Genomic DNA, 43,004 nt, shown 5'->3' with positions numbered 1-43,004 from the left:
TGTTTGACCGCCCTCTGGGTGGGGTTGGGGTGGTCTTGTTTGGTGGTTTTGGGGGGGGGCGGCCGCGGGCCCCCCACCACTCAGCCCAATTCACTTCCGGTGAAATCGCAACGTCACCAGCTGGAATGGCCGGAGCACGAGACTGAAACCTCCCGAATCCGACGCCGAAACGTGCGCTGCGGAGACCTCTCCGCTGGGCCATGGCCGCTCCAGGAGATCCACCGACTGGGCCCCGACGGTGTCGAACCCCGGGATCACGGCGACATGTGTTCGCTCTCCCCGCGACTCGTACAGCCGCACCACCACGTCACCGGATCCGTCCTCGGCAAGCTTGATGGCCTCGACCACCACGCCGGGGTGAGCCACCGCGACCAGTGGCTCGACCGTGCCGCTTCCCCTCACGACGCGCGGCTCGAGGTTGGTCCGGTAGCCCTCTTCCACAGCATCGCCAATCCCGGACCCGGGACGCAGCGTGTGGACGAACTCGTGGCGGCCCTGATCCGCCTCCGGGTCCGGATACTGCGCCGACTTGAGGAGCGAGGCTCGCACCGTCGTCGTGGTGCCCCCGTCCGCCCGCACGGTCCGCGTGACGTCGTGGCCGTAGGTGGACGAGTTGGTGAGGGCAACGCCGAACGATCCTTCGCCGACGTGCACCCACCGATGGGCGCAGGTCTCGAAGCGGGCCCAGTCCCAGGATGTGTTCGTCGGGACGGCGCGGAGAACGTGGCCGAACTGGACCTCCGAGGCCGACTGGTCGGCCCGCAAGTCGAGCGGGAAGGCGAGCTTGAGCAGCTTGTCGCGTTCCTGCCAGTCCACCGTGGTCTCGATCCGGAGAGACGGCGCCCCGGCAGCGAGCACGAGGCGCTGCGTGACGCTCGAGGCGCCGAACTCGCGGTGCACCTCGACGATCGCCTCGCCGAGCTCCCCTTCGCGGGCCTCGACGGAGACTGCGTCCGCGAGGGGCGTTCGGCTGCGTCGGTAGAAGACATCGATGTCCCACGCGTCCCATTCGTTGGGCGTGTCGCGGTAGAGCTCGAGCAGGTTGCCAGGGGCCTCGGGCGCGATCGCCTCGCGGCCGTCGGCGCCCGTTCGCAGGGAGACCACGAGGCCGCGGTCGTCCACCTCGGCCCGCACGAGGCCATTGGCGAGGATCCAGCGCTCGCCGCCGCCCGCCGTCGTCCGCTCGAGCGACGCAGGGGCCGCCGCCCGCGCAACCGGGCCCGCGCCGAGGGCGGGCACCCCGGCCCGCGCATGGGGCGCGGCGTTGAGCAGGATCTCGCGGTCGCCCTCGCCCACGAGTGCGCGCGCAGCCTCGGCGATCAGCGCCTCGAGTTCGCCGGCGACGGCGGCATAGTTGCGTTCAGCGTCGTGGTGCACCCAGGCGATCGAGCTTCCGGGCAGGATGTCGTGGAACTGCTGGAGAAGGACCGTGCGCCAGAGGCGCTTGAGGTCGCGGGCAGGATAGGGCGCGCCCTTCCGCACGGCCGCGGTCGTGCACCACAGCTCGGCTTCGCGCAGCAGATGCTCGCACCGCCGGTTGCCGCGCTTCGTCTCGGCCTGGCTCGTGTAGGCCCCGCGGTGCTTCTCGAGGTACATCTCCCCCGCCCACACGGGCGGGTCGGCATACTCGGCCTCGGCCGCCCGGAAGAAGTCCCGCGGCACGCCGAGCTCGACGCGGGGCGACCCTTCGAGGTCCCCCGCGCGGTGCGCGGCCGCGATCATCTCCCGCGTGGGACCGCCGCCGCCGTCGCCGTAGCCGAAGGGGATCAGGCCCAGCGTTGCGCGCCCCTTCTCACGGAAGTTCTTCTCGGCGTAGGCGAGCTCGGACGCGGCGAGGTCGGAGTTGTAGTTGTCGCTCGGCGGGAAGTGCGCGAAGACGCGGCTGCCGTCGAGGCCCTCCCACAGGAAGCTGTGATGCGGGATCCGGTTGGTCTGGTTCCAGGACGTCTTCTGGGTGAGGAAGTACCGCGCGCCGGCGGAGCGCACGATCTGCGGGAGCGCGGCCGAATAGCCGAACGAATCAGGCAGCCAGCATTCTTCGCATTCGACGCCGAACTCCTCGAGGAAGAAGTGCTTGCCCTCGATGAACTGGCGCGCCATTGCCTCGCCGCCCGGCAGGTTCCCGTCGGCCTCGACCCACATCCCGCCGACCGGGACGAACCGCCCCTCGGCAACCTTCTCCTTGATGCGCTCGAACAGGTCGGGGTACAGCTCCTTCATCCAGGCGAGCTGCTGCGCGGACGAGCAGGCGAAGGTGAACTCCGGGTCGTCGTCCATGAGGGAGACGACGTTGGAGAACGTTCGAGCGCATTTCCGGATCGTCTCCCGAACCGGCCAGAGCCAGGCCGAGTCAATGTGGGCGTGGCCGGTCGCAACGAGCCTGAGCGAACTCGCGCTGGCGGGCGCGGCGAGCGCCTCCGCGAGCGCCGCGCGGCCGGCTTTGGCCGATCCCGAGACGTCGTCGGGGTCCATGACGTCGCACATCCGGTCGAGGGCGCGCAGGATCTCGTAGCGCCGTGGGCGATCCATCGGGAGCTCGTGCATGAGCCCGCGAAGGCTCAGCACGTCCTGGACGAGCTCCCACACCTCGAGGTCCCGCTCCGCCAGGACGACCGGTCCGAGCGTATAGAGCGGCTCGCGGCTCGCCGTGTCCGGGTCCCCTTGGGCCGTGGGCGCGAACTCCCAATTCTGGGCGAGGTCCGGATTGGCGGCCGCTTCGACGAAGAAGAGGACGTCCGGGCCTCCGCCCAAGTCGGCCGCAGGGACGTAGCGGTTGCGCGGGTTGATCGCCTTGAGGGGACGTCCGTCCCGGCTCCACGCGAGCCCCTCGCACTGGAAGCCCGGCACTTGCGGGGAAAAGCCGAGGTCGACGACGGCCTCCACCGCGAAGCCCGGCTCGCCCCAGTCCTCGGGCACCTCGGCCGACAGGCGCAGCCACATGGTCCCCCACGTGGGGCCCCACGATTCTCCGGGTGCGCTCGGCGCGAAGGTCTGGGCTGTTGCCTCCTGCCATGAGACCGGCTCCCCGGGGGCGTCCCAGCGCTCGACCTGAAGCGGCTGCGAGCGGCGATAGATCCCGGGCTGGAGCCGGTCACGGAGGAACCTGTCGATGCGCGCTTCGGTGATGAGCCTGTCGTCGTGCACGATGCCCCGCTCTGTCCAATCGCTTGACTAATCCGCCTCAGACAAAGCTACTCGCCCGTAGCTCACAGGGGAAGCGCTTCCCCTGCGCCTCAGCCGAGCAGGCGCTCGTGCCCGGCGTAGACGTTGAAACTGGACCCTCGGCTGAAGCCGACCAGCGTGACTCCCAGCTCGTCCGCCAATTCGGCGGCGAGGGTCGAGGGCGCGCTCACTGCCGCGAGGGCCGGTATCCCTGCCATGGCGGCCTTCTGCACGAGCTCGAACGAGGCGCGGCCGGAAACCTGCAGCACGGTCTCCCGGAGCGGCAGCATCCCGGAGCGCAAAGCCCAGCCGACCACCTTGTCGACGGCGTTGTGCCGCCCCACGTCCTCGCGGAGGCACAGCAGCTCGGCGGAGGTCCCGCCGTCGCCGATCCTGAAGAGGCCCGCGGCGTGCACCCCGCCGGTCTTGTCGAAGAGCGCTTGGGCCTCGCGTAGCCGCGCAGGCAGCCCGGCGACGAGCTCGGGGAGGAGGCGCACGCCGTCGTCCGCCGGGCTGTGATGCCCGGAGCGCCGGACGGACTCGATCGAGTCCGTCCCGCAGATCCCGCACGAGCTGGAAGTGTAGACGGCCCGCCCGGTCTCCGGCAGCACGACGTCCTGCCGCAGCTGCGCCTGCACCACATTGAACGTCTGCTGGCCGTTCTCGTCCTCACCGCCGCAGAACCGCTCCGCCACGATGTGCCCGGGCTCCCAGACGACGCCCTCGGAAACGAGGAAGCCGGCCACAAGGTCGAAGTCGTCGCCCGGTGTGCGCATCGTGACGCTGTAGGACATGGTGCCGGACGGACCGGTCAGCCTGATCTCGAGAGGTTCCTCGACGGCGAGCACGTCCTCTTTGTCCCGGACCGGGTATTCGCTGTCGAGGACGAACTTGCGCACCTTGCGCCGCTGGCTCAGCCGCCCCATCGGTGCCTCCTTCCGAGCCGCAACGGGCTCCACCTCACATCCTCCCCCGCGAAGCGGCTATCCATCCAGCCCGCTCCAGTCCACGGGTCCCTTGGAGGCGACGGAACGCTTCTTCGGCTTCGTCGCCGCAGTGGGCGAGGCCGCTTCGGTGAGGGGCCTGCCCCAGGGCAGGGGAAGGGCTTCGGCCGGTTCGCCAAGTTCGAGGCCGTGCGGCGGCACCACCATGACGCCGTCGGCCCGCGCGAGTCCCCGAAGCATCCCCGACCCGCTCCCGCCGCTGGGCGAGGCCATGCCGTAGACGCGGCGGAAGGGCACGAGCCTGGTGCGCTTGAGCTCGGGCTCGAAGACCTTTCCGGACGGGACGTGGACGGTTCTGAGAAGAGGACGGCCGGCCATCGCCGCGAGCAGCGGCTCCCCGATGGCCAGGAAGCCCATGACCGCTGCGAGCGGGTTCCCGGGCAGGCCCACGAAGAAGCGCCCGTCGGGAAGCTCGGCGAGCACCGTCGGATGCCCGGGGCGCATCGCGATGCCGTCTACGAGCAGCTTCCCGCCGAGGCGCGAAACCATGTCGCGGAAGTGGTCCGACTCGCCTTTTCCTGTGCCTCCCGTGGTGATGACGACGTCGGCGGGGCCGGCGGAGTCAGCTGCGGGCTCGTCGTCGGCAAGGGCTGCATGCCACTCCTCGGCAGCGTCGCCGATCTTGCGCTGGCCCACGAGAATGCCCCCGTACACCGTCACCAGCGGCGGGATGAGGAAACTGAAGACGTCGCGGACGCGGCCCGGCTCGGGCTTCCCCGACTCGACGACCTCAGAACCAGTCCTCACGAGACGCACGAGCGGCAGGCCCTCGACGGGCAGCTCGTCATAGCCGGCGACCGCCGAGAGGGCGAGCTGCGCCGGGCCGAGCACTGTCCCCGCGGGCAGCAGAACCTCCCCGGGTTGCGCCTCCTCCCCCGAGGGCCGGATGTCCGCTCCCCCCGACGGCGCGCCCGGCGGGGCGGCCGGGCCGAGGCGCAAGTGCGGGAGGCCCTCGGCGTCCGGCGCGATCTCGCCATGCTCGCGGCGCAGCACGGCGCGTGCGCCCGGCGGGATCAGGCCACCCGTGACGATCGGGCTCGCCTGATGGGCCGAGAGTTGCTCCCCCGCCTCCACGAGGATCCAGGGCCCGGATCCGCTGACGGCCCACCCGTCCATTGCGGACGACGCGTAATGCGGCATGGGCGTCAGCGCGGTCAGATCTTCGGCGAGCGTGCGCCCCGCGCAGAGCCGGAGCGGCAGGCGCACCGGAGGGATTCGCGGGGCCGCCGCGGCGGCGACCGCACGGGCCTCCGACCACGAGTGGTCCACGTGGTGCTCGGCGCCCGCGGCGCCGCCGCTCATTCCTCGGACCCGGACCGGTCGCGGCGGGCCTTCGCGAGCCTGCGGGCCACGTCGATGGCCGAGTCCATGGCGAGCCGCTCGCCCGCCTGTCCGCTTCCGGCGGCGAAGCCTGCTGCGTAGGCGGCGATGAACGTCGTGAGCGGAGCTGCGGGACGGACGATGGAGTGTGCGGCCACGCCGGCCAGGCCGAGGACCGCGTCGATGTCCACGTCGAGGCTCTCCAGCTCGAGGGCTCCGAGAAGCTCGCGGCACCAGTCTCGAAGGACCTGCTGCGTGTCCTGCGCTGTGCTGTCCTTCGGGTTGTCCGTGGCCTCCGACATCTCAGGCTCCTCCGGTCGGGTCGACGCTCCCCGGTCCCTCCGGGCGGCGGATGCCCCAGCGCTCTGCCGCCGGCCACGTATCGACATCGTCGGCGAGACCGGGCGGGAGCCGCAGGGGCAGCACAGTCAGCCTAGCAACGAGGTGACGCAAGGGTCGGTCGGCGAGGCCGCCGTCGTCGTCGAGTTCGGCGAGGATCCGCTCGAGCGGGGCGCGGCGATAGAGGGCGAGCAGTGGCTGGGCGCGCCCGCCGTCGTCCTCGGCGAGCACGACGTCGACCCCGGGCTCCGCTGCTGCGGCCGCCACCAGCGGGGCGAGGGCCTCGCGGGCGCGGGGCAAGTCGGCCGCAAGCAGCGCGAGCCATGGCGCTCTTCCCGCAGGATCTTGCCTGAGCGCGGCGAGCCCAGCCGCGAGCGCCGCGACGGGCCCCGCGAACCTCGGCGATTCGAGCGTCCACCGGAGACGACCGTCGTCATCGGGCGGAGGTTGGACGACGACGGCGCTCGTCTCCGGTCCGACGACCGCAACGGCTCGCGCCTGGTCCACCGCACCGAGCGCGTGCTCGAGGAGGGTGGCTCCGCCGAACCTGAGGGTCGGCTTGGGGAATCCTCCGAGTCTGGACGCGCGGCCGCCCGCGAGGACGACCGCGTCGAAGACCAGCTCGGGGGTCTCAGGACGTGGTGTGCCGATCAGGCTGCTGACTCCGGAAGCAGGAAGGGGCTCCACTGGGCGACTGGCTTCTCGAGCTCCTTGATCTGCCACACCGTCCCCACCGGCTCCTTCGGCGCGAACCGCAGCTTCCACCCCATCTCTGCCGGGGTGTGATCGCCCTTGACGTTGTTGCACCGTAGGCAGCAGGCGACGAGGTTCTCCCACGAGTCCTCGCCGCCGCGCGATTTCGGCAGCACGTGGTCGATGGTGTGGGCGGTCTTGCCGCAGTAGGCGCAGAGATGCCCGTCCCTCCGCAGCACGCCGCGTCTGCTGACCGTGGCGGTGTGGGTGTGGCGGGGTCTGATATAGCGGTTCAGGAGAATGACGGAGGGGCGTCCGAGCACATCGCGCGGACCGACGACTGGATCGCCGTCCTCCGCCACGATGCTCGCCTTCCCGGCGAGAACAAGCACGAGCGCCCGGCGGAAGCTCACTACCGCCAGTGGTTCGTACCCGGCATTCAGAACGAGTGTGCGCATGCGCGTTCCTCTTCACGGCCGTACCCGTCAGGGGCACAGGGCCGGCTGCCCTGTGCATGGTCGGGCTGATCGACCCTTTTAGAGTACTGAACGAATTTGCACTTTCACGAATGGCCGCTGGCATCGGCGAAAACCTGTGGCCGAGTGTTCACCGTTTCGACACCAAAAAAGCGCGGTGCCCCTCCCGTTGAGGAGGGGCACCGCGCCAGAAGGCTTGGATCAGCGGTCGACGTGGATGAAGACCGGGCCGGAGCCGACGTTCACGCTGTAGAGGACGGTCTGGCCACCCTCCCAGCCGCCGTGGACGGCCATGCCGTTGCCGACGTAGACGGCGATGTGGGCCATGCCCATGCCACCGTTCTGGTAGTAGACGAGGTCACCCGGCTGCGCCTGGCCCGCGCTCACGATGTGGCCGAGGGACATGTAGCCGGCCGGCCAGCCGTGGTAGTAGATGCCGACGGCCGCAAGGGCGTTGGTGACGAGCATGGTGCAGTCCTGCGCCACGCCGAGCTGAGCGTAGGCAGCGGCGGCGATCGCAGCGCCGAGGCCGCTCGAGGCGACCTTCGGGGCGGCCTGGGCGGCAGGCTTCACGGCGGCCGCAGCGACGTTCGTCGTGGTCTGCTGGACGGCAACCGTCGGAGCGGCAGGGGCCGGATCCGGCGTCGGTGCAGCCTCGGACTCGACCGCAGGACGCTCGAAGCTGACCTGGGCCGCAGCGTCGGCGGCAACATTGGCGTCGACCGCCGTCTGGACCTCAAGGGCGGTGGGGGCGGAGGCCTCGCGCTGCGTGGGGATCTCGGCAGCGTTGGCGGCGACGCCGCTGGTCAGGACGAGGCCGGAAGCCGCGGCGATGACAGCAGCCTGGCGGCCCATGCCACCGGCATTCTCGGTCACAGCCTTGGCGATGATGGCGATGGAGGACGTGTTCTCGGCCCGGTGCCGAGCCATTCCAGCACGAGTGGACATGTTGGGCGTATCTCTCTTTCGTCTCCCGCGGGCCAAAGTCTCTGGCACGCGGATTGAGAGCGCGGCAGCTGGGGGACGCCGCGCTCCGGTCAGGGGGTCAGCGGAACGTACAGAAGCCGGGGGACGCAGCGCGAACGAGCGTGCTGCGGGACGACTTCTTTGACGCGAAAGCGCTCGGGGCACAAGCACTTATCGCATCGGAGAGGACCGAGGCTTTGCGCTGCGATACTGCAGCAGCAGAGTCGACGACCTGACGGCCGACGGTGCCTGCGCCGCTGAGATGAGCCGGACGGGCAGCCCAATGGCTGCCGCGGACCGGCACGGTCCAGCGACGCGCAATGACGTTGCGTGACGACACAGAGGTAGCCTCTCCCAATGCCTGCGAGGTGAGCTGTCGGGTTCGGACTGGAAGTATCCGGCCTCCCGGCGCGAGCGCCGGGCTGCTTTACCCCAAGGCCCTTCTCGAGAGAAGGACCAAAAGTGGTTCCCCCGCCCCTGCCAGACGGTTGTGCGAACGGTCCCGGTCGGCGGCAGAGCTAGGCAATCCGACCGGATGTTCCAACTTGGTTGGAGTTGGAACATGAACGAGCGTACCTGACCTCTCACGGAAAGTCACATTCGGATCACAGGCGAGTCTCAGATGATCACGGCAAGGACACGACGGATGAAGGCGAGCCCGCCCAGCTGGCACCCGTCGAGGCGCGCGCCGTCCCGCTCGCGGGCGACAACGTCGCTGCGGGCCCTTGAGGTGCCACGGGGACGCTGAAGGACGAGAAGGATCGTACGTTGGCCTTCAAGCCGCGCCGCGTCCCATCCTAGAGGTGCAGCAACCTCACCGTGACATTGCCGTGACCTTTTTCGAGATGACGCTCGCAGATGAGCCCGCTATCACTTTTCTCCAAGCGGTGGATTTTTGTGCGAATCGCCTGTGCGAACATGTGAGATATACGTCACACAGATGCCGAAAAGGGCTCAGCCGACCGACACAAAGACGTGAGCCGCGACTTCTACGGGAAGCTCCAGCGCGCCGTCGACCTTTGGGGTGCGTACCGAGATATAGTCCCCCACTCGCTCGAGCGCGAGCTTCGCGCCGGGGCGGATCCCACCCTCGTCCAGCTGGGCGAGGAGCTCGGGATCGACCTGAATGGGCTCGGCCAAGCGGCAGACGACGATCCGCGAACCCGGCGCGTACCCCTGCATGGCCTCGACGAGAGTGACGACTCCGCTGCCGAAGCCCTGAGACGGCTCCCCGCCGAGCGCCTCGAGGCCGGGAATCGGGTTGCCGTACGGCGATTCGCTCGGCTTTCCGAGAAGTTCGAAGAGCCGACGCTCCACGCGCTCGCTCATGACGTGCTCCCAACGACACGCCTCGTCATGCACATACGCCCAATCGAGGCCGATGACGTCGGCCAGGAGCCTCTCCGCGAGACGATGCTTGCGCATCACCTCGGTAGCCCGCTTGCGGCCCGCCACGGTCAGCTCGAGATGACGGTCTCCCGTGACCACCACAAGGCCGTCCCGCTCCATCCGCGCAACCGTCTGGGACACGGTCGGCCCCGAGTGGCGCAGCCGCTCGGCGATGCGCGCCCGCAGGGGGACGATCCCCTCCTCCTCGAGCTCGAGGATCGTGCGGAGGTACATCTCGGTGGTGTCGATCAGATCGGTCATTGAAGTCAGTGGCTCCTTGGGCAGGAAAGAGCGTGCCCGCATCGCGCGGCGCGCATCGCCAGTCTAGCTTATTTTGAACTGTTCAGATTAGCCCGCACGGTCCGGCCGGGAAGTCCCCCGCTTCTCGAATTCGCACCGCGCCGAGGGTGTGCGGCACACTGTTTCGGGGCGGAAGGAGCCTCCCGCCCGGCATTCTCGCAAGGAGCCTTCTGTGAGCGAAACGACCGCCGCCGCCAAGCTGGACATCCCCGCCGACCTCCTGCCCGCCGACGGCCGCTTCGGCGCCGGCCCCTCGAAGGTCAGGAAGGAACAGGTCGACGCGATCGCGGCCGCCGGCCCGAAGCTCCTCGGCACGTCTCATCGGCAGGCTCCGGTGAAGAATCTGGTCGGCTCGGTCCGTGATGGACTCAAGTCCTTCTTCAAGGCCCCCGAGGGCTATGAAGTCATCCTCGGCGTGGGAGGCTCCACGGCGTTCTGGGATGCGGCCTCGTTCGGCCTGGTCCGCTCGAAGGCCCAACACCTCTCCTTCGGGGAGTTCGGCTCGAAGTTCGCGAAGGCCACCGACAAGGCGCCCTTCCTCGAGGCCTCGAGCATCCGCACGTCCGAACCGGGCACGCGCCCCGAGCCGGCCGCCGAGACTGGAGTCGACGTCTACGCCTGGCCGCAGAACGAGACGTCCACCGGCGTCGCCGCCCCGGTCCGCCGCGTCCAAGGCGCGGACGAGGGCTCCCTCATGCTGATCGACGCCACGAGCGCCGCCGGCGGCCTCGACGTCGAGGTCGCCGAGAGCGACGTCTACTACTTCGCACCGCAGAAGAACTTCGCGTCCGACGGCGGCCTATGGCTTGCGCTGTTCTCCCCCGCCGCGCTGGAGCGCGTCGAGGAGATCAAGTCCTCAGGCCGCTGGATCCCGGACTTCCTGGACCTCAAGACCGCGGTGGACAACTCGAAGCTCAACCAGACCTACAACACCCCGAGCCTCACGACTCTCGTCAGCCTCAACGCCCAGGTCGAGTGGCTCAACGAGCAGGGCGGCCTCGACTGGGCCGCGAAGCGGACAGCGGATTCGGCCGGCCGGGTATATTCCTGGGCCGAGGCCTCCGACTTCGCCACGCCGTTCGTCTCAGATCCTGCCGACCGCTCCAACGTCATCGCGACGATCGATTTCGACGACTCCGTCGATGCGGCGCAGGTGGCCAAGATCCTCCGCTCCAACGGCATCGTGGACACCGAGCCGTACCGGAAGCTCGGCCGCAACCAGCTGCGCATCGCGACGTTCGTGGCCATCGAGCCCGAGGACGTCACGAAGCTCACGCAGTCCATCGACTACGTGGTCGGCAAGCTGCGGGGCTGAGAGCCCCATCAATCACAGAAGGCCCGACGGCAGCTGCCGTTGGGCCTTCTGGGTGATGAGACCGGTTCAGTCGATCTCGTCGTCGATGTCGGTGATGCCTGCCGCCTCGGCGTCAGCAGCCTCGTCTGCCTCTGCCTCTGCCCCGTCGACGCCTTCCTCCGATTCGTCAGCCACTGCGCTGTCTGCATCTGCCAGGTCTGCGTCTGCCTCGTCCTGCTGCTCGGCAGGCTCGCGGTCCTCGGGGCGCAGGCGCTCGGCCCAAGGCACCCATTCGGGAGCCAGGACGGAATCCTCGCTCGGAAGGAGGCCAAGTTCGCTCACGGTGACGATCTTCGAGCGCGAGACCCTGGCCATGGTCACGTACCAGGTCCAGCCGCGGTAGCCCGGGCGCAGGCATTCGAACAGGTGGGTCACGAGGCGCTCGCCCTCGCTCTTGGCAGCGAGGTGCGTTCCCACCTGCTCGGGATCGACCACGTCCACGAGGGCGGCATGGGCCTGCTCCACGGCGCTGGCCAGGAAGGCGTCCGGCCGGCCCATCCGCCACACAGGCACGCCGACCCGGGGCTTCGGCCGTGCCGACAGCGTGCTTCCCGAAGGGATCTGGCTCGTCATGTCAGACGTCGAGCTGGTCCGCGACGCGGCGGAGGGCGGCGGCGATCGTCGCGCCCTTCTCCGGATACGTCCCCTTGGCCAGCTGGCCGGAGAGGTTGTCGAGGACGCTGACGAGGTCCTGGACGATCGGGGCGAGCTCGCGCGCCGGCATGCGCTTGGCCCGGGCAACCGACGGCAGCTTCTCGAGGACGCGCACACCGAGTGCCTGCGGGCCCCGCTTTCCCTCGGCGATGCCGTACTCGAGACGCGTCCCGGTCTTGATCTCCCCGGCACCGGCGGGCACCGAGCTGCCCGGCAGGAAGACCTCATGGCCGTCATCGCCTGCGATGAAGCCGAAGCCTTTCGCCTTGTCGAAGAACTTGACCTTGCCAGTGGGCACTGCCCTGACCCCAATCTGTTGTGAAGGAGAGAGAAGCTGCGCCGACGTCCCGGCGCGCTCTTCCTAGATTACTGTGTCAGCCAGCGCAGAGCCGCCGTCACTGTTAGGTTTGGTGTCATGGCGCCAACTTTCCGCCGCGTCGCCTCGTGGGGCGGCGCCGCCGTCGCGGTCTTCTCGATCGCCATGGTTGCGCTTGCCCTCGCCCTCGCAGCGGCAGGCCAGACGCCGCCGGGCTGGATCGCCGCCGTCGTGCTCTACGGCCTCCCGCTCGCCTTCGCCTGTCTGGGAGCCGCGCTCGTCGCGGCCTTTGTCGAGAGGAGGAAGCGCTAGCGGCATGTCGTCGATCCGAGCTCTCGCCGAAGAACTCGCCGCCCGGGGCAATGATTCCCTGCGCAGGCTGTTCGCCGTCAGGCCGGACCTCATCACGCCCGGCGTTCCCGATTTCGCAGCGCTCGCCGCACGGGCGTGTGCCCGGGTGAGCCTCCAACGGGCCCTCGAGACGCTCTCGAAGCCCCAGCTCGAGGTCCTCGAGGCGCTCGTCCTCACTACTGACGAAGACGAGGGCCGCAGCGGCAGCGCCGTCGAACTGCGGCACGCCGTGGGCAACGCCACGCTCGGAACCCTCGACTCGATCTTGGCCGAACTCTCCCAGCTCGCGCTCATCTACCGGGCGGATCCGCCCGATTCCATCCACTCGGCTTCGGGGAGCCGCCGGCGCTACTACCAGCCGGTCGCCCGGGTGCGCGAAGTGCTGGGAAGCTACCCCGCCGGACTGGGGCGCTGCTACACCGAGCTCGCGTCGGTGTCCCAGTTCTTCGCCGAGAGAGCACCGGACATCGTCAACGCGATTCCGGCAGCTGCGCAGCAGCAGCATGTGGAGCACCACATCGCGGCCGCGTACGCCCTCGAGCGATGGGCATCGCTGCCCGAGGCGCTCGAGAGTGCTCCCGCGAAGGCTCGCGAGGTCCTCGCGAAATTCACCAACTGGCCTGTCGGGGCCGTTCCGCACGCTGAAGCGCGTGTGAAGCCGGGACGCCGGACGGACAACCCGGTCGACTGGCTCCTCTCGCACGGCCTCCTCGTGCCGCTCGACGACGAGCACGTGGAGCTCCCCCGCCCAGTCGGACTGGCCCTGCGCGGCGGTCGGATCGTGCCGGAACTCTCCCTCGACCCGCCGGCCCCGCCCGTCGGAAGCACCAGCACAGCCCTGCGACGCAACGCGGCCTTGGGGGCGATCAGCGAAGTCCTTCGCCTCGTAAGTGCCCTCGCGGTCGAGGCCGGCGAGCGCGCCGTAGAGACGCTGCGCGCCGGAGGCGTGGGGACGCGTGAACTTCGCCGGCTCACGGCGGCCCTGCGCGCGGAGTCCGACCAGACCGTCCTCGCCCTTGAGCTCGCGGCGGCAGCGGGCATCATCACGCTCGACGTCGACACATCCGTGTGGCGCGCGACCGGAGCGGACGAGTGGCTCTCCCTCTCGCGGCCGGAGCAATGGCTCGTCCTGGCGAGCGCCTGGCTCGATTCGCCGCGGGTGCCATCCCTCGCCATGTCGCCCGAGGGCGGGGCCCAGCTTGCGCCCCTGTCCGGCGAGGGCCAGCGGCCCGACGCCGCCGCGGTACGCCGGCGCATCCTCGAAGCTGCGGCCGAGCTGAGCTCGGAAGCGGGCTCCCCGGACGGACGGGCCGTCGTCATCACCGCCGCAGACATCCGGACGCGGCTCGAATGGGCCCAGCCTCGCCTCGCCCGGCGCCTGCGCGGTCTGCTCGACGGCGTCCTCGCCGAAGCGACGATGATGGGGTTCCTGGGGTCAGGGGCTGTGACCCGCGCAGGCGCCGCGGTGCTGCACGGCGACTTCGACGAGCTGCTCGCCTTCCTCGAGGAAGTCCTCCCGCGCAGCGTGGACAAGATCCTCCTCCAGGCGGATCTCACGGCAGTCGCCCCGGGCTACCTCGAGCCCGGCCTCGCGCGGCGCCTCGCGCTGCTCGCCGACCCCGAGGGCCGCGGGCCCGCCACCATCTACCGCTTCTCCGCCGCGAGCCTCCGCCGGGCGCTCGACGCGGGAGAGGACGCGGCCTCGATCTCCGCGTTCCTCGCCGAGCACGCCGAGACGACCGTTCCGCAGCCCCTCGCCTATCTCGTCGAGGACACCGCCGCGCGCTACGGCCGGATCCGGGTCGGGCGTGCCGGGTCCTTCATCACGAGCGACGACGAAGCCTCCTTGGCGGGCCTGCTGCACGAGGGTGCGGCCCAGCAGCTCGGGCTGACCCAGATCGCGCCGACCGTCCTCGTGAGCAACGCAACCCCTCAGGAAGTCGCGCTGGTGCTGCGGGAGCTTGGGCTCGCCCCGGCCGTCGACTCCTCGCTCGACCCGATGGTGAAGCTCCAGCGCGGGCGGGGCCCTGCCGCCTCCAATGGCCTCCTGAGGCCCACGCCGAAGCTCACGGTGCCCTCACAGGACGACGTCGAAGCCCAGCTCGCGGTCCTGCGGAACCAATCGGCGGTGACCGGCAACGCCGACGAGGCAGCCCCCATGCTCGGGATCGAGACGCTCCAGAAGGCCATCCGGCTCAAGCGGGCAGTACGCTTGAATATCGTCGACGCCCTCGGGAACTCCACGGTCGAGGAACTTCGTCCTGTGTCCATCTCTGCGGGCCGGGTTCGGGTGTTCGACCCCGAACGGGAGACCGAGCGGGTACTGAGCGTGCACCGGATCATTGACGTTGAGTTGGCGTAGAAGATGAGCGATGGCCCCCTGATCGTCCAGAGCGACAAGACGATCCTGCTTGAAGTCGAGCATGCCCAGGCGACGGAGGCGCGCCACGCGATCGCCGCGTTCGCCGAACTCGAGCGTGCCCCCGAGCATGTGCACACGTACCGGCTGACGCCGCTCGGCCTGTGGAACGCCCGGGCCGCCGGGATCGACGCTGAGACCGTCCTCGACACGCTCCTGCGCTACTCGCGCTTTCCCGTGCCGCATTCCCTCCTCCTCGACATCGAGGAGACCATGTCCCGCTACGGCCGCCTGCGCCTCGAGAAGGACCCCCAGCACGGCCTCGTCATGCGCACGGACGACTATCCCGTGCTCGAGGAGGTCATGCGCGCCAAGAAGATCGCGCCGCTCCTCGGCCCGCGCATCGACGGCGAGACCGTCGTCGTCCATTCCTCGCAGCGCGGCCAGCTCAAGCAGTCGCTGCTCAAGATCGGCTGGCCCGCCGACGATCGCGCCGGCTACGTCGACGGCATACCGCATCCCATCGCGCTTCAGGAGAAGGGGTGGAGCCTCCGCCCGTACCAGCGCCTCGCCGCGGAGAACTTCTGGGCTGGAGGCAGCGGCGTCGTCGTCCTCCCCTGCGGGGCGGGCAAGACGCTCGTCGGGGCTGCGGCGATGGCGCAATCGTCATCGACGACGCTCATCCTGGTGACCAACACGGTCTCCGCCCGGCAGTGGAAGGACGAGCTGCTCAAGCGGACAAGCCTCACTGAGGACGAGATCGGCGAGTACTCCGGGTCGGTCAAGGAGGTCAGGCCGGTCACCATCGCGACCTATCAGGTGCTCACCGTCAAGCGCGGCGGCCTGTATCCGCACCTCGAGCTCGTGGACAAGAACGACTGGGGCCTCATCGTCTACGACGAGGTCCACCTCCTGCCCGCGCCGATCTTCCGGATGACGGCGGACCTCCAGGCGCGACGCCGTCTGGGGCTCACCGCGACACTCGTGCGGGAGGACGGCCGCGAGGGCGAGGTCTTCTCGCTCATCGGACCCAAACGGTACGACGCGCCGTGGAAGGACATCGAGGCGCAGGGGTACATTGCGCCGGCCGATTGCGTCGAGGTCCGCGTGGACCTGCCGCGCGAGGAGCGCATGGCGTACGCGATGGCGGAGGACGCCGACAAGTACCGGCTGTGCGCATCGAGCGAGACGAAGACGGAAGTCGTCGAGCGGATCGTCGCACGGCACGCCAAGGACCAGCTGCTCGTGATCGGGCAGTACATCGACCAGCTGGACGAGATCGGCGAGCGCATCAAGGCGCCGGTGATCAAGGGATCGACGAGCGTCAAGGAACGCCAGCGGCTGTTCGACGCGTTCCGCGCGGGCGAGTTGCACCGGCTCGTGGTGTCGAAGGTGGCGAACTTCTCGATCGACCTGCCGGAGGCGTCTGTGGCCATCCAGGTTTCGGGATCCTTCGGTTCGCGGCAGGAGGAGGCCCAGCGGCTCGGCCGGCTCCTTCGCCCCAAGGCGAATGGCAAGACTGCGCGGTTCTACGCGCTGGTGGCGCGGGACACGCTCGATCAGGAGTTCGCTGCCAAGCGGCAGCGCTTCCTCGCGGAGCAGGGCTACGCATACCGGATTGTCGACGCCGGGGACCTCGCCAAGGACTGAGAGCAGGCTCTCGGCATATTTGCTGGAATTGAAAATGTGATGTAGATCACATTTGGGTTTCAAACTCCGTACAATCGGTTTCGGACTGGAGCGGGGAAGCGTCCGGTCTCGGGCCAGCTGGGGAGCGCGCCTGCCGTTGCGGAAGGCCGTAGGGCAACGCCGCCGATCCGGCGCACCCGTTCGTGGCTGCTGGGGGCCATCCCCGATTCACCTCGCACGTGAGGGACTTCCCCATGAAACTCACCCATCGCACCCGTTGGGGTGCGTGTCTCGCCACGGCGGGACTCGTCATAGCCGGCGTCACGTCCGGGCAGCCGGCCTTTGCTGTGCTCAGCGGCAGCACGTTCGAAGGCAATGACGGGAACCTGGTCGTCAACACCGCGGGCAACACCGACTGGGCCAACGTCGCTGGACGCCACACCGGCATCGATCAGCCCACAGGCAGCAGCGACAACTCCTTCGGCCAAGGGACCAAGGAAGACAGCTCCGCCGTCACCGTGGTGAGCGGATCCATTCCGCCTAACAAGAACGATCTCACGAGGTTCTACGAGGCATCGGAGCAGGGAAGCAACAGCCACATCTACCTCTACCTCGGCTGGGAACGCCTCGTTAACATCGGCAATGCGAACCTCGACTTCGAAATCAGCCAGAATCCGACCGCGGGCTTCAGCAGCTCGACCACGGGACCCGTAACGCTCAGCCGGACGGCCGGCGATCTCCTGGTCACCTACGACTTCGGCGGTAGCGGCACCCCGACCTTGGGCCTCAACACCTGGCTGACAGCTGCTGCCGGCAACACCGTCAGCCAGTGCTTCTCCGCCAATGCCCTGCCCTGCTGGGGCAAGCACGTGACCCTCAATGGAACCAACTCTGAGGGTGCGGTCAACACGGGCACTGTAAGTGATCCGATTTCAGGCCAGTCTCTGGGCGTGGGCCTCTTCGGCGAGGCAGCGATCGACCTGACCGCCGCCGGCGTATTCTCCCCGGGAGTCTGCGAAGCCTTCGGCAGTGCGTTCGTCAAGAGTCGGTCCTCGTCCTCATTCACGGCCGAGATCAAGGACTTCATTGCACCCATCGGCGTCAGCATCTCGAACTGCGGGAGCATCACGATCAACAAGGTGACGCAGAACGAACCGGCCCCTGGGACGCAGTCCTTCACCTACACCACGTCGTCCAACCTGTCAGGATTTAGCCTGAAGAACGGTGACTCCAAGGTCTTCTCGCCGCTGTCTGCCGGCACCTACACCGTGACCGAAGGTACTCAGAGCGCGCCGTGGAACTTCGTCTCCCTGACCTGTGACCAGACGAGCGGCGTGACGATCACTGGCCAAACGGTGTCGATAGCCTTGGGCAATGGGCAAACTGTGACGTGCACCTACACCAACCACTACACGAACAGCCCCACCATCGCCACAACGCTGTCCGCCTCGACGGTCAACCTGGGTGGCTCCGTCCATGATTCGGCCACCCTCACCGGGGCCACGTCGAATGCGGGCGGCACCGTGACGTACACGGTCTACACCAACAACACCTGCTCGGCAGGTGCTCAGAGTGCGGGAACCGTGACCGTCACCAACGGTGCGGTGCCGGATTCGAACGCCGTCACCTTCAACACCGCAGGCACCTACTACTGGCAGGCGGCGTACAGCGGTGACGCCAACAACAACGGTGCAACGAGCGCCTGCACCTCTGAGCAACTCGTTGTCAGCAAGGCGCAGCCGACCGTGGCCACCGCGCAGGACCTGATCCCGAATGACAACTTCACGCTGTCGGCAGGGGTCAGCCCGACCGGATCGATCACCTTCAGCCTGTACGCTCCGAGCGATGCGAGCTGCGCCGGAACTCCTGCTCTGACGCAGACCGTGACGGTCAATGGCAACGGCACCTACAGCACGACGAACTCCACCTTCCACGCCACCACGGCCGGAACGTGGCGCTGGGCCTCGAGCTACTCCGGAGACGGCAACAACCAGACGGCCTCGTCCGCCTGCGGTGTTGAGAACTTCACCATCAACAACGGCTGAACTCCGCACCTGACCCCACCCTGAGAGAAACGGCGTCCCCGGCCCCCGGTCGGGGACGCCGTTTCCAGCCGCGGGCCCATCCCCTCACAGGAGGCATCCAGCAAGTTCTCAGAAACTGGGCGCACGATGGGAACCGTGAAGAAGACGGGACCCGAAGCCAAGCTCCTCGTCGTGGACGACGAGCCGAATATCCGCGAACTGCTCTCGACCTCGCTGCGTTTCGCAGGATTCGAGGTCATCGCCGCGAGCAATGGGCGGGAGGCCCTCACAGCTGCCGAGGAGCAAGCGCCGGACCTCGTCGTGCTCGACGTCATGCTGCCGGACATGGACGGCTTCACCGTCACACGGAAGCTCCGCGCCTCCGGACGGCACGTGCCGGTCCTCTTCCTCACTGCCAAGGACGAGACTGAGGACAAGGTCCAGGGCCTCACCGTCGGCGGCGACGATTACGTGACCAAACCTTTCAGCCTCGACGAGGTCGTCGCGCGCATCCGCGCCGTCCTGCGGCGCACGCAGCCGATCCTGGACGACGACGCAGTGATCCGCGTCGACGATCTCGAACTCGACGACGACGCGCACGAGGTCCGGAGGGGCGGCGTCACCATCGACCTCTCCCCCACCGAGTTCAAGCTGCTCCGGTACATGATGCTGAACCCGAACCGCGTCCTCTCGAAGTCCCAGATCCTGGATCATGTCTGGGAGTACGACTTCAACGGGGACGCATCCATCGTCGAGTCCTACATCTCCTACCTGCGCCGCAAGGTCGACGCGAACGGGCCGAGCCTCATCCAGACCAAGCGGGGCGTGGGGTACGTCCTCAGGACGGCAGAGAAGCGCTGACGTGCTGACGCGCTGGAAGACGGCGTCGCTGCGGACGCAGCTGGTCGCCATCATGATGGTGCTGCTGACGGCCGCCATCGTCTTCACGAGCGCGGGCACCCTCACCCAGCTGCACGCATTCCTCGTGGCGCAGGTCGACGAGAAGCTTGTCGCCGCGTCCGACTACGCGCAGCAGAACCAGAACATCGACCTGCTGCTCACCACCCCGAACCCCGAGCTGCCGACCGATTACGTCCTCGTGCTGTACACATCGGGGGCGCCGCCGCGCACCTACCCGGTGCCCGACCCCAACGCCGTTCGCCCCGACGTCGCGGCGATCACCCCGGATCAGGCGCAGCAGATGCAGAGCCAGCACCTCATCCGCCAGGCGAACGGCACCGACCATGACTCCGATTGGCGCTACATAGCGATCCCTGTGCGGATCGCGAGCACGGGCGAGCGTGCCGCCATGCTCATCGCGCTGCCTCTGACCAACGTGGACGAGGCGATGAACCACACGCTCCTGCTCGAGATCGGCGTGGGCGTGCTCACGCTGACCCTCGTCTTCTTCGTTGCGTCGTGGACCGTCACCCGCGCGTTCCGGCCGCTGCGCCGGGTGGAGAAGACAGCTGCGGCGATTGCCGCCGGAGACCTGTCGCAGCGCGTCGACGAGGAGGCGCCGGGGACGGAACTTGGACGCCTATCGTCGTCGCTCAACGCCATGCTGGCCCACATCGAACGCGCTTTCCAGGACCGCATGGACTCGGAGCGGCGCATGCGTCGGTTCGTCTCGGACGCCTCGCATGAGCTTCGGACGCCTCTGGTCACCATCCGCGGATTCTCGGAGCTATACCGCCACGGCGCGCTCTCGAACCCGGACGACGTGGGCATGGCCATGGGCCGCATCGAGAGCGAGGCCAAGCGCATGGGGACCATGGTTGAGGACCTCCTCACGCTGGCGCGGCTCGACGAGCAGCGGCCGGTGCTCCTGCGGCCCGTCGACCTCCTCCCGATCGGCCACGACGCCGTCGTCGACGCCCAAGCGTCTGCCCCCGACCGGCCCGTGCGGCTCGTGGGACTCCACGACGGGCACGCGCCGTCCGCCGCTCCGGCCCTCGGCGAGGAGGGGCGGCTGCGCCAGGTCGTTGGGAACCTCGTGGGCAACGCGCTGCGCTACACGCCCACCGGCTCGCCCCTTGAGATCGCTGTCGGCACCGCGTACGACGACGGTCGGCCGGTTTCGGTGCTCGAGGTGCGGGATCACGGCCCCGGCATCTCAGAGAAGGACGCGCCGAAGATCTTCGAGCGCTTCTACCGCGCGGACACGTCGCGAACGCGCGAGACAGGGGGCACGGGCCTCGGGCTCGCGATCGTCGCCGCCATTGTGGGAGCACACGGCGGGAGCGTGCGCCACCGCCCGACTCCGGGCGGCGGAGCCACTTTTGTCATCGCCCTCCCCTACCAGAACATCCCCGACCCTCCGGCGGAACCGCCGCGGAATTCGCCGATGTTGTCCACATACGACGCCGGCAGAGGCCCGGGAGGCGACGGCGCCGCCTAGGGTCGTGGTGACGGCGGGCGGGGGTCCCGCCGCACGAGAGAAGGGGGACGTCCATGGCTGTGCTGAAGGCCGATACCGAACACATGAGCGCGAGCGCCCACAAGGTCGCGGCGGCTGTCGAGCGGGTGCGCGCGGAGGTGAGGAGCCTTCGCGTTGACCTTGAAAGCCTCAACGGGAGCTGGCAGGGGCTTGCAGCGACGAACTTCCAAGCCGTCGTGGTCCAATGGTCCGGGACCCAGACCCAGGTCGAGGGCTCGCTCGACGCCATAGGCCTCGCACTGCAGCAGGCGAGCTCCGCCTATCAGGAGATCGAGAGCACCAACGCGCGCCTGTTCCTATAGAGGATCAGGCTTCCGGAGTTCCCTGATGAAAGCGAAGGCGCCAGCGGCCCTCGGTTCTCTGCCAGAGGGAGCTCCGGAGAGCTGAGCCGTTCCTGCTTTCGGTCCGGTAGAGCACCTGAATGAGGTCGGGGGCGAGCCGCGAGGCCTCCAAGAGCTCGAACGCCTCGTGGCGCTGGGCCTCTTCGCCGAGTGCCTCCACGGTCTCGTCGCGGTCCCAGAGGCGACCAGATTGCCCGACCTCCCTGTAGTCGGGGTGAAGAAGGTATGCGAGCTGACCGAAGTCGGAGCGGACCTCCGGATCGAGGAGCTCCTGCTCGAGTTCCACGACGGCGTCGACGTCGAGATCCGTCTGGGACGGAGCTGGAGGGGCCTCGACGGCCACCTCGCCTGCTGCCTCGCCGAAGAGATCGCCCTGGATTGGCACTGGGCTTGTGCGCCCGGCGCTCAGGGGCATCGGGGTACTGAGCGCTCCTCCGAACCCGGGGCCTTCGACCGGTGCCGCCCCGGCTTGGAAGGCGGTGGCACAGGCCCGCGCCCGGGCGTCGGCGGCCTCGTTGAGCGAGTGGCCCGCGTGGCCTTTCACCCACTCGAAGGTGTAGGTGCGCCCCACCAGCTCGTCGTCGATCTGCCGCAGGAGGTCCGCGTTGAGCACCGGCTTGCCGTCGGCCTTCTTCCAGCCGCGCCGCTTCCAGTTGGGAAGCCACTTGGTGACGCAGTTGATGACGTACTGGCTGTCGCACAGGATGTGAAGGGGCTCGTCGGGAACATGGGCCGTGGACCGGAACAGGTCGAGGACCGCCATGAGCTCGCCCTGGTTGTTGGTCCCGTGGGGCCAGCCTCCCGCGTGCCAGCGGTCCTCGTCGACGTACCACGCCCAGCCTGCGGGGCCGGGGTTTCCGAGGGCAGAACCGTCTGCGGCGGCGGTGATGGTCATGCTGTCCATCCTGCCAGAACGGGGCGACAGAGCAGTGTCAGTTGGTGTACCCGAGACAAACAGAGGCGGGGCCCCCACCGAAGTGGGGACCCCGCCGTCGTGCGCTTCGACTCAGGCGCCAGGTGACTTCTGGATCAGAAGCCGCCCATGCCGCCCATGTCGTCGCCACCCGGCATGGCCGGGGCAGCCTTCTCGGGCTTGTCGGCAACGACGGCCTCGGTGGTGAGGAAGAGGCCGGCGATCGAGGCGGCGTTCTGCAGGGCAGAGCGGGTCACCTTGACCGGGTCGTTGACGCCAGCGGCGAGGAGGTCCTCGTACTGGCCGGTGGCCGCGTTGAGGCCGTGGCCGGCGGGCAGGCCGCGGACCTTGTCGGCGACGACGCCCGGCTCGAGGCCAGCGTTGAACGCGATCTGCTTGAGCGGAGCCTCGATCGCGATCTTCACGATGTTGGCACCCGTGGCCTCGTCACCCTCGAGCGTGAGGTTCGCGAACGCCTTGGCGCCAGCCTGGATGAGGGCCACGCCACCACCGGCGACGATGCCTTCCTCGACCGCAGCCTTGGCGTTGCGGACGGCGTCCTCGATGCGGTGCTTGCGCTCCTTGAGCTCGACCTCGGTGGCCGCGCCCGCCTTGATGACGGCGACGCCGCCGGCGAGCTTGGCGAGGCGCTCCTGGAGCTTCTCGCGGTCGTAGTCCGAGTCCGAGTTCTCGATCTCGGCGCGGATCTGCGCAACACGGCCGGCGATCTGCTCGGCGTCGCCAGCACCCTCGACGATCGTGGTCTCGTCCTTGGTCACAACGACCTTGCGGGCCTTGCCGAGGAGCTCGAGCGTAGCGTTCTCGAGCTTGAGGCCGACCTCCTCGGCGATGACCTGACCGCCGGTGAGGATCGCGATGTCGGTGAGCATGGCCTTGCGGCGGTCGCCGAAGCCCGGAGCCTTGACGGCGACGGACTTGAACGTGCCCTTGAGCTTGTTGACGATGAGCGTGGCCAGAGCCTCGCCCTCGACGTCCTCAGCAATGATGAGGAGCGGCTTGTTGGCCTGCATGACGCGCTCGAGGACCGCGACGAGGTCCTTCACCGAGCTGATCTTGGAGTTGACGATGAGGATGTACGGATCCTCGAGGACCGTCTCCTGGCGCTCTGCGTCGGTGACGAAGTACGCCGAGAGGTAGCCCTTGTCGAAGCGCATGCCCTCCGTGAGCTCGAGCTCGAGGCCGAACGTGTTCGACTCCTCGACGGTGATGACACCCTCCTTGCCCACCTTGTCGAGGGCCTCGGAGATGAGCTCGCCGATCTGGGTGTCGCCGGCGGAGATGGACGCGGTCGCGGCGATCTCTTCCTTGGTCTCGATCTCCTTGGCGGACTCGAGCAGCTCGGACGTGACGGCGTCGACGGCCTTCTCGATGCCGCGCTTGAGCGACAGCGGGTCGGCGCCTGCGGCGACGTTGCGGAGGCCTTCCTTCACGAGGGCCTGCGCGAGGACGGTGGCGGTCGTCGTGCCATCGCCAGCGACATCGTCGGTCTTCTTGGCGACCTCCTTGACGAGCTCCGCGCCGATCTTCTCGTACGGGTCGTCGAGCTCGATCTCCTTGGCGATGGAGACGCCGTCGTTGGTGATCGTGGGGGCGCCCCACTTCTTCTCAAGGACGACGTTGCGGCCACGCGGGCCGAGGGTGACCTTGACAGCGTCGGCCAGCTGGTTGAGACCGCGCTCGAGGCCGCGACGGGCCTCTTCGTCGAATGCAATGATCTTGGCCATGACGGCTTCTGTCCTTTCGGGACGATCGTGTGGTGAGCGCACCCGCTGCAGCGCCCGCGACGGCCGGCGCCAGCCTCCCGTTCCTTCCCGGTCGGCGGACGCCTCACCCCAGCGAGGTGTTCCCTTCCCCCCTACCGGCCGACTTAGCAGTCTGCCGGTAGGAGTGCTAGGTCAATAATTAGCACTCGACCGGGTTGAGTGCAAGCGCCGGGGCCCATCAGCGCGCGACAGCCTGAGACCCCACCATGCGGCCCCGATTGTCTGCACTGAATCGGAAGACCGTGAAGTTCGCGGCCGTGACGTCCCCGTTGGCATCAAAGCCGATCGGACCGGACTGCCCGTCGTAGTCCACCGCAGCGCCCTTCGTCTCCAGGGAAAGGCACTCGGTCAGGGCGGTGCATTTGGTGCGCTGGCCTGAGCCCGACGCCGTGCCGCCGGACACACCGATGAGGTGCGAGGCGATGGAGGCTCCGCCGTCGTCCTGGGCGGCTCCCGCCGCGAGGATGGCCAGCGCAGCGGCGTCGTACGCCTCGGCGGCGAAAGTCATGTCCTTCAGGTCCGGCGCCTGCTTCAGCACGTCTGCCTGGAAGCCTGAGTTGGGGAAAGCGCCTGGGACGAGGCCGCGGGCACCATCAAGCGCGCCGCCGGCCAGGCCGGTGCCGTACTGTCCCACCGCGCCATCGGAGAGCAGGAGCTTCGAGCCGGGCACACCGCCGTCGTGCACCTGCGCGAGGACCGCCTGCGCCTCGTCGCGGGCGACGACGACCACCGCATCCGCGCCGGCCGCGACGGCCCCCGCTGCGGCAGAGCGTGCGTCGTGGCCTGTGAACTCCGCGCTGCCCTTCTCGCCCAGACCAGCCGCTGCGGCCGCGCTCGCGACGGCGTCGCCGACGGTCTTCCCGTACGTGCCCTTCTGCCGCAGGATCGCGACACTCCGGGCCTCGCCAGCCTTGGCGAGAGCGATGAGCGCGGCACCTTCCGACGTCTCGGACGCCGCCGTACGGAAGTAGTAGCCGCCGCTTGAGTAGGTCGAGAGCGAGGCATCGAGGTTTGCGGGCGAGATCAGGACGACCTTCGCCTTGCCCAGGACGTCGATCGCGGCCGGGGCGTGCGTCGAGTCTGTGGGGCCGATGACGACGTCGGCCTTCGCCGCCACGAGGTCGCGCGCCGCCGCCGCGGTGTCCGTCGAGGACTTGGGCGGGATGAGCTCGATCGGCCGCCCCTTGTGCCCACCCGCAGCATTCGCCTGCTGGACGGCGAGTTCGACGGCGGCCCGCTGGGCATCGTTGAGGAACGCCTGGCTCCCAGCGTTGTCGAGCAGGAGGCCGATGCGCAGCACGCCGTCGCCCGACGCCTCCGTCTGGGCGAGCCGTGCGTTGCCGGCCGTCGCGCTGCAGCCCGAGATCCCCGCGGCGAGCGCGAGGGCGGCGAGTCCGGCAGACGCCGTCCGAAGCACTAGCCCGTGTACCCCGGGCCGATCACGGCCGCCAGCGGGTAGCCCAGCTGCTGCGCCTGAAGCACCGTTCCGATCCCGAGATCCGCCGCGAGCGCGTCTGCAGAGGCCTTCTGGCTCGCGTCGCGGTAGAACACCACCGAGGTGTTCACGGGCGTCCCGGACCAGTTGCCGACCGCGGCGACGGACCAGCCCGCGGTGCGCGCCGTGGCTGCGACGCGGTTGCCGAGGCCCGCCGTCGTGGTTGCGTTGTAGACGCCGACAGCGAGACTGCGGTCGGCACCAGCCGGGGCAGAGGATGTCGGTGCGGAGCTCGTCGGAGCCTCGGAGCTTGTGGCTGGAGGAGCGGACGAAGCGGTCGACGGGGTCTGGGTCGCCGACTGCGTGGGCGTCGTCGAGGCCGTTGCGGAGGGCTTCTGGCTGCTCGTCGTCGGCGACGACGCCGCGGTCTGGTTCATGAACTTCGGACCGATGAAGAACGCACCGAGGAGCCCGAGCACCACGACAGCGGCGACGGCGAACACCAACGCCAAGCCGCGGCGGCCCGACTCGACGGTTGCCTTGGAGCGGTGGACGCCTTGGCGCCTCGGGCTCTCGGGGACGTCGTCGAACTCGTCGCGGGGATAAGTGCTCATGGCGTCAGGGGTCCTCGTCCGGTGCTGTGCTGGGGACCGCGGCGCGCTCACGCGCTGCCGCTCAGGCGACGAGCCGTCCGTGCGCGCTGCCGCGACGTCCTTAGTCTACGCAACCTCTTGACGAGCATCGGATCGTGGGCGAGTGCGGCCTCGGTGTCGATGAGGGCGTTGAGAAGCTGGTAATAGTGCGTTGCCGAGAGATCGAAGAGCTCCCGAATGGCCTGCTCCTTCGCGCCCGCGTACTTCCACCAGTTCCGTTCGAGGGCGAGCATCTGGACTTCGCGTTCGGTGAGCCCCTCCGCCTCGTGATTGTCGCCGTCGTGCTGATTGTCGCCGTCGTGCTGATTGTCGCCGTCGTGCTCCTCGCGCGCCTCAGCTGCGCCCACGCCCCACTTCCCTTCGGCCGACGTTATCTGTGCTGCCCACCAGTCTAGGAGGGAACTACACGAGTGTCATTCACGAGGGGGCCGCGGTTCGCGGCAATGGGAGACTGGGACTTGTGAGCGAGACCCAACCACTTTTCGAACTTCCCGGTGAAGACGAGGCGGATCGTCTCTCCGCGATGGCCTCGGCACCGCTCGAATCGCTCGTCCACCCCGAATGGGCCCCCGCTCTCGCGCCCGCCGAGCCGGAGCTGCGCACAGCGCTCCGCAAAGCCGCTGACGATGCGGCGAGCGGCGCCGTCGTCCTTCCGCCGCCGCCCGCGGTGCTGCGCGCTTTCAGGGAGCCGCTCTCCGCCGTCAAAGTCCTCGTCGTAGGTCAGGACCCCTACCCCACCCCGGGCCACTCGATGGGGCTGTGCTTCTCGGTCGCCGCCAACGTCACGCCGCTGCCGCGGAGCCTCGCCAACATCTTCCGGGAGCTGGGAGACGACGTCGGAAACTCGCCGGCGTGCGGTGACCTCACCGCCTGGGCGGAGCAGGGAGTGCTCCTGCTGAACAGGGTGCTCACCGTGCGCGCCGGGGAGTCGGGCGCGCATCGGCGCGTGGGCTGGGAGGCGGTAACCGATGCCGCGGTCCGTGCGGTTGTCGAACGCGGCAAGCCTTTGGTGGCGATCCTCTGGGGCAGGGACGCGCTCGCGATGAAGCCGCTCCTCGGCACGACGCCCGTCATAGCCTCGGCCCATCCTTCGCCGCTCAGCGCCTCGAGGGGATTCTTCGGCTCCCGTCCCTTCAGCCGGGCCAATGCGTTACTTGTCGAACAGGGCGCGACTCCGATCGTCTGGGCGTGACCCGTTAGGCTGGGCCGCATGACTTCAGCCACCACGACCGCGGCGCCCGCCAAGAAGCCGCGACCGACGCTGGACCTCGTCGTCGCGCGGACCGAGCAGCTCACGCCGCACCTCGTGCGTGTCGTGGCCGGAGGACCGGGCTTCGACGCCTTCTCGGATAACGGGTTCACGGACAAGTACGTCAAGATCTCGTTCCCCACGTCCCTTCCCGAGGGCGCGTGGCCGGATGGGCCGGTGGACATCCCCGCCCTGAAGGAGACGCTCCCCGCCGAGCAGTGGCCGGTGACGCGCACCTACACCGTGCGGTGGTTCAACACCGACACGCGCGAGCTCGCGATCGACTTCGTGGTGCACGGCGACGAGGGCCTCGCGGGTCCGTGGGCTGCGGCCGCGAAGCCGGGCGACCGGCTCGTGTGTGCTGGCCCCGGTGGCGCCTACTCCCCCGATCCCGAGGCCGAATGGCACCTGTTCGCGGGCGACGAGTCCGCACTCCCCGCAATCGCGGCTGCTCTTGAGGCCCTTCCCGCCGACGCGAGGGGCATCGCCTTCCTCGAGACCCCCTCTGACGACGACGTCCTCGAGCTCACTGCGCCGGCGGGGGTCGAGCTGCGGTGGCTCTCGCGCGACGGGGAGCGAGCGGGCGAGACGCTCGTGCTGGCCGAGGCCGTCGCCACGGCCGAGTGGCTGCCGGGCACGCCGAACGTCTTCGCCCACGGCGAGCGGGGCGCCATGAAGGAACTCCGGGCCATCTTCAAGGAGCGAGGGCTCGCCCGCGAGAAGCTCTCCCTCTCGGGGTACTGGGCCCACGGTCGCGCCGAGGACCAGTTCCAGGCCGAGAAGAAACTCCCCGTAGGGGAAGTCTGACCAGGGAAGTCCGACCGGCCAGATCTAGCGGCGCATCCAGCGGCGCCGGCGCTCCACGGAGGCGACGCTGCGGGTGAACGGGCGGGCGAGATTGTCGCCGAGGACGATTCCCGCTGCGGCGCCCAGGATGATGGCCATGGCTGTGAGCATCCCGCCGGCGCCGGCGGAGAGCTGGGCGGCGTCGAGCGTCGCGACGTACATCGAGCGGAAGATCGTCAGCCCGGGAAGCAGGATCAGCGCGGCCGGCACCGCGACGACGAGCTGGGGTGCCCCCATCCGCAGCGCAACGAGCCGGGCGAGAAAGCCGATGACGACGGCGCTCACCGCCGGCGAGATCCGGTCGCCGACGCCGAGGAGCTGCGCGCCGGTCAGGGCGAGGTAGCCGACGATGCCGACGAGCGCCGTCGGGATCACCAGCCGCCGGGACGTCTGCTCAGTGATCGCGATGGCCGCGACCGCTCCCCCGATGAGGAGCACTTGGACCCAGTAGGGGTACGCGGCCGGGAACGTCTGGGTCACGTCGATGCGGGTGACGCCCAGGAGCTCTGCTGCGAGGGACGCGACGGCGATGCCTGCCACGAGCGCCGCGAACGTCAGGAAGGCCGACAGATAGCGCCCGGCGGCCGTCACGGGGAAACCGTTGATGGCGTCCTGGGTGGCCGAGACCAGGCGTGCGGTCGGGAGCAGCAGGAGGATCCCGCCGACGACCACGATCGCGGGAGCGATCGGGACCTGCGCCCAGAACACGAGGAGCGCGATGAGGGTGACGAGGAAGGCGCTCGCCAGCGTCGAGAAGAAGTCCGGGAACCGCCATCGTGCCATCGCCCGGCCCACGAGCGAGACGCCCACGTTGCTGAGGAACGCGATGAGGGAGGCCGTGAGCCCACCGCCGAGGACACCCACGAAGAGGGCGGCGAACAGCGAATAGGCGGCGGTGACTGCCCACTTCGGGAAGGGCTTGGTGCGCTTGGTGATGGCCTGGAGGCGGCGAGTGGCCTCATCCCGGGCCACACCGCCCGCAGCGATCTCGCTCACGAGCTGGTGCACAAGCGCGAGTCCCGCGTAGTTGCTCGTCCAGGACCGCACCACGCGGAGGAGCTGGATCGGGGTCTGGTCCCGCGGGGCGTAGTTGATCGCCACCGACTGGTTGGTGATGTCCACCTCAATGTGCTGGAGCCCCAGCGCCGCCGTCACGGCGATCATCGAGGCCTCGACCTCAAGAGCTCCCGCGCCGTAGCGGAACATCGTCTCGGCGAGCAGCAGCGCGAAATCCAGCGTCCTCCGCGCGGACTCGTCCACGCCGCCGACCTGGATCCGGGGGTTCGCGTAGGGGCTGCCAGCCAGACGGTCCACGATCGAGAGCGGGGCCGTCGGCGGGCTGTCCCCCGTGATGAGCCGACGCAGCATCCGCACCGCAGCGGCGTTCGCCCGTGCCTGGGCGGGCGAGATCGGAGGCATCGGCTGGGTGCGGGGCTCCTCTTCTCCCATGAGCCGCTCCTTAGTCGAAGTACCGGCCTAATAGAACTGCTGGCCCGTGCGCCGCGTGTACAGCCGCCGCGCAAGCCGCTCGCCCGCCGTCGTCCATGCCGTGTAGCGCGAGGCGTCCACCACGTAGTCCCAGACCCCGACGAAATCGGTGACCGATTTGGTGAAGGACGTCTTGAACAGGCCGAGGCCGTGGAAGGGGTGCGAGGTGTCCTTGAGCTTGTCGGCCGGCGGGGTCCCGCAGAAGTCGTACTCGGTGCAGCCGAGGGCCTTCATGTCCTCGATCGCGGTCCACTGGACGAGGTGCGAGTCGCCGTACTGGGAGCGGTTCTGGAGGGAGCCGCCGTCCTTGTACGTGGCCTTGCGCCCGTAGTTGATCACGAATGCCCCGACGGACGGCCGCCCGTTCTCGTAGACGAAGTAGAGGCGGCCCTGGCCCCGGGACGTGAACTCCGTCCAGAACTGGCGGTAGTACTCGAAGCTGCGGACCTGGGCGCCGCTGCGCGACTTCGTGGTCAGCGTCCCGGTCATGAGGGAATGCATGGTGCGGTAGTTCTCAAGCGTCGGCTCGGCGACCTCCACCTCGACGCCTTCCCGCTGCGCACGGCGGATCGCGTTGCGGCCCCGCGAATGCAGCGTCCGAAGAAGGGGTCCCGGATCGGGCGTGATGTCCAGGATGGCCGTGGAATCGTTGGGCTGGAGGTTGAACGCCTTGACGAGCCCCGCCCCCGAGAGGACCGAGCGGGCCTCCTCGGAGTCCACGATGTCCGGCTCGATCTTGATCGCGAACACGCGGAGCCCCTCGCGCTCCGCAAGCTCCTTCGCCGCTTCGAGCGCTGGCGGCACGTCCTCGACGGAGGCGACATCCGGGCCCTTGATCAGGTACCACAGGCGGCCGAGCACGGGGAACGACTTCTCGAGGACGAGGTTGTAGCTCGCTGTCTCTCCGCCTTCGAGCACGAGGTAGCGGACGTCCCACCCGAAGTTCCGCTTGACGGCGGCGAAGGCGGCGGACTGGAGCAGGTTTCCGCCGTTGGGGTTTGCGGTGACGTGCTTGTCCCAGTGCTCGATCTCGTCCGGGTTCGCGAAGCGCGCGGTGAAGCTGCTCAACGTGGGGTGCTTCCCTTCGGTCGGGTCTCGGGGGCCTAGGCCAGTGTAGTCGTCGGCGCGTCGGGGGTTTGCCGCGCCGCGAGTGGGTAGCGACGGGATATGGCGAACAACATCAAAGGCAAGAAAGTCGCGTTCCTTCTGACCAGCGGTGTGGAGCAGGTCGAGCTGACCGAGCCGTGGAAGGCGGTTCAGGAAGCCGGCGGCGATCCGGCCCTCGTCTCGCCCCAGGAGGGTCAGATCCAGGCCATGAAGGGCGACTGGGATCACGGCGAGTCGTTCCCTGTGGACGTCACTCTTGATCAGGCAGACCCCAACGACTTCGACGCGCTCGTTCTGCCGGGCGGCACCGTGAATGCCGACAAGATGCGGATCGAGCAGAAGGGCGTCGAGTTCGTGAAGGCCTTCGTGGACGCCGGCAAGCCGATCGCCGCCATCTGCCACGGGCCGTGGATCCTCATCGAGGCCGGCGCCGTTCAGGGCCGCGAAATGACGTCATACCCCTCGCTGCAGACGGATCTGAAGAACGCCGGCGCGAACTGGGTGGACCGCGAGGTGGTCACCGACCGCGGCCTGACGACGTCCCGCAAGCCGGACGACCTCGAGGCGTTCTGCTCGAAGATGCTCGAGGAAATCGCCGAAGGGCAGCATGCGAAGGCCTAGGTTCAGCAGGCTGAATTAGCACTCGACGACGTTGACGGCGAGGCCGCCCATCGCGGTCTCCTTGTACTTGCTGCTCATGTCCTTGCCGGTCTCGCGCATGGTCACGATCACCTCGTCCAGGGAGACGCGGTGGGAGCCGTCGCCCCAGAGCGCCATCTTCGCGGCGTTGATCGCCTTGGCCGCGGCGATGGCGTTCCTTTCGATGCAGGGCACCTGCACGAGCCCGCCGATCGGGTCGCAGGTGAGGCCGAGGTTGTGCTCCATGGCGATCTCGGCGGCGTTCTCGACCTGACCTGGCGTTCCGCCGAGGACCTCGGCGAGGCCTGCGGCGGCCATGGACGACGCCGATCCGACCTCCCCCTGGCAGCCCACCTCCGCGCCGGAGATCGAGGCCTGCTCCTTGTAGAGCACTCCGACGGCGCCGGCGGCGAGGAGGAAGCGGACGACGACGTCGTCCCGGTCCTTCTGCGTGGCGTTCTCCATGCCCGGGGCGTAGTTGAGCGCGTAGTACAGCACTGCGGGGATGATCCCGGCGGCGCCGTTGGTCGGCGCGGTGACGACCCGCCCGCCGGAGGCGTTCTCCTCGTTCACCGCCAGAGCGATGAGGTTCACCCATTCCTGCCAGTACTTGGGGTCCCGGCCCTTGTCCTCCTTCAGGAGGCGCTCGTGCCAGTCGGGCGCGCGACGGCGGACCTTCAGTCCGCCGGGGAGGAGCCCCTCGCGCTTGAGGCTGGATTCGACGCAGGCCTCCATGACCTCCCAGATGTGCAGGAGCCCCGCCCTGATCTCCTCCTCGCTGCGCGAGGCCTTCTCGTTGATGAGCATGATGTCGCTGATCGCCAGGCCCTTGGAGGCGCAGCGCCCCAGGAGCTCGGCCGCGGTGCGGAACGGCAGCGGGAGCTCCTTCTTGGACTCCTCGAGCTCCTGCTGCGCGGTCTGCTCCTCGCCCTCGCGGACGATAAAGCCGCCGCCCACCGAGAAGAACGTCGCCTCGTGAAGGAGGCTGCCGGCTGTGTCTCCTTCGGGCTCCGGCCCGTAGACCTGGAAGCGCATCCCGTTCGTGTGCCGGGGCAGGACGGTGAGCGGGTGCAGGACCATGTCCTCCACCCCGTACTCGAGCTCGAGGGCGCCGGCCAGGTTGAGCCTGCCGGTCTCGGCGATCGAGGCGAGCCGCTCCTCGACCTGCTCGGGGAGGATCTCCTCGGGCTCGAAGCCCTCGAGCCCGAGGAGCACGGCCGTGAACGTCCCGTGGCCGCGGCCGGTCGCCGCGAGCGAACCGTACAGGTCCACCCGCAGCGACGCGGCCGATCCGAGCAGCCCGCGCTCGCGCAGCTCGCGCGCGAACACGGCCCCGGCCCTCATCGGCCCCACGGTGTGGGAGCTCGAGGGACCGATGCCCACGGAGAAGAGTTCGAAGACGCCGACGGCCATGTCGGATTCCTTCCTGCTGAGGAGGCGTTCGCCTAGGCGAGGTTGGCGACGCCCGGGTAGAGCGGGTGGGCGGCAGCCAGGGCCTCGACACGGGCCCTGAGCGGGCTCAGGTCCTCGTCGGGACCGGCGATGAGGGCCTCGGCGATGATGTCCGCGACCTCCCGGAACGCTGCCTCCCCGAAGCCGCGGGTCGCCAGGGCCGGGGTGCCGATCCGCAGCCCAGAAGTGACCATGGGCGGGCGCGGGTCGAACGGGACCGCGTTGCGGTTGACCGTGATCTCGATGGCGGCCAGCCGGTCCTCGGCCTGCTGCCCGTCCAAGTCCGCGTTGCGCAGGTCTACCAGCACCAGGTGCACGTCGGTGCCGCCGGAGACCACGCCGACGCCCTTGGCCTTCACGTCCTCGGCCGTGAGCCTCTCGGCGATGATCTTCGCCCCCGCCAGGACGCGCTCCATCCGCTCGCGGAACTCCTCGGAGGCGGCGATCTTGAACGCGATCGCCTTGCCAGCGATCACGTGCTCGAGCGGGCCGCCCTGCTGGCCCGGGAACACGGCCGAGTTGATCTTCTTGGCGATGTCCGCATCGTTGGTGAGGATGATCCCGCCGCGCGGACCCGCGAGGGTCTTGTGCGTGGTCGAGGTGGTGACGTGGGCGTGCGGGACCGGGCTGGGGTGCAGGCCCGCGGCGACGAGGCCAGCGAAGTGCGCCATGTCCACCATCAGGTAGGCCCCGACCTCGTCGGCGATCCGGCGGAACTCGGCGAAGTCCAGCTGCCGGGCATACGCGGACCAGCCGGCCACGATCAGCTGCGGCCGGTGCTCCTTGGCGAGGCGCTCGACCTCGGCCATGTCGATCCGGTGGTCGTCCTCGCGCACCTGGTACGGGATCACGTTGTACAGCCGGCCGGAGAAGTTGATCCGCATCCCGTGCGTGAGGTGCCCGCCGTGGGCCAGGTTCAGGCCCATGATCGTGTCGCCCGGCTTGAGCAGGGCATGCATGACCGAGGCGTTCGCCTGCGCGCCCGAGTGCGGCTGGACGTTGGCGAACCCGGCCCCGAAGAGCGCCTTGACACGGTCGATCGCGAGCTGCTCGATCACGTCCACGTTCTCGCAGCCGCCGTAGTACCGCTTGCCCGGGTAACCCTCGGCGTACTTGTTCGTCAGCACCGAGCCCTGCGCCTGCATCACCGCGAACGCCGTGTGGTTCTCCGATGCGATCATCTCCAGGCCCCCGCGCTGGCGGGCGAGCTCAGCGTCGATGCTCGCCGCGATCTCCGGGTCGAGCTGGGAGATGTCAGCGTCGAGGGACGCGGAGCGGACCTGCTGGAACTGCTGAGCTGCCTGCTGGGATGGCGCGGCGTTCACAGCTCGCCCCCGTTCTTCGACGCGTACTCCTCCGCGGAGAGCAGCGGGCCCTCAGAAGTCACCTCGACTGTGAACAGCCACCCGGCCCCGTACGGGTCCTCATTGACCAGCGCAGGGTTGTCGATCGCCTCCTGATTGACCTCCACGATTGTCCCGGACACGGGCGAATACAGGTCCGAGACGCTCTTCGTCGACTCGATCTCCCCACACGTCGACCCCGCGGTCACCTCGCTGCCCACCTCGGGCAGGTCCAGGTAGACCACGTCTCCCAGCGCGTCAGCGGCGACGGCGGAGACACCGACCTTGGCGGGGGCGGACTCTGTGTCGAGCCACTCGTGCTCCTCCGAATACCGGAGGCCATTCTGAATCTTGCTCATGGGTTACCTTTCACGCTTGTAGAACGGGAGTGCTACAACCTCGAACGGCTCCGCTTTGCCGCGGAGGTCCACATCCAGCTGGGTGCCCGGCTCGGCGAGTTCGACGTCGACATAGGCGAGCGCGACCGGGTAGCCGAGCGTGGGGCTCGGCTGACCCGAAGTCACCTCGCCGACCTGTTGGCCGTCCTTGAGCACGGCGTAGTGCGAGCGGGCGGCACGTCGCCCGAGGCCGCGAAGGCCCACGAGGCGCCTGCCGCTCGTGGTGCCAGCGCCGTCGTCCTTCTTCGCCTGCAAGGCCGCGCGACCAACGAAGTCGCCTTCCTTGGACTTGAGGGCAACGACGGCGCCGAGGCCCGCCTCGAACGGCGTCACGTCACGGGAGAGCTCATTGCCGTAGAGCGGCATGCCCGCCTCGAGACGCAGCGAGTCGCGCGCGGCGAGACCGCACGGGACGAGCCCGCGGCTTTCGCCGGCTTCGCGGACGGCGGTCCAGAGCTCAGCCGCCCGGCCGTTGGCGACGAAGAGCTCGAAGCCGTCTTCGCCCGTGTAGCCCGTGCGTGCTAGAAGCACGGGAACGCTCCCTGCTTCGAGCTGGGCCTCGAGTTCAACAGCCGCGTAGTACTTGAGTCCGGTAACGGCCTCGGCGTGCTCGGCCGGGAACAGCTGAAGGACGATGTCCTGGGCGTTCGGCCCCTGCACGGCGATGAGGGAGGTCTCGACGCTCGCATCGCGCAGCGCCACGCCTTCCCGCCCGAAGGCGGCAAGGCGGGAGTCGAGTTCGGCAGCGACGATGGCGGCGTTGCCCGCGTTGGGGACCACGAGGAAGTCGTCCTCGGCCACGCGGTAGACGATGAGGTCGTCGATGATGCCGCCGTCCTCGGCGCAGATGAGCGAGTACTTGGCCTTGCCCACCGCGACGGCGGAGAGCTTGCCGACAAGAGCGTAGTCGAGGAACGCGCCCGCGTTCGGTCCGGTGGCCCAGACCTCGCCCATGTGGGAGAGGTCGAACAGGCCGGCCGTCTCGCGGACGGCGCGGTGCTCGGCGAGCTCGGAACCGTACTTGAGCGGCATCTGCCATCCGCCGAAGTCGGTGAAGCTCGCGCCGAGGGCGGCGTGCTGGTGGTAGAGCGCCGTGCGCTTCTCGGTCGCTGTATGGGGGGCGGCCTGAGGTTCTGCAGTCATCGGTGGTCCTTAGCTTTCGAAGGCATCGAGCGGAGGGCATGCGCAGACGAGGTTGCGGTCGCCCGCTGCTCCGTCGATGCGTCCCACGGGGGCGAAGTACTTGTCCTGGCTCGGCGTCTTCCCGGGGAAGGCGGCCTGCTCGCGGGAGTACGGGCGGTCCCACTCGGTGGCGACGACGGCGGCCGCGGTGTGCGGGGCGCGGCGCAGCGGGGAGTCCGCGAGGCCGAAGTCGCCGTGGGCGACCTGGTCGATCTCGGCGCGGATGGCGATCATCGCCTCGATGAACCGCTCGATCTCCCCGAGGTCCTCGGACTCGGTCGGCTCAACCATCAGCGTGCCGGCGACCGGGAACGCCAGGGTTGGGGCGTGGAAGCCGAAGTCGATGAGCCGCTTGGCCACGTCCTCGGCGGTGACCCCGGTCTTCGCGGTGAGCTCGCGCAGGTCGAGGATGCACTCGTGCGCGACGAGCCCGCCCTCGCCCGTGTACAGGACGGGGAAGTAGGGCCCGAGGCGCTTGGCGACGTAGTTCGCCGCGAGCAGTGCCGACTTGGTGGCCTCCGTGAGGCCGTCGGCGCCCATGAGCTTCACGTACGCCCACGAGATCGGCAGGACGCCCGCCGAGCCGTAGCGGGAGGCAGACACCGGAAGGTCTTCCCCGGCGTCCCAGACGGCCGCGTCTCCGGGCATGAACGGGGCAAGGTGTGCCCTCGCCGCGACCGGGCCAACACCCGGTCCGCCGCCGCCGTGCGGGATGCAGAAGGTCTTGTGGAGGTTCAGGTGCGAGACGTCCCCGCCGAACTTGCCCGGCTGGGCCAGGCCGACGAGGGCGTTCATGTTCGCCCCGTCGATGTAGACTTGCCCGCCCGCGGCGTGGACCGCGTCGCAGACCTCGCGAACGTCCGCGTCGTAGACCCCGTGAGTGGAGGGGTAGGTGATCATGATCGCGGCGATCCGGTCCGCGTTGGCCTCGATCTTCGCGGCGAGGTCAGCGTGGTCGATCGTGCCATCGGAGGCGGTCGCGACGACGACGACCTTCATCCCCGCCAGCACCGCCGAGGCGGCGTTGGTGCCGTGTGCGGAGGCCGGGATGAGGCACACGTCGCGCTGGGCCTCACCGCGGGAGTGGTGGTAGCCGCGGATTGCGAGCAGGCCCGCGAGCTCGCCCTGGGATCCGGCGTTGGGCTGGATCGAGACCTGATCGTACCCGGTGATGGACGCCAGATCCTGCTCGAGGTCGGCGATGAGCTCTCGCCAGCCCTCGGTCTGGTTGTCCGGTGCGAAGGGGTGGATGCCGGCGAACTCGGGCCAGGTGATGGCCTCCATCTCCACGGCGGCGTTGAGCTTCATGGTGCACGAGCCCAGCGGGATCATCGTCCGGTCCAACGCCAGATCGCGGTCGGAGAGGCGGCGCAGGTAGCGCATCATCTGCGTCTCGGAGCGGTACGAGTGGAAGACCGGGTGCTGCAGGTACAGGCTCGACCGGTGCATCGCGCCCTCCAGCGCGAATGGCGAACCGCCAGCGGTGTCCGCTCCGTCGCCCGCAGGCCCCGCGCCGAACACGCCCGCGACGGTGGCGACGGTGTCCGCCGTCGTCGTCTCATCGCACGAGATGCCCACGGTGTCGGCGTCCACGAGGCGGAGGTTGATGCCCTTGGCCTCCGCTGCCGCGACCAGCGCGGCGGCGCGGCGCGGGACGCGGGCCGTGACGGTGTCGAAGAAGCTGCGGTGCGCGACCTCGACCCCTGCCGACTCCAGCGCTGCAGCGAGCGTGCGGGCGTGGGTGTGGACCCGCTCGGCGATCGCCTTCAGGCCCTCGGGGCCGTGGTAGACCGCGTACATCGAGGCCACGATCGCCAGCAGCGCCTGCGCGGTGCAGATGTTCGAGGTCGCCTTCTCGCGGCGGATGTGCTGCTCGCGGGTCTGCAGGGCCAGACGGTAGGCGGGGCGGCCGGCGTCGTCCTTCGACACGCCCACGAGGCGGCCCGGGAGCTGGCGCTCAAGGCCCTTGTGGACCGCCATGAAGGCCGCGTGCGGGCCCCCGTAGAACAGCGGGACGCCGAACCGCTGGGCCGAGCCGACGGCGATGTCCGCGCCCTGCTCGCCCGGGGACTTGATGAGCGTCAGGGCCAGCAGGTCCGCCGCGACGGTGACCATCGCGCCGCGCTCCTTGGCCTCCCTGATGAGGTCCGTGGCATCCGCGACGACGCCGGAGGCGCCCGGCTGCTGGATCACGAGCCCGTTGATCGGCCCCTCGGGCAGGCCCTTGGACAGGTCTGCGACCTCGACCTCGAACCCGAGCGCGCGGGCGCGCGCCGTGACGATCGCAATCGACTGCGGGAACAGGTCCGCGTCCAGCACCGTCTTGCCATTGGAGGCGTTCTTGTCCTTGTTCGCCCGGCGCATCAGCAGCACCGCCTCCATGACGGCGGTAGCCTCGTCCAGCAGCGAGGCGTTCGCGATCGCCAGGCCCGTGAGGTCCTCGACAGCGGTCTGGAAGTTCAGCAGAGCCTCGAGCCGGCCCTGCGAGATCTCCGGCTGGTACGGGGTGTAGGCCGTGTACCAGGCCGGGTTCTCCACGATGTTCCGGCGGATCACGGCCGGGGTGATGGTGTCGTAGTAGCCCTGCCCGATCATCTGCACGTGCGGGCGGTTCTTCCCGGCCAGACCGCGCAGCGCGGTCAGGACCTCGGACTCGCTCAGGGCGGGGGCGAGCTTGAGCGGGGACGACTGCTTGATGCTGTCCGGGACGGCGGTCGAAGCCAGCGCCTCCGCGCTGTCATACCCGACCGCGTTCAGCATGTGCTTGATGTCCTCATCGCGCCGGGCACCGATATGCCGGTCGACGAAGGCTGCGGGAACTGCGTGGTCCGTCACGGGGGAACTCCAATACTCTGGCCGCTTCCGCGGCATGGATTGCGTTCCTCCCCGCTCTGTATGGGACCTGAGAGATTCCACCGACCTTGCAGGCCGGCTTGCACCGTCGGTGAGCCCAGCGGGAACTGGGCTGCTTTCCAGAGGCGCCTTGCCGCGGCGGTACAGGTGCCTGAGAGATTCCTGGGGAGGTGTTGCTCCTACGGCGCCTGCTTGCTCATGCTCGCAGGACTCTCCCGCCGCAGATCAGAGGCTTGTTCAGTTATGGGCGTGCGACCGCGCCGCACAGACCAATTCTGCTATGCGGCGCGGCCCGGTAGCAAACCCTTCAGCACTCATGACCTCAGCGCACGGCTGTCCATTCCTCCCGCAGAACCCCATACACGACCGCGTCGTACAGCTCGCCGCGGACCTGCCGTGCCTTGCGATACCTCGCTTCTTCCGTGAATCCCAGCTTCTGCCCCACCCGGCACATTCCGACGTTCCCGCTCCACGTCGCGAAGTCCAGACGGTTGCTGTCCGTTGCTGAGAACAAGTACGTGGTCCAGAGCCCGAACGCCTCCGTGCCGTATCCACCGGACCAGTGCGAAGGATCGAATACCACAAGCCCGAGCCGGCGCCAGGGCAGAAGGCGAGTTCCTTCGGCGTCGGGCTCGGTCGGCTTCTCCTCCCAATACCAGGAGACCTGCCCCACGAATTCGCCCGAGTCAGCATCCGCGATGGCGAGGTTCTCGCGCACCGCCGGCCACGCGCCGTCGTACGCCTTGCGAAGGAGGCCGTCACACCAGCGGTTCGCCCCCTCGGCCGTCCACCGCGAATAGAAAGGACCGTCGAAGAGCTGCCACTCGTGCACCCCTCCGTCTGCAGGCGGCACGATCCAGCGGCGGTACGCCTCGATATCCTCCGGGGTCCAGTCGCGAAGGACCGCGCGGCGCCCGGTGATGAGCACGGGAGCCGTCACTTGGTGAGCCCCGCCCTCCTCAGCGCCTCCGCAAGAGCCGTGTCCGGCGCTCCCTTGCCCTGAGTGCCCTTGCCTTGGCTTCCCTTGGCTTGGGCTCCCTTGCCTTGGGCGCCTGCGCGCGCCGGTCGGTCGCCGCGGGCCGGACGCTCGGCACGCACCGGCCGTTCGGCCGTCGCGTCGTCGTCGAGCCTGAGCGTCAGCGAAATGCGCTTGCGCGGCACATCGACGTCGAGGACCTTGACCTTGACCACTTGGCCGGACTTGACGACCTCGCGTGGATCGGAGACAAACTTCGAACTCATCGCGGACACATGGACCAGCCCGTCCTGGTGCACACCAATGTCCACAAACGCGCCAAACGCGGCCACATTCGATACCGTGCCCTCGAGGATCATGCCCGGCTTGAGGTCGCCGATCTTCTCCACTCCCTCCTTGAGGGCAGCCGTGACGAACTCGGGCCGCGGATCTCGCCCAGGCCGGACGAGTTCGGCCATGACGTCCTTGACCGTGGGGACGCCGAAGCGCTCGTCGGCGAACTGGGCAGGGTCCAGGCCAGTTACCGCCGAGGTGCCACCCGCTGCCTTGAGGATCCGGTGCGCCAGGCCGTAGGCCTCGGGATGAACGGCAGAAGCGTCGAGGGGCTCAGCACCGCCCGTGATGCGGAGGAAGCCTGCGCACTGCTCGAAGGCCTTCGCACCCAGACGTGGGACCTTCTTGAGCTCCGAGCGGGTCGCGAACGGCCCATTCGCATCGCGATATTCGACGATGCTGCGGCTGAGGAGAGGGCCAACGCCGGCGACCCGGGAAAGGAGCGAAGGCGAGGCGGTGTTGACGTCCACGCCCACCGCGTTCACGCAGTCCTCGACCACCGCCTCGAGCGAGCGATCAAGCTTCGCAGGGGTGAGGTCGTGTTGGTACTGGCCGACTCCGATCGACTTCGGCTCGATCTTGACGAGCTCGGCGAGAGGGTCCTGGAGCCGCCGCGCGATCGAGACGGCGCCGCGGAGCGAAACGTCGAGGTCGGGGAGCTCCGACGACGCCAGCGCCGACGCCGAGTACACCGACGCCCCAGCCTCGGACACGATGACCTTCGCGGGCTTCAGGGCAGTGCCCTCTCCAGCGCGCTCGGCGAGACGCGAGAGCAGCTCCCCTGCGAGACGGTCCGTTTCGCGGCTCGCGGTGCCGTTGCCGACCGCCACGAGCTCGATCCTGTGTTTGACGGAGAGGGCCTCAAGCGTGGCGAGCGACTCCTTCCACTTGTTCGCGGGGGCGTGCGGATAGATCGTCGCCGTGTCCACCACCTTGCCCGTGCGGTCGACGACGGCGACCTTCACCCCCGTGCGCAGCCCCGGGTCGAGCCCGAGCACAGCCCGGTTGCCGGCCGGCGCCGCGAGGAGGACGTCTCGGAGGTTCGCGGCGAACACCCGCACGGCTTCCTCCTCCGCGGCCTCGAACAGACGGGCGCGGAGGTCAGCTTCCAGACGCGGCTGCAGCCGCCCCCGCCACGCGATCCTCGCGGTCTGCGACAGCCAGCGGGCCGAGGGGCTGTCCCCTCCCCGGATTCCGAGGGCATGGGCGACGGCGGCCTCGTACCCCGCGCGGGCCTCCTCCAGTCCCGCTTCATCGCGGGGATCTGCCTCAGTGAGAGTGACGGTCAGCGCGCCCTCCCGCTCGCCCCGCAGGAGTGCGAGGACGCGGTGGCCGGGGAGGCTCTCAATCGGTTGGACGTAGTCGGCGTAGTCGGAGTATTTTCCGGCGAGCTCCGCGGTAGCACCTTCTGCTGCCTGCGCACTTGCCCTGCCCCGCTTCCACAGTCGCTCTCGGAGTTCGTGCACGAGGTCGGTGTCCTGGCCCACGCGTTCAATCAGAATGGCGCGCGCCCCCGCGAGAGCATCCGCGGCCGTCGCCACGCCCTTTTCATCGCTCACGAACTCGGCTGCAACATCTTCCGGTGCCCGCGAAGGATCCTTGATAATCGCGTCAGCCAACGGCTCGAGGCCTGCTTCCCGCGCGATCTGGGCCTTGGTCCGGCGCTTCGACTTGTAGGGCAGGTAGAGGTCTTCGAGTTCGGCCTTCGTCGCCGCCCGTTCGACGGCGTCGCGCAGCTGGTCCGTCAGCGCACCTTGTTCGTGAATCGCCGCGAGCACAGCAGCACGGCGCTCCTCGAGCTCGCGGAGGTACCGCAGCCGCTCCTCGAGGTCACGCAACTGCGCGTCATCGAGGGTTCCGGTGACCTCCTTGCGATAGCGGGCGATGAACGGCACGGTTGAGCCGCCGTCGAGCAGCCCGACAGCCGCCGCCACCTGCCACGGTTTCACGCCGAGTTCTTCGGCGATGAGCGCGTTGATCTTCTGGGCCACGGAGTCTGGGTGAGGGCGTGCGGGAGCGGGAACTGCGGGCTGAGTCACGAAGAATACTCTGCCCTATGCGCCCGACATTCTGCATGCGCGCAGAGAAGTCGCCCTGTCAGAAGGGTGGGGGTTGGTCGTGTTGTGGGGGTTGGGGTTGTGGGGGTTCGGGTTCTGGGGGGTTTGGGGTGTGGGGTTCGGTGGTGTGGGTGTGGCCGAGGGGTGAGGTCCAGGTGAGGGTGTGGTGGTTGGTGTTCTGGTCGGTGGTGTGCTGGTAGGTCCAGGCGCGCAGGGATTTGAGGGCGTGGTGGCGCGGGCAGAGTAGGGCGAGGTTGTGGGGGTCGGTGGTGCCGCCGTGCTGCCATTCGGTGGTGTGGTCGGGTTCGCAGCGGTGGGGTGGGGTGGTGCAGCCGGGGAAGGTGCAGCCGCGGTCGCGGTGGGCGAGGTAGCGGCGCAGGGCTGCGGGGGGCCGGTAGGCGGTGCGCCCGACGCCCAGGGCGGCCCCGGTGGCGGGGTCGGCGAAGATCCGCTCCCAGTTCGGGGCCAGGGCGGCCAGGCGGCGGGCGGTGGCGGGGTCGATGGGCCCGTAGCCCTCCAGCTCGGCCGCCTCCGGCGCCCCCTCGGCGTCCGGCACGCCCGCAGCGTCCGGCGCCCCCTCGGCGTCCGGCGGGCCCGCTGTCTCGGGCTGCTCTGCGCCGAGGGCGAGGGTGAGGGGGATGGTGAGGGCGATGCGGGCCTGGAAGGCGGGGGCGCCGTCGGGGCGGGCCAGGAGGCGGTGGGCGAGGGCGTCGGCGCGCAGCTGGTCCAGGGTGCCGGGGGCGCCGGCGGTGCGGGCGGTGCGGGCGTCGTGGTCCAGGCCGTGGTGGATGGCGTGGGCGGCTTCGGCGGGCAGGCGGGCGGTGAGGGTGCACATCCCGTCGGGCTCGGGTGCGAGCCAGACCCCGCGCCCGGCGGCCGCTGCGGCCTTGCGGGCGGTGAGGGTCTGGGGGTGGAGGTGCTCGCGGAGGCGGCGCAGGCACGAGCGCAGCTCGGCGGGGGTGCGGCGGCGCCCGGTGCGGGTCACGGCCCGGGCCAGGGCCTTGCGGGCGAAGGCTGCCCCGTGCGGGGCCGGGAGGGTGCGGGTCTGGTCCAGGATGGCCTTGGCGTGCTGGTAGGAGATGTCCCCGGCCTGGAGGGCGCCCAGCAGCTCCGGGGCCGCGGCCAGGTCGGCGGCCTCGTGCAGGAGCCGGGCGGCGGTGGCCTCGGAGACGGCCCCGG

At 69.1% G+C, this 43,004-nt stretch carries 36 protein-coding genes and 3 riboswitches; of the genes, 11 read left to right on the top strand and 25 right to left on the bottom strand.

The annotated features are described in order from the left end of the window. Window positions 1–90: 90 nt before the first annotated feature. The 8 genes from E5679_RS17975 to E5679_RS17945 all read right to left on the bottom strand — a co-directional run bounded on the left by E5679_RS17975 (window position 91) and on the right by E5679_RS17945 (window position 9,610). Entirely contained in the window at window positions 91–3,144 is a 3,054-nt protein-coding gene (locus E5679_RS17975; protein ID WP_138418441.1) for an alpha-mannosidase, read from the bottom strand. Between the two features lie 89 nt (window positions 3,145–3,233). Next, window positions 3,234–4,088: a formate dehydrogenase accessory sulfurtransferase FdhD gene (gene fdhD / locus E5679_RS17970; RefSeq protein ID WP_138418439.1), complete on the bottom strand. Its 855-nt coding sequence runs from the start codon at window positions 4,086–4,088 to the stop codon at window positions 3,234–3,236. A gap of 57 nt (window positions 4,089–4,145) precedes the next feature. After that, entirely contained in the window at window positions 4,146–5,468 is a 1,323-nt protein-coding gene (locus E5679_RS17965) for a molybdopterin molybdotransferase MoeA (protein ID WP_138418437.1), read from the bottom strand. Further along, window positions 5,465–5,788, bottom strand: a complete 324-nt coding sequence (locus tag E5679_RS21325; RefSeq protein WP_249336214.1) for a DUF6457 domain-containing protein — start codon at window positions 5,786–5,788, stop codon at window positions 5,465–5,467. Before E5679_RS21325 ends, E5679_RS17965 begins: the two co-directional genes overlap by 4 nt. Window position 5,789: 1 nt before the next feature. Beyond that, entirely contained in the window at window positions 5,790–6,512 is a 723-nt protein-coding gene (gene mobA / locus E5679_RS21320; protein ID WP_249336213.1) for a molybdenum cofactor guanylyltransferase, read from the bottom strand. Next, window positions 6,476–6,976, bottom strand: coding sequence for an HNH endonuclease (locus E5679_RS17955; RefSeq protein ID WP_138418435.1), 501 nt, complete (start codon window positions 6,974–6,976; stop codon window positions 6,476–6,478). The genes mobA and E5679_RS17955 overlap by 37 nt, the downstream gene beginning before the upstream one ends. A gap of 219 nt (window positions 6,977–7,195) precedes the next feature. Then, window positions 7,196–7,942, bottom strand: a complete 747-nt coding sequence (locus E5679_RS17950; protein ID WP_138418433.1) for an NlpC/P60 family protein — start codon at window positions 7,940–7,942, stop codon at window positions 7,196–7,198. Between the two features lie 362 nt (window positions 7,943–8,304). Continuing rightward, window positions 8,305–8,465, bottom strand: a riboswitch (cyclic di-AMP (ydaO/yuaA leader). Between the two features lie 449 nt (window positions 8,466–8,914). After that, window positions 8,915–9,610, bottom strand: coding sequence for an iron-dependent transcriptional repressor DtxR (locus E5679_RS17945; protein ID WP_138418431.1), 696 nt, complete (start codon window positions 9,608–9,610; stop codon window positions 8,915–8,917). 211 nt (window positions 9,611–9,821) lie between these two features. Between E5679_RS17945 and serC the strand changes: the two genes are divergently transcribed. Beyond that, window positions 9,822–10,964 carry a phosphoserine transaminase gene (gene serC, locus E5679_RS17940; RefSeq protein ID WP_138418429.1) on the top strand — a complete coding sequence of 381 codons (1,143 nt, stop codon included), beginning with the start codon at window positions 9,822–9,824 and terminating at the stop codon, window positions 10,962–10,964. 66 nt (window positions 10,965–11,030) lie between these two features. On the opposite strand, the gene E5679_RS17935 is transcribed toward serC, so the two are convergent. After that, entirely contained in the window at window positions 11,031–11,576 is a 546-nt protein-coding gene (locus E5679_RS17935) for a DUF3027 domain-containing protein (protein ID WP_138418427.1), read from the bottom strand. Between the two features lies 1 nt (window position 11,577). Further along, the gene (locus E5679_RS17930) at window positions 11,578–11,955 is read right to left on the bottom strand and encodes a cold-shock protein (RefSeq protein WP_138418425.1); all 378 of its coding nucleotides are present in this window, start codon (window positions 11,953–11,955) and stop codon (window positions 11,578–11,580) included. 117 nt (window positions 11,956–12,072) lie between these two features. On the opposite strand from E5679_RS17930, the gene E5679_RS17925 reads away from it, so the two are divergent. From E5679_RS17925 to E5679_RS17895, 7 genes are all read left to right on the top strand, one after another. Further along, window positions 12,073–12,285 (top strand): hypothetical protein, encoded by a 213-nt coding sequence (locus E5679_RS17925; RefSeq protein ID WP_138418423.1) that lies wholly within the window; start codon window positions 12,073–12,075, stop codon window positions 12,283–12,285. Between the two features lie 4 nt (window positions 12,286–12,289). Next, window positions 12,290–14,686: a helicase-associated domain-containing protein gene (locus E5679_RS17920; RefSeq protein ID WP_138418421.1), complete on the top strand. Its 2,397-nt coding sequence runs from the start codon at window positions 12,290–12,292 to the stop codon at window positions 14,684–14,686. Window positions 14,687–14,689: 3 nt separating this feature from the next. After that, window positions 14,690–16,333, top strand: coding sequence for a DNA repair helicase XPB (locus E5679_RS17915; RefSeq protein ID WP_138418419.1), 1,644 nt, complete (start codon window positions 14,690–14,692; stop codon window positions 16,331–16,333). Window positions 16,334–16,566: 233 nt separating this feature from the next. Beyond that, window positions 16,567–18,357: a hypothetical protein gene (locus tag E5679_RS17910; RefSeq protein ID WP_138418417.1), complete on the top strand. Its 1,791-nt coding sequence runs from the start codon at window positions 16,567–16,569 to the stop codon at window positions 18,355–18,357. A gap of 126 nt (window positions 18,358–18,483) precedes the next feature. Beyond that, window positions 18,484–19,197 carry a response regulator transcription factor gene (locus E5679_RS17905; protein WP_171042438.1) on the top strand — a complete coding sequence of 238 codons (714 nt, stop codon included), beginning with the start codon at window positions 18,484–18,486 and terminating at the stop codon, window positions 19,195–19,197. Window position 19,198: 1 nt separating this feature from the next. Next, entirely contained in the window at window positions 19,199–20,737 is a 1,539-nt protein-coding gene (locus tag E5679_RS17900) for a sensor histidine kinase (RefSeq protein WP_212747001.1), read from the top strand. A 53-nt stretch (window positions 20,738–20,790) separates the two neighbouring features. Then, complete coding sequence (locus E5679_RS17895) at window positions 20,791–21,078, top strand: WXG100 family type VII secretion target (RefSeq protein ID WP_138418413.1); 288 nt, start codon at window positions 20,791–20,793, stop codon at window positions 21,076–21,078. A gap of 4 nt (window positions 21,079–21,082) precedes the next feature. On the opposite strand, the gene E5679_RS17890 is transcribed toward E5679_RS17895, so the two are convergent. The 5 genes from E5679_RS17890 to E5679_RS17870 form a co-directional block, all read right to left on the bottom strand. Then, complete coding sequence (locus E5679_RS17890; RefSeq protein WP_138418411.1) at window positions 21,083–22,012, bottom strand: ribonuclease HI family protein; 930 nt, start codon at window positions 22,010–22,012, stop codon at window positions 21,083–21,085. Between the two features lie 134 nt (window positions 22,013–22,146). Beyond that, window positions 22,147–23,775, bottom strand: coding sequence for a chaperonin GroEL (groL, locus tag E5679_RS17885; RefSeq protein ID WP_138418409.1), 1,629 nt, complete (start codon window positions 23,773–23,775; stop codon window positions 22,147–22,149). 217 nt (window positions 23,776–23,992) lie between these two features. Continuing rightward, window positions 23,993–25,231 carry an ABC transporter substrate-binding protein gene (locus tag E5679_RS17880; RefSeq protein ID WP_138418407.1) on the bottom strand — a complete coding sequence of 413 codons (1,239 nt, stop codon included), beginning with the start codon at window positions 25,229–25,231 and terminating at the stop codon, window positions 23,993–23,995. Next, entirely contained in the window at window positions 25,231–25,863 is a 633-nt protein-coding gene (locus E5679_RS17875) for a LytR C-terminal domain-containing protein (protein ID WP_138418405.1), read from the bottom strand. Before E5679_RS17875 ends, E5679_RS17880 begins: the two co-directional genes overlap by 1 nt. Before the next feature lie 47 nt (window positions 25,864–25,910). Next, complete coding sequence (locus tag E5679_RS17870; RefSeq protein WP_138418403.1) at window positions 25,911–26,249, bottom strand: DUF3263 domain-containing protein; 339 nt, start codon at window positions 26,247–26,249, stop codon at window positions 25,911–25,913. Window positions 26,250–26,362: 113 nt separating this feature from the next. Here E5679_RS17870 and E5679_RS17865 point away from each other — a divergent pair, with 113 nt between their 5' ends. Then, a complete protein-coding gene (locus E5679_RS17865; protein WP_420821086.1) occupies window positions 26,363–27,094 on the top strand; it encodes a uracil-DNA glycosylase in 732 nt (243 codons plus the stop codon). Between the two features lie 18 nt (window positions 27,095–27,112). Further along, window positions 27,113–27,958, top strand: a complete 846-nt coding sequence (locus tag E5679_RS17860) for a siderophore-interacting protein (RefSeq protein WP_138418402.1) — start codon at window positions 27,113–27,115, stop codon at window positions 27,956–27,958. A gap of 24 nt (window positions 27,959–27,982) precedes the next feature. Here the strand turns inward: E5679_RS17860 and E5679_RS17855 are convergent, their stop codons facing one another. Together E5679_RS17855 and E5679_RS17850 are read right to left on the bottom strand one after the other, a co-directional pair. Continuing rightward, window positions 27,983–29,446 carry a threonine/serine exporter family protein gene (locus E5679_RS17855; protein ID WP_138418400.1) on the bottom strand — a complete coding sequence of 488 codons (1,464 nt, stop codon included), beginning with the start codon at window positions 29,444–29,446 and terminating at the stop codon, window positions 27,983–27,985. 27 nt (window positions 29,447–29,473) lie between these two features. Then, window positions 29,474–30,553, bottom strand: coding sequence for a lipid II:glycine glycyltransferase FemX (locus E5679_RS17850; RefSeq protein ID WP_138418398.1), 1,080 nt, complete (start codon window positions 30,551–30,553; stop codon window positions 29,474–29,476). A 99-nt stretch (window positions 30,554–30,652) separates the two neighbouring features. On the opposite strand from E5679_RS17850, the gene E5679_RS17845 reads away from it, so the two are divergent. Further along, a complete protein-coding gene (locus E5679_RS17845) occupies window positions 30,653–31,213 on the top strand; it encodes a type 1 glutamine amidotransferase domain-containing protein (protein WP_138418396.1) in 561 nt (186 codons plus the stop codon). Between the two features lie 15 nt (window positions 31,214–31,228). Here the strand turns inward: E5679_RS17845 and E5679_RS17840 are convergent, their stop codons facing one another. The 8 genes from E5679_RS17840 to E5679_RS17805 all read right to left on the bottom strand — a co-directional run. After that, window positions 31,229–32,644 (bottom strand): L-serine ammonia-lyase, encoded by a 1,416-nt coding sequence (locus E5679_RS17840; protein ID WP_138418394.1) that lies wholly within the window; start codon window positions 32,642–32,644, stop codon window positions 31,229–31,231. Window positions 32,645–32,676: 32 nt separating this feature from the next. Beyond that, window positions 32,677–34,008 carry a serine hydroxymethyltransferase gene (gene glyA / locus E5679_RS17835; protein ID WP_138418393.1) on the bottom strand — a complete coding sequence of 444 codons (1,332 nt, stop codon included), beginning with the start codon at window positions 34,006–34,008 and terminating at the stop codon, window positions 32,677–32,679. Further along, the gene (gene gcvH, locus E5679_RS17830) at window positions 34,005–34,385 is read right to left on the bottom strand and encodes a glycine cleavage system protein GcvH (RefSeq protein ID WP_138418391.1); all 381 of its coding nucleotides are present in this window, start codon (window positions 34,383–34,385) and stop codon (window positions 34,005–34,007) included. Before gcvH ends, glyA begins: the two co-directional genes overlap by 4 nt. A gap of 3 nt (window positions 34,386–34,388) precedes the next feature. After that, window positions 34,389–35,567 carry a glycine cleavage system aminomethyltransferase GcvT gene (gene gcvT / locus E5679_RS17825; RefSeq protein ID WP_138418389.1) on the bottom strand — a complete coding sequence of 393 codons (1,179 nt, stop codon included), beginning with the start codon at window positions 35,565–35,567 and terminating at the stop codon, window positions 34,389–34,391. Window positions 35,568–35,576: 9 nt separating this feature from the next. Then, window positions 35,577–38,477 (bottom strand): aminomethyl-transferring glycine dehydrogenase, encoded by a 2,901-nt coding sequence (gcvP, locus tag E5679_RS17820; protein WP_138418387.1) that lies wholly within the window; start codon window positions 38,475–38,477, stop codon window positions 35,577–35,579. A gap of 18 nt (window positions 38,478–38,495) precedes the next feature. After that, window positions 38,496–38,584: riboswitch (glycine riboswitch) on the bottom strand. 4 nt (window positions 38,585–38,588) lie between these two features. After that, window positions 38,589–38,687: riboswitch (glycine riboswitch) on the bottom strand. Window positions 38,688–38,781: 94 nt separating this feature from the next. Next, a complete protein-coding gene (locus E5679_RS17815) occupies window positions 38,782–39,399 on the bottom strand; it encodes a GNAT family N-acetyltransferase (protein WP_171042437.1) in 618 nt (205 codons plus the stop codon). Next, the gene (locus tag E5679_RS17810) at window positions 39,396–41,807 is read right to left on the bottom strand and encodes a Tex family protein (protein WP_138418384.1); all 2,412 of its coding nucleotides are present in this window, start codon (window positions 41,805–41,807) and stop codon (window positions 39,396–39,398) included. The genes E5679_RS17815 and E5679_RS17810 overlap by 4 nt, the downstream gene beginning before the upstream one ends. A 58-nt stretch (window positions 41,808–41,865) precedes the next feature. After that, the coding region (locus E5679_RS17805; RefSeq protein WP_138418382.1) for an HNH endonuclease signature motif containing protein at window positions 41,866–43,004 on the bottom strand (1,139 nt) is incomplete at its 5' end.

The sequence above is a fragment of the Sinomonas gamaensis genome (genome assembly GCF_005876955.1).
In the GTDB taxonomy this organism is placed as follows: Bacteria; Actinomycetota; Actinomycetes; order Actinomycetales; family Micrococcaceae; genus Sinomonas; species Sinomonas gamaensis.
This window is presented reverse-complemented; position numbering and strand designations above follow the sequence as displayed.

Excerpts from the sequence above, each read along its gene's own strand:
- E5679_RS17895 (WP_138418413.1), top strand. The coding sequence starts at position 20,791 with ATGGCTGTGCTGAAGGCCGATACCGAACACATGAGCGCGAGCGCCCAC.
- E5679_RS17845 (WP_138418396.1), top strand. The coding sequence starts at position 30,653 with ATGGCGAACAACATCAAAGGCAAGAAAGTCGCGTTCCTTCTGACCAGC.
- gcvH (WP_138418391.1), bottom strand. The coding sequence starts at position 34,385 with ATGAGCAAGATTCAGAATGGCCTCCGGTATTCGGAGGAGCACGAGTGG.
- E5679_RS17935 (WP_138418427.1), bottom strand. The coding sequence starts at position 11,576 with ATGACGAGCCAGATCCCTTCGGGAAGCACGCTGTCGGCACGGCCGAAG.
- E5679_RS17925 (WP_138418423.1), top strand. The coding sequence starts at position 12,073 with ATGGCGCCAACTTTCCGCCGCGTCGCCTCGTGGGGCGGCGCCGCCGTC.
- E5679_RS17950 (WP_138418433.1), bottom strand. The coding sequence starts at position 7,942 with ATGTCCACTCGTGCTGGAATGGCTCGGCACCGGGCCGAGAACACGTCC.
- E5679_RS17875 (WP_138418405.1), bottom strand. The coding sequence starts at position 25,863 with ATGAGCACTTATCCCCGCGACGAGTTCGACGACGTCCCCGAGAGCCCG.
- E5679_RS17890 (WP_138418411.1), bottom strand. The coding sequence starts at position 22,012 with ATGACCATCACCGCCGCCGCAGACGGTTCTGCCCTCGGAAACCCCGGC.
- fdhD (WP_138418439.1), bottom strand. The coding sequence starts at position 4,088 with ATGGGGCGGCTGAGCCAGCGGCGCAAGGTGCGCAAGTTCGTCCTCGAC.
- E5679_RS17915 (WP_138418419.1), top strand. The coding sequence starts at position 14,690 with ATGAGCGATGGCCCCCTGATCGTCCAGAGCGACAAGACGATCCTGCTT.
- groL (WP_138418409.1), bottom strand. The coding sequence starts at position 23,775 with ATGGCCAAGATCATTGCATTCGACGAAGAGGCCCGTCGCGGCCTCGAG.
- gcvT (WP_138418389.1), bottom strand. The coding sequence starts at position 35,567 with ATGACTGCAGAACCTCAGGCCGCCCCCCATACAGCGACCGAGAAGCGC.
- E5679_RS17905 (WP_171042438.1), top strand. The coding sequence starts at position 18,484 with ATGGGAACCGTGAAGAAGACGGGACCCGAAGCCAAGCTCCTCGTCGTG.
- E5679_RS17855 (WP_138418400.1), bottom strand. The coding sequence starts at position 29,446 with ATGGGAGAAGAGGAGCCCCGCACCCAGCCGATGCCTCCGATCTCGCCC.
- E5679_RS17840 (WP_138418394.1), bottom strand. The coding sequence starts at position 32,644 with ATGGCCGTCGGCGTCTTCGAACTCTTCTCCGTGGGCATCGGTCCCTCG.
- E5679_RS17965 (WP_138418437.1), bottom strand. The coding sequence starts at position 5,468 with ATGAGCGGCGGCGCCGCGGGCGCCGAGCACCACGTGGACCACTCGTGG.
- gcvP (WP_138418387.1), bottom strand. The coding sequence starts at position 38,477 with ATGCCGCGGAAGCGGCCAGAGTATTGGAGTTCCCCCGTGACGGACCAC.
- E5679_RS17860 (WP_138418402.1), top strand. The coding sequence starts at position 27,113 with ATGACTTCAGCCACCACGACCGCGGCGCCCGCCAAGAAGCCGCGACCG.
- E5679_RS17920 (WP_138418421.1), top strand. The coding sequence starts at position 12,290 with ATGTCGTCGATCCGAGCTCTCGCCGAAGAACTCGCCGCCCGGGGCAAT.
- E5679_RS17945 (WP_138418431.1), bottom strand. The coding sequence starts at position 9,610 with ATGACCGATCTGATCGACACCACCGAGATGTACCTCCGCACGATCCTC.
- E5679_RS17910 (WP_138418417.1), top strand. The coding sequence starts at position 16,567 with ATGAAACTCACCCATCGCACCCGTTGGGGTGCGTGTCTCGCCACGGCG.
- E5679_RS17955 (WP_138418435.1), bottom strand. The coding sequence starts at position 6,976 with ATGCGCACACTCGTTCTGAATGCCGGGTACGAACCACTGGCGGTAGTG.
- E5679_RS21325 (WP_249336214.1), bottom strand. The coding sequence starts at position 5,788 with ATGTCGGAGGCCACGGACAACCCGAAGGACAGCACAGCGCAGGACACG.